This is a genomic window from Pseudomonas sp. BF-R-01 (assembly GCF_019946615.1).
Taxonomy (GTDB): domain Bacteria; phylum Pseudomonadota; class Gammaproteobacteria; order Pseudomonadales; family Pseudomonadaceae; genus Aquipseudomonas; species Aquipseudomonas migulae.
On record NZ_JAGYFX010000012.1, the window covers coordinates 1 to 57,671 of the forward strand.

General features: G+C 58.3%; 48 protein-coding genes (1 of these 48 running past the window's edge). 26 read left to right on the forward strand and 22 right to left on the reverse strand.

Translation table 11 applies throughout. From position 1 onward, the window contains the following. Positions 1-422: 422 nt before the first annotated feature. The gene (locus tag KGB27_RS07270; protein ID WP_008031832.1) at positions 423-647 is read right to left on the reverse strand and encodes a hypothetical protein; all 225 of its coding nucleotides are present in this window, start codon (positions 645-647) and stop codon (positions 423-425) included. Between the two features lie 997 nt (positions 648-1,644). Between KGB27_RS07270 and KGB27_RS07275 the strand changes: the two genes are divergently transcribed. Together KGB27_RS07275 and rmuC are read left to right on the forward strand one after the other, a co-directional pair. Next, a complete protein-coding gene (locus KGB27_RS07275) occupies positions 1,645-1,968 on the forward strand; it encodes a sel1 repeat family protein (RefSeq protein WP_032832831.1) in 324 nt (107 codons plus the stop codon). A gap of 175 nt (positions 1,969-2,143) precedes the next feature. Next, positions 2,144-3,508: a DNA recombination protein RmuC gene (rmuC, locus tag KGB27_RS07280; RefSeq protein WP_177318191.1), complete on the forward strand. Its 1,365-nt coding sequence runs from the start codon at positions 2,144-2,146 to the stop codon at positions 3,506-3,508. A gap of 116 nt (positions 3,509-3,624) precedes the next feature. On the opposite strand, the gene KGB27_RS07285 is transcribed toward rmuC, so the two are convergent. Beyond that, positions 3,625-7,095 carry a hybrid sensor histidine kinase/response regulator gene (locus KGB27_RS07285; protein WP_223553739.1) on the reverse strand — a complete coding sequence of 1,157 codons (3,471 nt, stop codon included), beginning with the start codon at positions 7,093-7,095 and terminating at the stop codon, positions 3,625-3,627. Between the two features lie 248 nt (positions 7,096-7,343). Continuing rightward, a complete protein-coding gene (locus KGB27_RS07290; protein WP_008031824.1) occupies positions 7,344-7,883 on the reverse strand; it encodes a TetR/AcrR family transcriptional regulator in 540 nt (179 codons plus the stop codon). A gap of 91 nt (positions 7,884-7,974) precedes the next feature. On the opposite strand from KGB27_RS07290, the gene KGB27_RS07295 reads away from it, so the two are divergent. Next, positions 7,975-9,171, forward strand: coding sequence for an MFS transporter (locus tag KGB27_RS07295; protein ID WP_223553741.1), 1,197 nt, complete (start codon positions 7,975-7,977; stop codon positions 9,169-9,171). 45 nt (positions 9,172-9,216) lie between these two features. On the opposite strand, the gene KGB27_RS07300 is transcribed toward KGB27_RS07295, so the two are convergent. Next, positions 9,217-9,966 carry an SDR family NAD(P)-dependent oxidoreductase gene (locus tag KGB27_RS07300; protein ID WP_223553743.1) on the reverse strand — a complete coding sequence of 250 codons (750 nt, stop codon included), beginning with the start codon at positions 9,964-9,966 and terminating at the stop codon, positions 9,217-9,219. A gap of 160 nt (positions 9,967-10,126) precedes the next feature. Between KGB27_RS07300 and KGB27_RS07305 the strand changes: the two genes are divergently transcribed. The 4 genes from KGB27_RS07305 to KGB27_RS07320 all read left to right on the forward strand — a co-directional run bounded on the left by KGB27_RS07305 (position 10,127) and on the right by KGB27_RS07320 (position 14,587). Beyond that, entirely contained in the window at positions 10,127-11,026 is a 900-nt protein-coding gene (locus tag KGB27_RS07305) for a LysR family transcriptional regulator (protein WP_207285336.1), read from the forward strand. Positions 11,027-11,060: 34 nt separating this feature from the next. Then, on the forward strand, positions 11,061-11,372 hold the full coding sequence (locus KGB27_RS07310; RefSeq protein WP_207285335.1) for a cupin: 312 nt from the start codon (positions 11,061-11,063) through the stop codon (positions 11,370-11,372). Positions 11,373-11,477: 105 nt separating this feature from the next. Further along, entirely contained in the window at positions 11,478-12,626 is a 1,149-nt protein-coding gene (locus KGB27_RS07315; RefSeq protein WP_207285334.1) for a TDT family transporter, read from the forward strand. Positions 12,627-12,712: 86 nt separating this feature from the next. Further along, positions 12,713-14,587, forward strand: coding sequence for an MFS transporter (locus tag KGB27_RS07320; RefSeq protein ID WP_008042106.1), 1,875 nt, complete (start codon positions 12,713-12,715; stop codon positions 14,585-14,587). A 48-nt stretch (positions 14,588-14,635) separates the two neighbouring features. On the opposite strand, the gene KGB27_RS07325 is transcribed toward KGB27_RS07320, so the two are convergent. The 5 genes from KGB27_RS07325 to KGB27_RS07345 all read right to left on the reverse strand — a co-directional run bounded on the left by KGB27_RS07325 (position 14,636) and on the right by KGB27_RS07345 (position 19,629). After that, positions 14,636-15,562 (reverse strand): GGDEF domain-containing protein, encoded by a 927-nt coding sequence (locus tag KGB27_RS07325; protein WP_008031811.1) that lies wholly within the window; start codon positions 15,560-15,562, stop codon positions 14,636-14,638. Between the two features lie 377 nt (positions 15,563-15,939). Next, the gene (locus KGB27_RS07330) at positions 15,940-16,680 is read right to left on the reverse strand and encodes a YciK family oxidoreductase (RefSeq protein ID WP_008031809.1); all 741 of its coding nucleotides are present in this window, start codon (positions 16,678-16,680) and stop codon (positions 15,940-15,942) included. Between the two features lie 183 nt (positions 16,681-16,863). After that, a complete protein-coding gene (gene mupP, locus KGB27_RS07335; RefSeq protein ID WP_008031808.1) occupies positions 16,864-17,535 on the reverse strand; it encodes an N-acetylmuramic acid 6-phosphate phosphatase MupP in 672 nt (223 codons plus the stop codon). A 4-nt stretch (positions 17,536-17,539) separates the two neighbouring features. Further along, the gene (gene ubiG, locus KGB27_RS07340; RefSeq protein ID WP_008031806.1) at positions 17,540-18,238 is read right to left on the reverse strand and encodes a bifunctional 2-polyprenyl-6-hydroxyphenol methylase/3-demethylubiquinol 3-O-methyltransferase UbiG; all 699 of its coding nucleotides are present in this window, start codon (positions 18,236-18,238) and stop codon (positions 17,540-17,542) included. A 56-nt stretch (positions 18,239-18,294) separates the two neighbouring features. Beyond that, positions 18,295-19,629, reverse strand: a complete 1,335-nt coding sequence (locus tag KGB27_RS07345) for a TRZ/ATZ family hydrolase (protein WP_192226144.1) — start codon at positions 19,627-19,629, stop codon at positions 18,295-18,297. A 108-nt stretch (positions 19,630-19,737) separates the two neighbouring features. On the opposite strand from KGB27_RS07345, the gene mtnA reads away from it, so the two are divergent. The 11 genes from mtnA to KGB27_RS07400 all read left to right on the forward strand — a co-directional run bounded on the left by mtnA (position 19,738) and on the right by KGB27_RS07400 (position 33,380). Further along, positions 19,738-20,814: an S-methyl-5-thioribose-1-phosphate isomerase gene (gene mtnA, locus KGB27_RS07350; RefSeq protein ID WP_008031801.1), complete on the forward strand. Its 1,077-nt coding sequence runs from the start codon at positions 19,738-19,740 to the stop codon at positions 20,812-20,814. Positions 20,815-21,241: 427 nt separating this feature from the next. Then, on the forward strand, positions 21,242-23,896 hold the full coding sequence (gene gyrA, locus KGB27_RS07355; RefSeq protein WP_192226146.1) for a DNA gyrase subunit A: 2,655 nt from the start codon (positions 21,242-21,244) through the stop codon (positions 23,894-23,896). A 252-nt stretch (positions 23,897-24,148) separates the two neighbouring features. Continuing rightward, positions 24,149-25,234 (forward strand): 3-phosphoserine/phosphohydroxythreonine transaminase, encoded by a 1,086-nt coding sequence (gene serC / locus KGB27_RS07360; RefSeq protein ID WP_223553745.1) that lies wholly within the window; start codon positions 24,149-24,151, stop codon positions 25,232-25,234. After that, positions 25,234-26,328, forward strand: coding sequence for a prephenate dehydratase (gene pheA, locus KGB27_RS07365; RefSeq protein WP_007899727.1), 1,095 nt, complete (start codon positions 25,234-25,236; stop codon positions 26,326-26,328). The genes serC and pheA overlap by 1 nt, the downstream gene beginning before the upstream one ends. A 10-nt stretch (positions 26,329-26,338) precedes the next feature. Next, positions 26,339-27,451 carry a histidinol-phosphate transaminase gene (gene hisC / locus KGB27_RS07370; protein WP_008031795.1) on the forward strand — a complete coding sequence of 371 codons (1,113 nt, stop codon included), beginning with the start codon at positions 26,339-26,341 and terminating at the stop codon, positions 27,449-27,451. Between the two features lie 28 nt (positions 27,452-27,479). After that, the gene (locus KGB27_RS07375; RefSeq protein ID WP_230427588.1) at positions 27,480-29,687 is read left to right on the forward strand and encodes a bifunctional prephenate dehydrogenase/3-phosphoshikimate 1-carboxyvinyltransferase; all 2,208 of its coding nucleotides are present in this window, start codon (positions 27,480-27,482) and stop codon (positions 29,685-29,687) included. After that, positions 29,684-30,373 (forward strand): (d)CMP kinase, encoded by a 690-nt coding sequence (gene cmk / locus KGB27_RS07380; RefSeq protein ID WP_008031791.1) that lies wholly within the window; start codon positions 29,684-29,686, stop codon positions 30,371-30,373. The genes KGB27_RS07375 and cmk overlap by 4 nt, the downstream gene beginning before the upstream one ends. A 119-nt stretch (positions 30,374-30,492) precedes the next feature. After that, positions 30,493-32,181 (forward strand): 30S ribosomal protein S1, encoded by a 1,689-nt coding sequence (gene rpsA, locus KGB27_RS07385; protein WP_008031789.1) that lies wholly within the window; start codon positions 30,493-30,495, stop codon positions 32,179-32,181. A gap of 217 nt (positions 32,182-32,398) precedes the next feature. Next, the gene (locus KGB27_RS07390) at positions 32,399-32,677 is read left to right on the forward strand and encodes a hypothetical protein (protein ID WP_008042112.1); all 279 of its coding nucleotides are present in this window, start codon (positions 32,399-32,401) and stop codon (positions 32,675-32,677) included. Positions 32,678-32,825: 148 nt separating this feature from the next. Continuing rightward, positions 32,826-33,119 (forward strand): integration host factor subunit beta, encoded by a 294-nt coding sequence (ihfB, locus tag KGB27_RS07395; RefSeq protein ID WP_008042113.1) that lies wholly within the window; start codon positions 32,826-32,828, stop codon positions 33,117-33,119. Positions 33,120-33,140: 21 nt separating this feature from the next. Beyond that, positions 33,141-33,380, forward strand: coding sequence for a lipopolysaccharide assembly protein LapA domain-containing protein (locus KGB27_RS07400; protein WP_192226150.1), 240 nt, complete (start codon positions 33,141-33,143; stop codon positions 33,378-33,380). Positions 33,381-33,480: 100 nt separating this feature from the next. Here KGB27_RS07400 and KGB27_RS07405 read toward each other — a convergent pair whose 3' ends face one another. From KGB27_RS07405 to wecB, 10 genes are all read right to left on the reverse strand, one after another. Next, on the reverse strand, positions 33,481-34,494 hold the full coding sequence (locus KGB27_RS07405; protein WP_008042115.1) for an MraY family glycosyltransferase: 1,014 nt from the start codon (positions 34,492-34,494) through the stop codon (positions 33,481-33,483). Further along, positions 34,491-35,450, reverse strand: coding sequence for a UDP-glucose 4-epimerase family protein (locus KGB27_RS07410; protein ID WP_223553747.1), 960 nt, complete (start codon positions 35,448-35,450; stop codon positions 34,491-34,493). Before KGB27_RS07410 ends, KGB27_RS07405 begins: the two co-directional genes overlap by 4 nt. Positions 35,451-35,452: 2 nt before the next feature. Continuing rightward, positions 35,453-36,631 (reverse strand): glycosyltransferase family 4 protein, encoded by a 1,179-nt coding sequence (locus KGB27_RS07415; protein WP_223553750.1) that lies wholly within the window; start codon positions 36,629-36,631, stop codon positions 35,453-35,455. Between the two features lie 7 nt (positions 36,632-36,638). Beyond that, positions 36,639-38,285 (reverse strand): heparinase II/III family protein, encoded by a 1,647-nt coding sequence (locus KGB27_RS07420; protein WP_223553752.1) that lies wholly within the window; start codon positions 38,283-38,285, stop codon positions 36,639-36,641. A gap of 55 nt (positions 38,286-38,340) precedes the next feature. Then, positions 38,341-40,179: an asparagine synthase (glutamine-hydrolyzing) gene (asnB, locus tag KGB27_RS07425; protein WP_008042146.1), complete on the reverse strand. Its 1,839-nt coding sequence runs from the start codon at positions 40,177-40,179 to the stop codon at positions 38,341-38,343. Next, positions 40,179-41,726 (reverse strand): O-antigen ligase family protein, encoded by a 1,548-nt coding sequence (locus KGB27_RS07430; RefSeq protein ID WP_223553755.1) that lies wholly within the window; start codon positions 41,724-41,726, stop codon positions 40,179-40,181. The genes asnB and KGB27_RS07430 overlap by 1 nt, the downstream gene beginning before the upstream one ends. Positions 41,727-41,747: 21 nt before the next feature. Continuing rightward, positions 41,748-42,209 carry a serine O-acetyltransferase gene (locus KGB27_RS07435; protein WP_008042166.1) on the reverse strand — a complete coding sequence of 154 codons (462 nt, stop codon included), beginning with the start codon at positions 42,207-42,209 and terminating at the stop codon, positions 41,748-41,750. A 2-nt stretch (positions 42,210-42,211) separates the two neighbouring features. Continuing rightward, positions 42,212-43,456: a hypothetical protein gene (locus tag KGB27_RS07440; RefSeq protein ID WP_207285330.1), complete on the reverse strand. Its 1,245-nt coding sequence runs from the start codon at positions 43,454-43,456 to the stop codon at positions 42,212-42,214. Positions 43,457-43,600: 144 nt separating this feature from the next. Beyond that, entirely contained in the window at positions 43,601-44,866 is a 1,266-nt protein-coding gene (gene wecC, locus KGB27_RS07445) for a UDP-N-acetyl-D-mannosamine dehydrogenase (protein WP_192416960.1), read from the reverse strand. A gap of 3 nt (positions 44,867-44,869) precedes the next feature. Continuing rightward, positions 44,870-46,003: a non-hydrolyzing UDP-N-acetylglucosamine 2-epimerase gene (gene wecB / locus KGB27_RS07450; protein WP_008042169.1), complete on the reverse strand. Its 1,134-nt coding sequence runs from the start codon at positions 46,001-46,003 to the stop codon at positions 44,870-44,872. 1,177 nt (positions 46,004-47,180) lie between these two features. On the opposite strand from wecB, the gene KGB27_RS07455 reads away from it, so the two are divergent. The 4 genes from KGB27_RS07455 (at position 47,181) to fabF (ending at position 51,929) form a co-directional block, all read left to right on the forward strand. Beyond that, complete coding sequence (locus KGB27_RS07455) at positions 47,181-49,175, forward strand: polysaccharide biosynthesis protein (RefSeq protein ID WP_032832695.1); 1,995 nt, start codon at positions 47,181-47,183, stop codon at positions 49,173-49,175. A 112-nt stretch (positions 49,176-49,287) separates the two neighbouring features. Then, a complete protein-coding gene (locus tag KGB27_RS07460; RefSeq protein WP_223553757.1) occupies positions 49,288-49,623 on the forward strand; it encodes a ComEA family DNA-binding protein in 336 nt (111 codons plus the stop codon). Positions 49,624-49,827: 204 nt separating this feature from the next. Next, positions 49,828-50,622 carry an SDR family NAD(P)-dependent oxidoreductase gene (locus KGB27_RS07465; protein WP_008031779.1) on the forward strand — a complete coding sequence of 265 codons (795 nt, stop codon included), beginning with the start codon at positions 49,828-49,830 and terminating at the stop codon, positions 50,620-50,622. 32 nt (positions 50,623-50,654) lie between these two features. Then, on the forward strand, positions 50,655-51,929 hold the full coding sequence (fabF, locus tag KGB27_RS07470; protein ID WP_008042175.1) for a beta-ketoacyl-ACP synthase II: 1,275 nt from the start codon (positions 50,655-50,657) through the stop codon (positions 51,927-51,929). Here fabF and KGB27_RS07475 read toward each other — a convergent pair. Beyond that, positions 51,926-52,483: a TetR/AcrR family transcriptional regulator gene (locus KGB27_RS07475; protein WP_008042176.1), complete on the reverse strand. Its 558-nt coding sequence runs from the start codon at positions 52,481-52,483 to the stop codon at positions 51,926-51,928. The two genes, fabF and KGB27_RS07475, sit on opposite strands and share 4 nt — an antisense overlap. Positions 52,484-52,659: 176 nt before the next feature. On the opposite strand from KGB27_RS07475, the gene KGB27_RS07480 reads away from it, so the two are divergent. Both KGB27_RS07480 and KGB27_RS07485 read left to right on the forward strand, forming a co-directional pair. Next, the gene (locus KGB27_RS07480) at positions 52,660-53,313 is read left to right on the forward strand and encodes a GntR family transcriptional regulator (protein WP_008042177.1); all 654 of its coding nucleotides are present in this window, start codon (positions 52,660-52,662) and stop codon (positions 53,311-53,313) included. A 15-nt stretch (positions 53,314-53,328) separates the two neighbouring features. Then, a complete protein-coding gene (locus tag KGB27_RS07485; RefSeq protein ID WP_008042178.1) occupies positions 53,329-54,180 on the forward strand; it encodes an urea carboxylase-associated family protein in 852 nt (283 codons plus the stop codon). Positions 54,181-54,302: 122 nt separating this feature from the next. On the opposite strand, the gene KGB27_RS07490 is transcribed toward KGB27_RS07485, so the two are convergent. Together KGB27_RS07490 and eat are read right to left on the reverse strand one after the other, a co-directional pair. Beyond that, a complete protein-coding gene (locus tag KGB27_RS07490; RefSeq protein WP_008031772.1) occupies positions 54,303-54,470 on the reverse strand; it encodes a DUF2897 family protein in 168 nt (55 codons plus the stop codon). A gap of 125 nt (positions 54,471-54,595) precedes the next feature. Continuing rightward, on the reverse strand, positions 54,596-55,960 hold the full coding sequence (eat, locus tag KGB27_RS07495) for an ethanolamine permease (protein ID WP_223553759.1): 1,365 nt from the start codon (positions 55,958-55,960) through the stop codon (positions 54,596-54,598). Positions 55,961-56,353: 393 nt separating this feature from the next. Here eat and kdpF point away from each other — a divergent pair, with 393 nt between their 5' ends. Both kdpF and kdpA read left to right on the forward strand, forming a co-directional pair. After that, positions 56,354-56,443 (forward strand): K(+)-transporting ATPase subunit F, encoded by a 90-nt coding sequence (gene kdpF / locus KGB27_RS07500; RefSeq protein ID WP_007899818.1) that lies wholly within the window; start codon positions 56,354-56,356, stop codon positions 56,441-56,443. An 8-nt stretch (positions 56,444-56,451) separates the two neighbouring features. Further along, on the forward strand, positions 56,452-57,671 hold the 5' portion of the coding sequence (kdpA, locus tag KGB27_RS07505; protein WP_008042180.1) for a potassium-transporting ATPase subunit KdpA. It continues 475 nt past the right edge of the window; 1,220 of the gene's 1,695 nt are visible here — the first part of the coding sequence; it begins with the start codon at positions 56,452-56,454; its stop codon lies off the right edge, out of view.

Consider the following 57,671-nt stretch of genomic DNA (forward strand, 5'->3'; position numbering starts at 1 on the left):
CGCTTTTGCTTTTCACCACTCATCAGGCCGAGCGTTAGCTCGCCTTCCGCTTTTGATCTGAGCGCCCCCTCGAGAGGCCGAGTGGAGGTTCTGCGCAGTGGGCAACCCGGCATGGATGCCGGGTTAGCCGCCCCCGGCCATGGATGGCCGATGGCGGCGGGCCCATGGAGCAGGGCCGGAGCGAGGGCATGCCGAGCCTAGGCGAGGCACCGAACGAAAGGGGCAAGAGCCCTTGGTTACTTGGGGCTTTTCCAAGTGACTCGCTGTAAGAGCGAAACCAATAGCCGCCGATACCGAAGAACCGGATATGTACACCTAGCCCAGTCCCAAACACCCAGAAACGGCCGCACACGAAACAACAGGCAATAAAAAGCCCCGCTTTTCAAGGCGAGGCTTTTGAGGTTTTCAGCGTTTCTGGCGTCTCAGGCAACCAGTGCCTGACGGGTACGCTCGATCACGGCCTGCAGCGGCTCGGCGCTGGAGTATTGATCGGGGTACAGGCGTTCGCTGTGACGAGCGATGCCGTGTTCGTTGACCAGAGTGAAACTGAAGCAGCCTTTGCGAGCGGCCATGATCAGGCAGTTCATTGGTGCAAAAGCGTTGGTTAGGGTGCGAATGGCATCCTGGGTGTGGATTTGAGTAGTCATTAATGGGTGTTCCTACAAGCGACACGGATAAGAACCGTGCAAAATTAAAACGTTCCAGTGACGACGACCACCATTGGTCGAACGAAGAACCCGACTGGAACAAAGCAGCCAGTTTGAAGCGCTGATTAAGTTGGCGCGCTTGGGCTGGCAGGTAGGTACTTAGGAGGGCAGGCAACACATCAAGGGCAAAGGTTCTGGGCCCGGGGTGAAGATCCTGATCAATTTGCAGGCTGGTTCGGTCAGAGTAAGTGAGCTTCGCAACACCCTTTGCTTTCGATTCAAAGGCTGTGTTGGCGCAAGGTTTACCTGGAAACCATCGAGGTGGTCGATCCCGCTTGTTCGGTTGAGGCTTCCTTTGGGAAGGCTGACCGGGAGGATTTGTTCGACCAGAATTGACTTTCAGCTTGGTACTAACGCCGCGGATACTAACGGATTGAATTGCAGAAAGGAAGTGTGTTAGTCAAAAACATCTCCCGGATGCCGCCATTCGTGTGCGGACTGGCGCTTACCCACAGCCAGAGAGCGCCGGTTTCGCCCTGTAATGGCACAGATTCCGACCATCGGTCGTCGACGTTCGTCGGTTCGAAACCGGTCTGGATCATGGGTTCGCCAGGGTTTATCCCCAAGCCAGGTGAGAAAATGCGCCGAAAAAGCGCATGGATATAACTGCCTCGAAGGTACTTGTGCACATAAGTTGCGCGGACTGTCACCCCACTGTCATCAGCCCTTCAAACGTAGTGGGTGCCTGTAACCAAAATTTAAGTCAATGAAAAACATCGGTTTTTTTTACTGGTGAAAAAATCGTCAGTTTGACTGCGAGCCCCATTCCACAGGGCTTTGCGAGAGTTCAAGGGCGGTTGTCCACTGAGTTATCCACAGCTTCTGTGGATTGTCCCGAGCGCTTGCTCTAGGACGGGCGTGCCGGGTTTTTTTAGGCTTTACCTGTAAGAAAAAAAGAGTAGAGTGGCGCGCCTTCCGATCTGCCCCACAGTGCTTTATGAAGTTTCGCTCAGTACCAGCTCCCGCAACCTCGACACCTACCAGCGTCACCCCACCCAAGCGCTTTTCGATGCGTGTGGCCGAATGGCTGCTGGACAGCCCGCGTCTGGGCGAAAACCACAACGTCAAACATTTCGCCGGGCGTTTGCTCAAGCAGCCGGCGCGTGAAGGCGTGGTGGCCGCGCAGAGCCGTCTCGGTCAGTTGATGTGCCGCGAATGCGGGAATGCCCGGGACCGCCGTATCGGCCAGGACCTCTTGCGTCAGGCCGCGCGCGCCGGGGATCGGCGCGCTCAACAGGAACTCGGTCTGATCGAAGACTGAGCTGTCCAAGACCTGACACCTTGGTTAACCTTCAAGCTTTATCGAACGGGCAGGATTGGCTATGGCGATGGACTTGACCAGCATATTGCTCGGTCTGGCAGGTGCTGCACTGCCGTTGCTGGTATTGGCCTGGCAACTTCAGCGCCGTGCGAGCACCACGCAGTCAGAGGTTGCACTGCTGGAAGAGCGTCTGGCCATGGCCAACCTGGCACAGGATGGGTTGAATGCCCAGCTCGAAGCCGCTCGCGACGAAATCGCTGACCTGGGGCAGGCCAACGCCGCCAAGCAGGCAGACCTCGCCGCCTTGCGCCGTGAAGTCGAACTGCTGCAGATCGAACGTGATGACGCCCGCGACGCCGCTCATGCCTGGAACATCGAGCGCGCCGGCAAAGACGTTGAGTTGCGTCGCCTGGACGCTCAAGCCGCCTCGCTGAATGCCGAGCTGCGTGAGCAACAGGAAAGCCATCAGCAGCGTCTCAGTGACCTGCAAGGCTCGCGGGACGAGCTGCGTGCCCAGTTCGCCGAGCTGGCCGGCAAGATCTTCGACGAGCGCGAGCAGCGCTTCGCCGAAACCAGTCAGCAGCGTTTGGGGCAGTTGCTCGATCCGTTGAAAGAGCGCATCCAGTCGTTTGAAAAACGCGTCGAGGAAAGCTATCAGGCCGAGGCGCGCGAACGCTTTTCGCTGGCCAAGGAGCTGGAGCGTCTGCAACAGCTGAACCTGCGCCTGAGCGACGAAGCGACCAACCTGACCCGCGCCTTGAAAGGGCAGAAGACCCAGGGTAACTGGGGTGAGCTGATTCTCGAGCGGGTGCTTGAGCACGCCGGTCTGGAGAAGGGCCGCGAGTATCAGACCCAGGTCAATCTCAAGGGCCCGGATGGCGAGCGGTTCCAGCCGGACGTGATCATTTATCTGCCTGGCGACAAGCAGGTGGTGGTCGACTCCAAGGTCAGCCTGACGGCCTATCAGCAATACGTGGCGGCCGAAGACGATGCCATCGGCCAGATCGCCATCAAGCAGCACGTGCTGTCGCTGCGCAACCACGTCAAAGGTCTGGCCGGCAAGGATTACAAACGGCTCGACGGCTTGCACAGCCTGGATTTCGTCTTGCTGTTCGTGCCCATCGAAGCGGCGTTTTCCGCGGCGTTACAGGCGGAGCCAACGCTGTTTCAGGAAGCGTTCGACCGCAACATCGTGATCGTCAGCCCGACCACGTTACTGGCCACCCTGCGTGTCATCGACAGCCTGTGGAAGCAGGAGCGGCAGAGTCAGAACGCCCGTGAAATTGCCGAGCGGGCAGGGTGGCTGTACGACAAGTTCGTGTTGTTCATTCAGGACCTGGATGAAGTCGGCAATCGCTTGCAGCAACTGGACAAGGCCTACAGCTCGGCGCGCAACAAGCTGACGGAAGGCCGTGGCAACCTGGTCAGCCGCAGCGAGCAGCTCAAGTTGCTCGGCGCGCGGGCCAGCAAGAGTCTGCCGGCGGACCTGTTGGAGCGGGCGATGACGGATGTCGATGGCCTGGTCGAATTGCCCGAGTAATCTCAAAAGCATCGCCGGCAAGCCGGCTCCTACAGTTAACCGCGTTCTCAACTGTAGGAGCCGGCTTGCCGGCGATGGCGTCCGTCAAAACACCACATCACTAAAAACCTGCCGATCTACAACGGCAAATGCCGACTCAACAACGCCCGCAACGCCGCCGGTTTCACCGGTTTGGCCAGGTAATCCAACCCCGCCGCATGCACCTGCGCCACCGTCTCGGGGTGCCCATCGGCGCTGATCACCACACCGGGCACCGGCTCGCCCAAACGGGTGCGCAGCCACGCCATCAACTCGGTCCCGGTCTCGCCGTCGTCCAGGTGATAATCCACCAGCGCCAATTGCGGACGTACGCCATCGCTGAGCAACGCCGCGCATTCGTCGCGATTGCGCGCTGTCCAGACCTGACAACCCCAGCGGGTCAACAAGCTGTTCATGCCTATAAGGATGCTGTCCTCGTTGTCGATGCACAGCACCTGTGCGCCGCTCAGGAGTTTGCCGTTGAGTTCGGTGACGTTGGCCGGCGCCGCGATTTGCGCGTGAGCCAACGGCACGCTGACGCTGAACACGCTACCGCGCCCCGGCCAGGAACGCACTTGCAAGGTGTGGCCCAGAACGCGACACAGCCCGTCAGCAATCGCCAGGCCCAGGCCCAGGCCTTTCTCGGCACGGGTCTGGTGGCTGTCGAGGCGTTTGAATTCCTCGAAAATCACTTTCAGTTTGTCTTCCGGGATCCCCGGGCCACGGTCCCAGACCTCCAGGCACAGTTCACCCTTGTGCCGGCGAACCCCCAACAGCACTGGCCCCTTGGCGTAGCGAAAGGCGTTGGTCAGGAAGTTTTGCAAGATCCGCCGCAACAGTTTGATGTCACTGTCGACCCGCAGCGTACTGCCGCGAACGCGGAATTTGAGCCCCTGGTCCCGGGCCAGCGCCTTGAATTCCGCGCCAAGAATATCGAACAGCTCATTGAGCACGAACGGTTTCGGCTCCGGGTTGATCTTGCCGTTTTCCAGGCGGGAAATGTCCAGCAAATCGCTGATCAGGTCTTCGGCCGAGCGCAGTGATGAATCCAGGTGATGAACCAGTTTCTGCGCTTCGCTGGACAAGCCATCGTCCTGATGGGACAGGGCTGCAGAAAACAGTCGGGCGGCGTTCAGCGGTTGCATCAGGTCGTGGCTGACCGCTGCGAGAAAGCGGGTCTTCGACTGGTTGGCCGACTCGGCGGTGCCCTTGGCTTCGGTCAGGGCCACGTTGAGTTGCGACAGCTCGTGGGTGCGCTCGGTGACCCGTCGCTCCAGGCCTTCGTTGGCTTCGGTCAGCGCCTGCTCGGCCTCGCGGAACGCGGTGATGTCGGTGAAGCTCATGACGAAACCGCCGCCCGGCATCGGGTTGCCGATCAGCTCGATCACACGGCCATTGGGGAAAAGTCTTTCAGACGTGTGGGCACGGCCCTGACGCATCCAGTGCAATCGGCGTGCGACGTGCACTTCAGCTTCACCCGGCCCGCACAGACCACGCTCGGCGTTGTAGCGAATGATGTCGGCAATCGGCCGACCGACGCTGATCAAGCCATCCGGGTAATTGAACAGTTCCAGATAACGCCGGTTCCATGCCACCAGCCGCAGCGACTGGTCGACCACGCTGATGCCCTGGGTAATGTTCTCGATCGCGCCTTGCAACAAGGCGCGGTTGAATTGCAGCACTTCCGAGGCTTCGTCGGCGATGCGCACGACGTCCTCAAGTTGCATTTCCCGCCCTTCGATGGCGGCTTTTACCACCGCCCGCGTCGAAGAAGCACCCAGTACACCGGCCAGCAAACGTTCGGTATGGGCGATCCACTCGCTGTCGGCGTTCTGGTTCGGGTTGAAGCCTTTGCCCTGGCGGTAGGCGAAACGGATAAAACTCTGACGGGCGCGTTCTTCACCGACAAACCGTGCCGCGAGTTGCAGCAGATCTTCGATTTGCACCGCCAGCATTGAACGCGCGCTGGGGCGGGCACTGATTTCCTGGCCGATGAAACGCCCGGCCTGCCAGTGCTCCGAAACCCTTGTACGTGACAGCACCGACACCCAGGCAAACAGCGTGAAGTTGGCCGCCAGCGACAACACCACGCCTTGGGTCAGCGGGGTGAGCGGCAGGTTCAGCGGATTGCTGTGTAGCCACGCCAGCCCGGGGAACGTGCTCAACGACACGCCGAGGCTATGCGCGGCAATAGGCAGAATCAGCGTGTAAAACCACAGGAACGTACCGGCGGCGAGGCCGGCGAACACGCCACGGCGGTTGGCCTGTTTCCAGTACAGCGCGCCAAGCATGGCCGGGGCCAGTTGGGTCACGGCGGCAAAGGCGATCTGGCCGATGGTCGCCAGGCTCGCGGTCGAGCCCAGCAGTCGATAGCTGACGTACGCTAGCAGCAAAATCACCACGATGCTGACGCGGCGCACCGACAGCATCCACTGGCGGAACACTTCGAACGGCCGCTCGGCGTTGTTGCGACGTAGCAGCCACGGCAGCAGCATGTCATTGGAGACCATGGTCGACAGCGCCACGCTGGCAACAATCACCATGCCGGTCGCCGCCGAAGCACCGCCGATAAAGGCCAGCATCGCCAGGGCGGGATGGGCCTGGGCCAGAGGCAGGCTGATCACAAAGGAATCCGGCAACACTGAACTTGGCAGCAGCATCTGGCCGGCCAATGCGATCGGCACGACAAACAATGCCGCCAACGCGAGGTACGCCGGGAACACCCACTTGGCCAGGCGCAAATCCTGCGGGTCGATGTTTTCCACCACGGTCACGTGGAACTGCCGGGGCAGGCAGATGATCGCCATCATCGCCACGCCGGTCTGCACGACCATCGATGGCCAGTTGATGGTTTCCTTCCAGTAGGCTTCAAGGCGCGGCGCGAGCATGGCCTGGTCGAAGAGGTCGTCGAAACCGTCGTACAAGCCGTAGGTCACGAACGCACCCACCGCGAGAAACGCGAACAGCTTGACCAGGGACTCGAACGCAATCGCCAGCACCATGCCGCGGTGGTGTTCGGTGGCGTCGAGGTTGCGCGTACCGAAGACGATGGTAAACAACGCCAGCACCAGCGACACAATCAGCGCCGTGTCCTGGGCGCGGGTGCCCATGGCGTCGGCACCGGCACCGATCAACAGGTTCACCCCGAGCACGATGCCTTTGAGTTGCAGCGCAATGTAGGGCAGCACGCCGACCAGGCAGATCAGCGCCACGACAATCGCCAGTGACTGGGATTTGCCGTATCGGGCGGCGATGAAGTCGGCAATGGAGGTGATGTTCTCCTGCTTGCTGATCATCACCATTTTTTGCAGGACCCACGGCGCGCAGACCAGCAGCAGGATCGGCCCGAGGTAGATCGGCAGGAACGACCAGAGTTGTTCGGCGGCCTGGCCGACGGCGCCGAAGAACGTCCAACTGGTGCAATAGACCGCCAGCGACAGGCTGTACACCCAGGCGCGCACTCGCGGCGGCAGCGGCGCGCTGCGACGGTCACCGTAGAAGGCGATGGCGAACATGATGGCCATATAGGCCAGGGCGACGGCGGCAATCAGCCCGCTGGACAGCGACATGGAAACTCCAGACAAAAGACACACGGGACGACAGCCCGGACAGACAGTCTCGCACGACCGTCCGCGTTAGTCAGTGTCGACCAAGGTCGTGGAGTGGCGGGGTGTCGCAGGGTGGAGCGTCAGTCAGATTTTAGGTGCTTGTGCTGGCCTTTTCGCGGGCAAGCCACGCTCCCACAGGTTCTGTGTCGTATCCAAATCATGCGGTCAGCACAAACCTGTGGGAGCGAGGCTTGCCCGCGAAGGCGTCATCACTGACTGAACGCAATCTCGATCAACCGATGCAACTCCTCAACCTCAAGCGGCGCTGGCGAAAACAGAATGCGAAACACCGTAGGCGCCGCCATCAGATTGATCAGCCGATCAACACCCGGTTTCGGCTGATCCGGATAACGATCCAGAATCATCTGCAACTGCCCGCCAATGATCGTCACACACAGACCCGGCGTCGGGCTCGATTGCACATCGCGCAGCATGTTGCGGCCAGGTTCGGAGCTCATCTCGTCCAGATACTGCTCGGCCCAGGCCTGCACATCCCCGCGCAGGCTGCCGGTGTTGGCAGGCTCGCTGTCGGGTTGCATGCGCGCCAGGGCGACATCCGCCAGCAAGGCCGACAGATCGCCCCAACGCCGATAGATGGTCGACGGCGTAACCCCCGCGCGAGCCGCGATTTGCGGGACGGTCACGGTGGAACGGTCCTGTTCTTCGAGGAGCGCACGGACTGCCGAATGAATCGACTCTTGCACCCGGGCACTGCGGCCGCCGGGGCGTAAACCTTCTTTAATAGCCATGGAGCGGACCTTAACACAAAGAATTTGCTTTAAGCGCAGACGAGTAGCACACTCCGCAAAAGCAAAAAGTTAGCTTTTGCGGAGTGTGCGCATGTCGAGTTCTGTTTCCAGCCGTTCAACCCTGTGGTTTCTGGCGATCACTTTACTGAGTTTTCTCGCCGCTTCCACGGCGCCGACGCCGTTGTATCACTTGTATCAGGAGCAGCTGCATTTCTCGGCAGCAACCTTGACCGTGATTTTCGGCATCTACGCCATCAGTCTGCTGGTGGCGCTGCTGACGGTCGGTTCGCTCTCGGACTACCTGGGACGCAAACCGGTCATTTTCAGCGCCGTCCTGCTGAACCTGCTGGCGATGCTGTTGTTTATCAATGCCGACAGCGTGGCGTGGTTGATCGGCGCACGAGTGCTTCAGGGGTTCGCGACCGGGATGGCCACCGCCGTATTGAGCGCCGCGCTGCTGGACACCGATCGCCAGCAGGGGCCGCTGATCAACAGTGTCGCGCCGCTGCTTGGTATGGCGGTTGGCGCCGTGGGGTGCGGCTTGCTGGCCGAGTTTGCACCGCTGCCGCTGCAGCTCACTTATTGGGTGTTGTTCGCGCTGTTTGTGATGCAGGCGCTGTATGTCTGGCGCTTGCCGGAAAGCGTCAGTTCGCAACCGGGGGCATGGGCCTCGTTGCGTCCGACCCTGCATGTGCCGACCCAGGCTCGCTCGACCTTGTGGCGAGTGTTGCCGCTGAATATCGCGACCTGGGCACTCGGCGGTTTTTATGCCTCGCTCGGCCCTTCGTTGCTGCGCACGGCCACCGGTTCCACCTCGAACCTGATGGGGGGAGCGGCAGTCGCCGCATTGACGCTGACCGGCGCGCTGATGATCTTTACCCTGCGCAACCGGCCTGCCGCCAGGGGGCTATTGCTGGGCGGCACGTTACTGCCCATCGGCCTCGTGTTGCTGTTGCTGGGCGTGCACAGCGCCAGCCTGGCATTGTTTTTCCTCGGCACGCTGGTGGCCGGTTGCGGATTCGGCGCCGGTTTCCTCGGCGCGGTGCGCAGTCTGGTTCCGCTGGCGCAGCCCCATGAGCGGGCCGGGTTGATGTCGGCGTATTACGTGCTCAGTTACCTGGCGTTCTGCTTGCCGTCGTTGCTGGCGGGGAATCTGACGCGCACGTTTGGCCTGGTGGCGACCACCGATGGTTATGGTGCCGTGCTGATTGTCCTGTCGGTCGGTGCGTTGCTGGCGTTGATGCGGCCGCGACCTGCCGAAGTGTGCAGCGCGACCGGTCATCCATAAAAAAACGCGGCGCCGTTCAAGGCGCCGCGTTTTTGTGTGCAGCGATCAAATCTGTGCAAATCCGCCATCGACGAACAACTCGATCCCATTGATGAAGCTGCTGTCATCCGAGGCGAGGAACACCGCGGCTTTGCCCACTTCCGATGGCGTTCCAAGACGGCCAATCGGCACTTGGCTGGCGAGGTAATCCAGCAACCCCTGCTGCTGGTCTGCTGGCGCAAGTTCGGTCAGGCCGGGCGTGTGAATCGGGCCGGGGCTGATGACATTGACGCGAATCCTGCGGGCTTTCAAATCCAGCAACCAGGAGCGGGCAAAGTTGCGCACCGCCGCTTTGCTGGCGCTGTAGACGCTGAAGTTTTCCGTACCTTTGGTGGCGGTCGTGGACGCGGTGAGAATCACCGAACCGCCGTCCTTGAGCAGCGGCAATGATTTCTGCACGGTGAACAGCAAGCCTTTGACGTTGACGCCGAAAATCCGGTCGAAGTGTTCCTCGGTAATCGCGCCGAGGGGCAACATGTCGCCACCGCCCGCATTGGCAAAGACGATGTCCAGAGTACCGGCCTTGGTCCTGATCACGTCGAAGATGCGGTCCAGGTCGGCAAGGTTCGCGACGTCGCCCTGAATCCCGGTGACGTTGTGACCGATGCTGCTGACCGCGGCATCCAGTTCGGCCTGGCGGCGGCCGGTGATGAACACCGTGGCGCCTTGGTCGACGAACGCTTGAGCCGATGCCAGGCCGATGCCGGTGGTGCCGCCAGTGATCAGTGCAACCTTGCCTTTGAGTGTGTTGCTCATGAGGTGAATCTCCGCTGAGTCGTTAAGGAAGTTCCTGGCACTGTCGTGCGCCGTTGAACAAACTCTATGTCGGAAGATTCATCGGAAAAATCGCCTGAATCGGGTTTGTTTGTACATGGTTGTGGACAATACTCAAGGCTTGTCCCTTGAGATGTCTGTCATGAATCAACTGTTGGCCATGCGTGTTTTCTCCCGCGTCGTGCAGGCCGGTTCGTTTACCAGGGCCGCCGACTCGCTGAACATGCCAAAAACCTCGGTCAGCAAACTGGTGGCCGAGCTTGAAGAACACCTCGGTGCGCGGCTGTTACAGCGCACCACGCGCCGGCTGACGGTGACGGCGGATGGCATGGCTTACTACGAGCGCGCCTTGCAGTTGATGGTGGAGCTGGACGATCTGGACAACAGTTTCGCCAGTGCCCAGGGCCACCCGCGCGGCAGGATTCGCGTCGATGTCGGCGGCTCGGTGGCGACGATCCTGATCATCCCCGCATTGCCGGATTTCTATGCCCGATACCCGGACATCCAGGTCGAGTTGGGTGTCAGCGATCGGCCCGTGGACCTGATCAGCGAAAACGTCGATTGCGTGATTCGCGGCGGGCCATTGACCGAACTCTCCATGGCTGCGCGACCCCTGGGCCTGTCGTCATGGACCACCTGCGCCACCCCCGGCTATCTCGAACGTTTTGGCTTTCCGATGGACCCGCGAGACCTTGAGAAAAATCATCGCATCGTCAGTTATCACTCGGCGCGTACCGGGCGGGTAATGCCGGCGCGATTCGAGCGCAACGGTGAAAAGTTCGAGATTCGGGGGCAGGGAGCATTCAGTGTCAACGAGAGCAATGCCCATCTGGCCTCAGGGCTGGCGGGTCTTGGGGTGATCCACACGTTCACTTACACCGTGCAACCGCACATCGAGCGTGGCGAGCTGGTGCCGATTCTTCAGGACTGGCGCCCGCCCCGGTATCCGTTTCACGTGTTGTATCCGCCGAACCGGCACCTGAGTAACCGGGTTCGGGTATTTATCGATTGGCTGGCGCAGCTGTTCGCCGGTTTGGGTTAGCCTTGGCACCGCCATTTCTTTCGACGGACCGCCCATGAAGATCATTCGCAGCCAATCCTTCACCGCTGACCGTGCCTGGGGAGCGCTGGACATCGCCAACATGAACGGCATCACCACGCGTCTGCACTGGACCGATCAGCCATACAAGTGGCATGTGAATGATGGCGAGGAGGTGTTCGTTGTGCTCGATGGCCAGGTGCAAATGCGCTATCGCGAAGCAGGCCAGGAGAAAGCGGTGATGTTGGCTGTCGGCGATATCTTTTACGCCTCGGTGGGCACCGAGCATGTGGCGCATCCGCAGGGGGTGGCGAGGATATTGGTGATCGAATCGGAAGGCAGCGTTTGATGCTATATCTACAAAATAGATAACAGTTAGAGATATTACCCGTTATATAGATATTCGATTTGGACCTACCCTGAACTCCACCTCAACAGAGGACAGGAGTTCGCTATGACATGCCCCAACGCCACCCCCGTTTACAAACCTTTCAGTCATTTGCAGCACCCGCGCGAGGTCATCCGCCAGTTCACCCCGAACTGGTTCGCCGCGACCATGGGCACGGGCGTTCTGGCGCTGGCCTTGGCCCAGTTGCCTGGCGCGACGCCGGGTCTGCATGCGATCGCCGAAGCCCTTTGGCTGTTCAATATCGGTCTGTTCATCTTGTTCACGGCGCTGTACGCGGCGCGCTGGGTGCTGTTCTTCGATGAGGCCCGGCGGATTTTCGGGCACTCCACGGTCTCGATGTTTTTCGGCACGATTCCCATGGGGTTGGCGACCATCATCAATGGCTTCCTGCTGTTTGGCCTGTCGCGCTGGGGCGAAGGTGTCGTCCATGTGGCCGCGCTGCTGTGGTGGCTGGACGTGGCGATGTCGCTGGCCTGCGGTGTGCTGATTCCCTACATGATGTTCACCCGCCAGGAGCACAGCATCGATCAGATGACTGCCGTTTGGCTGCTGCCAGTGGTGGCGGCGGAAGTGGCGGCCGCCAGTGGCGGGTTGCTGGCGCCGCATTTGGCCGAGGCCCATGGGCAACTGGTGGTGTTGGTGACCAGCTACGTGCTCTGGGCATTTTCCCTGCCGGTGGCGTTCAGCATTCTGACCATTCTCATGCTGCGCATGGCGCTGCACAAACTGCCTCACGAAAACATGGCCGCGTCGAGCTGGCTGGCGCTCGGCCCGATTGGCACCGGGGCACTGGGCATGTTGCTGCTGGGCGCCGACGCGCCGGCCATCTTCGCCGCCAACGGGTTTGCCGGCCTGGGTGAAATCGCGGCGGGGCTGGGGCTGGTAGCGGGGATCACGCTGTGGGGCTTCGGTTTGTGGTGGATGCTGATTGCGCTGCTGATCACCGGGCGTTACCTGCGCGCCGGGATCCCGTTCAACCTCGGCTGGTGGGGTTTCACCTTTCCGCTGGGCGTCTATTCTCTGGCAACGTTGAAACTGGGAAGCACGTTGAACCTGGCGTTTTTCAATGCCTTTGGCTGTGTGCTGGTGGCGTTGCTGGCGATGATGTGGCTGATCGTTGCCAAACGCACGGTACAAGGCGCGTGGCGGGGTGAGTTGTTTGTCTCGCCGTGCATTGCAGGTTTAAACAAATAACCGGGTAATGTGTGGCCTGGATCGGCGTGCGGCATTCCAATCACAGTATCCACGCCACTCTCTAACAACATCAGGGCACACGGAAGATGAGTCACCCCTCACAGTTCACCTTGCTTCGCACCCGGCGCTTCCTGCCGTTTTTCGTGACCCAGTCCCTCGGGGCGTTCAACGACAACGTCTTCAAGCAATCGTTGATCCTCGCCATTCTGTACAAATTGACCATCGAGGGGGATCGCTCGATCTGGGTCAATTTGTGTGCGCTGCTGTTCATCCTGCCGTTCTTTCTGTTTTCGGCGTTGGCCGGGCAGTTTGGCGAGAAGTTCGCCAAGGACGCGCTGATCCGTCTGATCAAGCTCGGGGAAATCGCCATCATGGCGGTCGGCGCGGTGGGGTTTGTTTTCGATCATCTGTCGCTGATGCTGCTGGCGCTGTTCGCCATGGGCACGCACTCGGCGCTGTTCGGGCCGGTGAAATACTCGATCCTGCCCCAGGCCTTGCATGAAGAAGAGCTGGTGGGCGGCAACGGTCTGGTGGAAATGGGCACCTTCCTGGCCATCCTCGCCGGGACCATCGGCGCCGGGATCATGATGTCCTCCGCGCATTACGCGCCCATCGTGTCCACGGCGATCATCGGCATTGCCGTGCTCGGTTATCTGGCCAGTCGCAGCATTCCGCGGGCGGCGGCCTCATCGCCGGAAATGCGTCTGAACTGGAACATCTTCAGTCAATCCTGGGCCACCTTGAAACTGGGACTGGGGCAAACGCCGGCGGTGTCGCGCTCGATTGTCGGCAACTCGTGGTTCTGGTTTGTCGGGGCGATTTACCTGACGCAAATCCCGGCGTACGCCAAGGAATGGATGCACGGCGACGAAACCGTGGTGACGCTGATTCTTACCGTGTTTTCGGTGGGTATCGCACTCGGCTCGCTGCTCTGCGAAAGACTGTCCGGACGCAAAGTCGAGATCGGTCTGGTGCCGTTCGGCTCGTTTGGCCTGACGGTATTCGGATTGCTGCTGTGGTGGCATTCCGGTGGAATTCCCGAGAGTGTCGACGGCCATGGCTGGATCGAAATCCTCGGCTTTGGCCACACCTGGCTGGTATTGATCGACATTCTCGGTCTTGGGGTTTTCGGTGGTTTCTACATCGTGCCGCTGTACGCGCTGATTCAGTCGCGCACCCCGGAGAACGAGCGGGCGCGGGTGATTGCCGCCAACAATATTCTCAACGCGCTGTTCATGGTGGTCTCGGCGATTGTCTCGATCGTGCTGCTGAGCCTGGCCAAGCTGTCGATCCCGCACCTGTTCCTGGTGGTGTCGCTGCTGAACATCGGCGTCAACGCCTACATCTTCAAGATCGTCCCCGAGTTCAGCATGCGTTTCATGATCTGGCTGCTCAGCCATTCCATGTACCGCGTGGAGCATCGCAATCTGGAGCTGATTCCGGATGAGGGCGCGGCGTTGCTGGTGTGCAACCACGTGTCTTTCGTCGACGCGCTGCTGATTGGCGGCGCGGTGCGTCGGCCGATTCGCTTTGTGATGTATTACAAGATCTACAACCTGCCGGTGCTGAACTTTATCTTCCGCACGGCCGGGACGATTCCGATCGCGGGACGTCAGGAAGACATTCAGATTTACGAAAAGGCCTTCACGCGTATTGCTCAATATCTGAAGGACGGTGAGCTGGTGTGCATCTTCCCTGAAGGCAAATTGACCGCCGATGGCGAGATCAACGAGTTCAAGGGCGGGTTGACGCGGATTCTCGAAGAGACGCCGGTGCCGGTGATTCCATTGGCATTGCAGGGGTTGTGGGGGAGTTTCTTCAGTCGCGATCCCGACAAGGGCCTGTTCCGTCGATTGTGGTCGCGGGTGACTCTGGTGGCGGGGCCGGCGGTGGCGGTTGAGGCGGCGGAGCCGGCGAAGCTGCAAGGGATGGTCGGAGAGTTGCGCGGCGCTGTCCGCTGATCCCTGTCGATGCGGGCCGCTACTTTCGCGAGCCCGTGCTGGCGGGAGTCAGCCCGCCATCGCCAAGCGGTTGCGTCCCTCGCGCTTGGCCACATAAAGCGCGCTGTCGGCCCGGCGCAACAGGCTCTCGGCCGATTCGCCGGGCAACAGGGTCGAACAGCCGAGACTGACGGTCAGCTCGATCAGGTTGCCATCAGCCGAAAAATCCTTGGCTTGCGCCGCGAGTCGCAGGCGCTCGCCGACCATGGCGGCGGCTTCCCGGCCGGTGTTGGACAGCAGAATCAAAAACTCCTCGCCACCAAAGCGGAACACCATGTCCACGTTGCGCAGCTGGCTTTTGATCGAGGCGGCGACTCCCTTGAGCACGTCATCGCCAGCGCTGTGGCCATGGGTGTCGTTGATTTGTTTGAAATGGTCGATGTCCAGCATCAACAGCGACAAGGGCTGCAGGTGCCGACGCGACATGTCGATTTCCCGTTGCAGCGTCTGGTCCATGGCAATGCGGTTGCCGGTGTCCGTCAGAGGGTCGCGCAAGGCGCTTTGGGTGGCGGCGCGGTAGAGCAGGGCGTTGCGCATCGGGTACAGCAATGCGGACAGCAGCGACTCAAGGTTGCCCAGTTCCTGTTCACTGAAACGCTGATTGCGACGGAACACCAGTTCACCCAGCTGCTCGCCTTCGTGGCTGAGGGTGTAACTGATCGAGTGGTGGCCGCGCTGGCCGTATTCCAGGCGCAAGTCGCTGGCCTTGTGCTGGTAGCTCAAGGCGTCGAGCGGTACGAGACGCTGAATTTCACGGTAGAAGAGCCCAAGAATGCGTTGCGGCTCAAGACTGGTTTGCAGCTGCAAACTCAGTTGCTGGCGCAATTGCGCAAGGCTGACCGGCCTCTCCAGAAGAGGGGGCTGCTGACCAAAGCCCAGGCGTTGCAATTTGGCGCTATCGAAGTCAATTGCGTTGGTCTGGGAAGGTGATTTCATATGGCGTGCGCCCCTAAGCAGTAAGGCTGTCTTACAGGCTGGGTGAGAGCGGCTTTGGGCTGCGCGTCATACTGGTCCATCAGTCCCGTAGGACATTTGGCGCAAGTCTAATCTGCTTTGCTGAAGATTAGTAACCTATCGACTCGAAGGCCTGCCCGACTGCTTTCACTCACTCGGCGTGTCTGAGCAGATATAGAGCGAAAGTCATGCCATTCGGTTCATTTGAATAAAAGCTGTTGAAAATCAATGCCTTGAAAGTGTTTTTGGCTTTGTCTGGCCCGTTTCATGACATTTATTTGACTAAAAACAGGTGCAGTTGCGAGGCTTTTTAAGTGCCGTGACGGTAATTCGCCACGGCACAAAAGCGACGCACGGTGTTACTGCGCGTTGAATGCCTGGCCGTTGATGCCGGTGCTGTCCGGGCCCATCAGGTAGAGGTAGACCGGCATGATCTCCTCGGGCGTCGGATTGTTCAGCGGATTTTCACCGGGATAAGCCTGGGCGCGCATGCTGGTGCGGGTGGCGCCGGGGTTGATGCTGTTGGAGCGCACCGGTGCGACGGTGTCGACTTCGTCGGCCAGGGTTTGCATCAAGCCTTCGGTGGCGAACTTGGAGACGCCATAAGCGCCCCAATACGCACGACCCTTGCGGCCGACACTGCTGGAGGTGAACACCACCGAAGCGTCCTGCGACAGTTTGAGCAGCGGCAGCAGGGTGCTGGTGAGCATGAACATCGCGTTGACGTTGACTTGCATGACACGCATGAAGTTCTCGCCGGAGAGCTGTTCGATCGGCGTGCGCGGACCAATGATCGAGGCGTTGTGCAGCAAGCCGTCGAGGTGGCCGAATTCGGTCTCGATCATCGCCGCCAACTCATCGTATTGATGGGGCAGGGCGGTTTCCAGGTTGAACGGGATTACCGCCGGTTGTGGATGACCGGCGGCCTCGATTTCGTCGTAGACCTGAGTCAGGTTGGCTTCGGTCTTGCCCAGCAACAGTACGGTGGCGCCGTGGGCGGCGTAGGTTTTCGCGGCGGCAGCGCCGATACCACGACCAGCGCCGGTGACCAGGATGACCCGGTCCTTGAGCAATTCAGGGCGGGCGGAATAATCAAACATAAAGAAACCTCAACAAATCAGAATACGCGCGACCGTTGCGCGGTCCTGTAGGAGCCGGCTTGCCGGCGATGGCGTTTCCAGCATCGCCATCGCCAGCAAGCTGGCTCCTACAAAGGCGGTTCAGCTCGGCGATTTCATCATCGCCATCGCCATCGCCAGCAAGCCGGCTCCTACAAAGGCGGTTCAGCAGCTACAGAGGGCGCTATCCAAAACCTTGCGCAACTCCAGCGGATGATCGACCACCACATCCGCACCCCAATGCCGCGGGTTATCGTCCGGGTGAATGTAGCCAAAGGTCACGGCGGCGGTCTTGGTGCCGGCGTCACGACCGGATTCGATATCGCGCAGGTCATCACCGACAAACAGCACGCTGGCCGGATCGAGGTCGAGCATCTTGCATGCGAGGATCAACGGCTCCGGGTCCGGTTTGCTGTTCTTCACGTGATCCGGGCAAATCAACAGCGCCGAACGCTCGGCCAGCCCGAGCTGCTGCATGATCGGCTCGGCAAACCGCAGAGGCTTGTTGGTGACCACGCCCCAGATCAGGTTGGCTTTCTCGATGTCGGCCAGCAACTCGCCCATGCCGTCGAACAGCTTGCTGTGCACCGCGCAGCCCACGAGGTAACGCTCCAGGAACTCCAGGCGCAGCTCTTCAAAGCCTGGCGATTCCGGGTCCATGCTGAACGTCACCGCGACCATCGCCTTGGCGCCGCCGGAGATCTCGTCGCGGATGTGCTTGTCGTTCATCGGCGGCAAGCCGCGGTCGGCGCGCATTGCCTGACAGATCGCAATGAAGTCCGGCGCGGTGTCGAGCAGCGTGCCGTCCATGTCAAAAAGGACTGCTCTGATACGCATCGACTTATTCCTCGCGCAGGGTCTGGATCATGTAGTTGACGTCCACGTCGGCCGCCAGTTTGTAGTGCTTGGTCAGCGGGTTGTACGTCAAACCGATGATGTCCTTGACGGTCAGGCCCGCCATGCGGCTCCAGGCACCCAGCTCGGAAGGGCGGATGAATTTCTTGAAGTCATGCGTGCCGCGCGGCAACAGCTTCATGATGTATTCGGCGCCGACGATGGCGAACAGGTACGCCTTCGGGTTGCGGTTGATCGTGGAGAGGAACACCTGGCCGCCCGGCTTGACCATTTTGAAGCAGGCGCGGATCACCGAGGACGGATCCGGTACGTGCTCAAGCATTTCCAGGCACGTGACCACGTCGAACTGTTCCGGCATTTCTTCTGCCAGGGCCTCGGCGGTGATCTGCCGATATTCGACGTTCACGCCCGACTCAAGCTGGTGCAGTTGAGCGACGGCCAGTGGCGCTTCGCCCATGTCGATACCCATCACGGTCGCACCGCGTTGCGCCATGGCTTCGCTGAGGATGCCGCCGCCGCAACCGATGTCGAGAACTTTCTTGCCGGCCAGATTGACCCGTTCGTCAATCCAGTTGACCCGCAGCGGGTTGATGTCGTGCAGCGGTTTGAACTCGCTTTCGCGGTCCCACCAGCGATGGGCCAGGGCTTCGAATTTGGCGATTTCGGCGTAGTCGACGTTACTCATGGTTCATCCTCTAAAACTTGAAAAATCCTGTTGCCCCGGCGGTGAGTCCGGGGTGCTTACAATTCGGTGTGGCCGCTGATGCGCTGGCCCCAGGCCTTGGCGGTGGCGCACAGCTGTTCTTCATCCAGGCGGGTCAGGCGACGGTCGTCGAGCAATTGCTTGCCGCCCACCCACAGGTGTTTCACGCAGTCGCGACCGGTGGCATATATAAGCTGCGAAACCGGGTCGTAGACCGGCTGCTGCGCCAGGCCCGAGAGGTCGAACGCGACGATGTCCGCCGCTTTGCCGACTTCCAGCGAGCCGACGTCGGCCTCGATGCCCATGGCGCGTGCGCCGTTCAGCGTGGCCATGCGCAGCGCGCGATGAGCGTCCAGCGCGGTGGCCGAACCGGCAACGGCTTTGGCCAGCAACGCGGCGGTGCGGGTTTCGCCGAGCAGGTCGAGGTCGTTGTTGCTGGCCGCGCCGTCGGTGCCGACAGCCACATTGACGCCCGCCTGCCACAAACGTTCTACCGGGCAGAAACCGCTGGCCAGCTTCAGGTTCGACTCCGGGCAATGAATCACATTGGTGTTGCTTTCTACCAGCATCACCAGGTCTTCATCGCTGATCTGCGTCATGTGAACGGCCTGGAAGCGCGGCCCCAGAAGGCCCAGGCGTGCCAGTCGGGCCAACGGCCGCTCGCCACGCTGCTCGACGGCTTGCTGTACTTCGAACGCAGTTTCGTGGACGTGCATGTGAATCGGCGCGTCCAGTTCTTCGGCGATCACCCGGATTTTCTCCAGGGTTTCGTCGCCCAAGGTGTAGGGCGCGTGGGGGCCGAAGGTGACTTTGATGCGCTCGTGGTGCTTGAGATCGTTGAACAGTTCGACGCCCTGACGAATGGCGTCATCCGCCGTGCCGGCCCCCGGGATCGGGAAATCGAGGATCGGAATCGCGATTTGCGCGCGTATGCCGCTGTTATGCACACGTTCGCTGGCAACCTTCGGGAAGAAATACATGTCAGAGAAGCAGGTAATGCCACCTTTTATCTGTTCGGCGATGGCAATGTCGGTGCCATCGCGTACAAAAGCTTCATCGACCCATTTGGCTTCGGCAGGCCAGATGTGGTTTTCCAGCCAGGTCATCAGCGGCAGGTCATCGGCCAGGCCGCGGAACAGTGTCATCGCCGCGTGCCCGTGAGCATTGATCAGGCCGGGGCTGAGCAACATGCCCGGCAGTTCGCGGACTTCGGTTGCGTTAAGCTTCAGCGCGGCGGACCGCGGGCCGATAAACACGATGCGCCCGTCGCGGATGCCCAGGCCATGCTCTTTGAGGACAACGCCAGCGGGTTCGACGGGTACTAGCCAGGTCGGCAGCAATAACAGGTCGAGCGCAGCGGCAGTGTTCGGCATCGAGGGTCGGTTCCAGTGCTTTTGTAAAGGATGGCGAAGTATACCCGAGCGTCTTCGCGGGGGGATCGCTATAATCGGCGGCTTTTGTTCATGAGTGCGGGGTGAAGGATGCGCGATCGACTGTTGGCTGCGGAGAAGGTGAAGGCCATCGATTGGCGTGATGGCGCCCTGTACCTGCTGGATCAGCGTATTTTGCCGTTCGAGGAAACCTGGATTGCCTACACCAGTGCGGCTGGCGTGGCCGAGGCGATTCGCTCGATGGTGGTGCGCGGCGCGCCGGCGATTGGCATCAGTGCCGCCTATGCCATGGTGCTTTCAGCCCGTGCCCGAATTCTCGAGGGCGGTGACTGGCAGGCCGCGTGGGAAGAGGATTACGCGTTGCTGGCCGATTCCCGTCCAACGGCGGTGAACCTGTTCTGGGCGCTGAGTCGCATGCGTGACCGCCTTGATCGTATCAAGGGCGATGCCGATCCTCTCGCGGCGCTGGAGGCGGAAGCCATCGCCATTCATGAAAGTGATCGCGAAGCCAACCTGACCATGGCGCAACTGGGTGTGGACCTGATCCGCAAGCACCAGGGCAATGCGCAGGCGATCCTGACTCATTGCAATACCGGCGCGCTGGCCACTGGCGGTTTTGGTACGGCTTTGGGCGTCATTCGCGGGGCGTTCATCGAAGGCATGGTCGAGCGCGTTTATGCCGACGAAACCCGTCCATGGCTGCAAGGTTCGCGACTGACGGCGTGGGAGCTGGCCAACGAGGGTATCCCCGTGACCCTCAATGCCGACTCCGCCGCGGCCCACATCATGAAGACCAAAGGCATCACCTGGGTCATCGTCGGTGCTGACCGGATCACGGCCAATGGCGACGTGGCCAACAAGATCGGCACTTATCAACTGGCGGTCAACGCCATGCACCACGGCGTGCGTTTCATGGTGGTGGCGCCGAGTTCGACCATCGACATGAACCTGGCCAGCGGCGATGACATTCCGATTGAAGAGCGAGACGGGCGCGAGTTGCTGGAAGTCGGCGGCAAGCGGGTTGGGGCGGATGTCGATGCGTTCAATCCGGTGTTCGACGTCACCCCGGCAGATTTGATTGACGCGATCGTCACGGAAAAAGGCATCGTCGAACGCCCGGACACCGCGAAAATGGCGCAGTTGATGTGCCGCAAGCGGTTGCATTGATTGGCCGTGGCGTTCGAAAGGACGCCATCGCCAGCAGGCTGGCTCCCACAGGGTTTGTGATCGACACGGATCAAATGTGGAAGCCAGCCTGCTGGCGATTAGGGTCTGAAAGTCAATAAACATCTGTAATTCAGTCCCGGATTCTGCATTCGCAGCAGCTCTAAGCCCCTCTCGTCTCCTTCAAGCCTGCCATCAGTCAACTAACTACACTCCATGCGCATCTGGGGGATAGGTGCGTGGCGGCTCTTGTGATAACATCCGGCGTTTTCCGAGGCAGTCCCACGGGGTTGTCTTTACTGCGCAAATCCATGGCATAACTCGTTGATTTGTCGTAAGTCGGTGCATGGCACTCAGCCTGCAGCGGCGAGCTTCGTTCGTCCCATATGGATGTGACGAGGTTTCACCAGAAAAAGGAATCGAGCTTCTCATGGGCGAACTGGCCAAAGAAATCCTCCCGGTCAATATCGAAGACGAGCTGAAGCAGTCCTACCTCGACTACGCAATGAGCGTAATTGTCGGGCGGGCACTGCCGGATGCGCGCGATGGCTTGAAGCCCGTGCACCGGCGCGTGCTGTTCGCGATGAGCGAGCTGGGCAACGACTTCAACAAGCCGTACAAGAAATCTGCCCGTGTTGTCGGTGACGTGATCGGTAAGTATCACCCGCACGGTGATACCGCGGTGTACGACACCATCGTTCGGATGGCGCAGCCATTCTCGCTGCGCTACCTGCTGGTAGACGGTCAGGGCAACTTCGGTTCGGTGGACGGCGACAACGCCGCGGCCATGCGATACACCGAAGTGCGCATGACCAAGCTGGCGCACGAGCTGCTGGCTGACCTGCATAAAGAAACCGTGGACTGGGTGCCGAACTACGACGGCACCGAAATGATCCCGGCGGTCATGCCGACCCGTATTCCCAACCTGCTGGTCAACGGCTCCAGCGGTATCGCCGTGGGCATGGCGACCAACATCCCGCCACACAACCTCGGTGAAGTCATCGACGGTTGCCTGGCGCTCATCGACAACCCTGAGTTGACCATCGATGAGCTGATGCAATACATCCCTGGTCCGGACTTCCCGACCGCCGCGATCATCAACGGTCGCGCCGGCATCATCGAAGCCTACCGCACCGGTCGCGGCCGCATTTACATGCGCGCCCGCTCGATCATCGAAGACATCGACAAGGTCGGTGGCCGTCAGCAGATCGTCATCACCGAACTCCCTTACCAGCTGAACAAGGCCCGTCTGATCGAGAAGATCGCCGAGCTGGTTAAAGAGAAGAAGCTCGAAGGCATCACCGAACTGCGCGACGAGTCCGACAAGGACGGTATGCGCGTTGTGATCGAGCTGCGTCGCGGCGAAGTGCCTGAGGTGATCCTCAACAACCTCTACGCCCAGACCCAGCTGCAAGCGGTATTCGGCATCAACATCGTTGCGCTGATCGACGGCCGTCCGCGGATCCTGAACCTCAAGGACCTGCTGGAAGCCTTCGTTCGTCACCGTCGCGAAGTCGTTACCCGTCGCACCGTGTTCGAGCTGCGTAAGGCGCGCGAACGTGGCCACATTCTGGAAGGCCAGGCGGTTGCCCTGTCGAACATCGACCCGGTCATCGCGCTGATCAAGGCCTCGCCAACGCCGTCGGAAGCCAAGGAAGCGCTGATCAGCACGCCTTGGGAATCCTCCGCCGTGGTGGCGATGGTTGAGCGTGCCGGTGCCGACTCTTGCCGTCCGGAGACCCTGGATCCGCAATACGGTCTGCGTGAAGGCAAGTACTTCCTCTCGCCGGAACAGGCGCAAGCCATTCTGGAACTGCGTCTGCATCGCCTGACCGGTCTGGAACATGAAAAACTGCTGGCCGAGTATCAAGAGATCCTCAACCAGATCGGCGAGCTGATCCGCATCCTCAACAGCGCCACGCGCCTGATGGAAGTGATCCGCGAAGAGCTGGAAGTGATTCGCGCCGAATACGGCGACGTGCGCCGCACCGAAATCCTCGATGCCCGTCTCGACCTGACCCTGGGTGACATGATCCCGGAAGAAGATCGCGTCGTGACCATTTCCCACGGTGGCTACGCCAAGACCCAGCCATTGGCTGCGTACCAGGCCCAGCGTCGTGGCGGTAAAGGCAAATCGGCGACTGGCGTCAAGGATGAGGACTACATCGCTCACCTGCTGGTCGCCAACAGCCACACCACGCTGCTGCTGTTCTCCAGCAAGGGCAAGGTGTACTGGCTGAAAACCTATGAAATCCCGGAAGCGTCCCGCGCTGCCCGTGGTCGTCCGCTGGTCAACCTGCTGCCACTGGACAGTGATGAATACATCACCACCATGCTGCCGGTCGAGGAATACACCGAAGGTCACTTCATCTTCATGGCGACTGCCAAAGGCACCGTGAAGAAGACCCCGCTGGAATCCTTCAGCCGTCAACGCAGCGTCGGTCTGATCGCGCTGGAACTGGACGAAGGTGACGTACTGATCTCTGCCGCCATTACCGATGGCGAGCGCGAAGTCATGCTGTTCTCCGACGGCGGAAAGGTCACTCGCTTCAAGGAAACCGACGTTCGTGCCATGGGCCGTACCGCTCGCGGTGTCCGCGGTATGCGTCTGCCGGAAGGCCAGAAGCTGATTTCCATGCTGATCCCGGAAGAAGGCAGCCAGATCCTCACCGCTTCGGCGCGTGGTTTCGGCAAGCGTACGGCGATCACCGAGTTCCCTGAGTACAAGCGTGGCGGCCAGGGCGTTATCGCCATGGTCAGCAACGACCGTAACGGCCGTCTGGTCGGCGCGGTTCAGGTGCTCGACGGCGAGGAAATCATGCTGATTTCCGACCAGGGCACGTTGGTTCGTACCCGTGTCGACGAAGTTTCCAGCCTGGGTCGTAACACCCAGGGCGTGACCCTGATCAAACTGGCCAGCGATGAAACGCTGGTCGGTCTGGAGCGGGTGCAGGAGCCGTCGGAAGTCGAAGGCGAAGAGCTGGAAGGCGAAGAGGGTGCGGTGTTCGACGGCGAAGTCGTGATCGACGACGTTGTTGAAGACCAGCAACTCGATGCTGCCGCTGACGAAGAACCGCAAGAGTAAGCGGACAAACAGGGGGCGGATGAAAATTCGCCCCCTTGTTGTTTGTCCGAACGGAAAATTTCGATATCCAGGGACATCCCATGTGGGAGCGAGCCTGCTCGCGATGCAGGCGCCGCGGTACCTCTGAAGCACCGCGGTGATGCATTCGCGAGCAGGCTCGCTCCCACAGGTTTTCTGCTTCGGCAGAGACCCTGTGTCGATTGATGTTGTGATTTATTGCGTGATTACCACCAAATCAGAGCGAGATTGGATGTGAGCAAGAGAGCCTATAACTTCTGTGCCGGTCCTGCGGCACTTCCCGAAGCTGTCCTGCAGCGCGCCCAGGGTGAACTCCTTGATTGGCACGGCAAGGGTCTGTCGGTCATGGAAATGAGCCATCGCAGTGATGAGTTCGTGTCCATCGCTAACAAGGCCGAGCAGGATCTGCGTGATCTGCTGAATATCCCCTCGAACTATAAAGTGCTGTTCCTGCAAGGTGGCGCCAGCCAGCAGTTTGCTCAGATCCCTCTGAACCTGTTGCCGGAAAGCGGCACTGCCGACTATGTCGACACCGGTATCTGGTCGCAGAAAGCCATCGAAGAAGCGTCGCGCTACGGCCACGTCAATGTTGCCGCCACCGCCAAGCCTTACGACTATTTCGCGATTCCCGGCCAGAACGAATGGAAACTGTCGAAAGACGCGGCCTACGTTCACTACGCGCCGAACGAAACCATTGGTGGCCTGGAATTCAACTGGGTCCCGGAAACCGGTGACGTTCCGCTGGTCGCCGACATGTCTTCGGACATCTTGTCGCGCCCGATTGATGTTTCTCGTTTCGGCATGATCTACGCCGGCGCCCAGAAAAACATCGGCCCGAGCGGCATCGTCGTCAACATCGTTCGCGAAGACCTGCTGGGTCACGCCCGTTCCCTGTGCCCGACCATGCTCAACTACAAGGTCGCGGCCGATAACGGCTCGATGTACAACACCCCGCCAACATTGGCCTGGTACCTGTCTGGCCTGGTGTTCGAGTGGCTGAAAGAGCAGGGTGGCGTCGAAGCCATCGGCAAGCTCAACGAAGTGAAACAGCGCACGCTGTACGACTTCATTGATGCCAGCGGCCTGTACAGCAACCCGATCAACAAGTCCGATCGTTCGTGGATGAACGTGCCGTTCCGCCTGGCTGACGATCGTCTGGACAAGCCATTCCTGGCCAGTGCCGACGAGCGTGGCCTGCTGAACCTCAAGGGTCACCGTTCCGTGGGCGGCATGCGCGCCTCCATCTATAACGCCGTCGATATCGTTGCGGTCAACGCACTGGTTTCGTACATGGCAGAGTTCGAGAAGGAACACGGCTAATGTCTGAGCAAGAACTCAAGGCACTGCGCCTGCGCATTGATGCCCTGGACGAAAAAGTCCTGGAGCTGATCAGTGAGCGCGCACGCTGCGCCCAGGAAGTTGCGCGAGTAAAGATGGCCTCGCTGGCCGAAGGCGAAGTGCCGGTGTTCTATCGTCCTGAGCGTGAAGCTCAGGTGCTCAAGCGTGTGATGGAGCGCAATCAGGGCCCGCTGGGCAACGAAGAAATGGCGCGGTTGTTCCGCGAAATCATGTCTTCGTGCCTGGCCCTCGAGCAGCCGCTGAAAGTGGCTTACCTCGGTCCTGAAGGCACCTTCACTCAAGCGGCGGCCATGAAGCACTTTGGCCACGCGGTGATCAGCAAGCCGATGGCGGCCATCGACGAAGTGTTCCGCGAAGTGGCGGCCGGTGCGGTGAACTTTGGCGTGGTCCCGGTGGAAAACTCCACCGAGGGCGCGGTCAACCACACGCTCGACAGCTTCCTCGAACACGACATGGTCATCTGTGGCGAAGTCGAGTTGCGGATTCACCACCACCTGTTGGTCGGTGAAAACACCAAGACCGACAGCATCAGCCGCATCTATTCCCACGCCCAGTCGCTGGCGCAGTGCCGCAAGTGGCTGGATGCACACTACCCGAACGTCGAGCGCGTCGCGGTTTCCAGCAACGCCGAAGCGGCGAAGCGGGTCAAGGGTGAGTGGAACTCGGCAGCGATTGCCGGCGACATGGCCGCAGGCTTGTACGGGCTGACCCGTCTGGCCGAGAAAATCGAGGATCGCCCGGACAACTCCACGCGATTCCTGATGATCGGCAGCCAGGAAGTGCCGCCAACCGGCGACGACAAGACATCGATCATCGTCTCCATGAGCAACAAGCCGGGCGCGCTACACGAGTTGCTGGTGCCGTTCCACGACAATGGCATCGACCTGACACGCATCGAGACACGTCCTTCGCGTAGCGGTAAATGGACCTACGTGTTCTTCATCGACTTCGTCGGCCATCACCGCGATCCGCTGGTAAAAGGTGTGCTGGAAAAGATCAGTCAGGAAGCAGTGGCACTTAAAGTGTTGGGTTCCTACCCGAAAGCCGTTCTCTAAGGGGTAGCAAATGAGTGGCAACTTCCTCGCTCTGGCACAGCCGGGCGTGCAACAACTGTCGCCTTACGTTCCGGGCAAGCCCGTGGACGAACTGGCGCGCGAGCTGGACATCGATCCGGCCAGCATCGTCAAACTGGCGAGCAACGAAAACCCGTTGGGCGCCAGTCCAAAGGCTTTGGCGGCCATTCGCGAAGAATTGGCCGAGCTGACCCGTTATCCGGATGGCAACGGTTTTGCGCTCAAGACCCTGCTGGCCGATCAGTGCCGCGTCGAACTGAATCAGGTAACGCTGGGCAACGGTTCCAACGACATCCTGGAACTGGTCGCGCGTGCCTATCTGGCGCCGGGCCTGAATGCGGTATTCAGTGAGCATGCGTTCGCGGTCTATCCGATCGTCACCCAGGCCGTCGGTGCGACGGCCAAAGTGATCCCGGCCAAAGACTGGGGCCATGATCTGTCGGCCATGCTGGCCGCGATCGATGCCGATACCCGTGTGGTCTTCATCGCCAACCCGAACAACCCGACCGGAACCTGGTTTGGCGCCGAAGCGCTGGACGAGTTCCTGCAGGATGTGCCGGAGCACGTGCTGGTGGTGCTGGACGAGGCCTACATCGAATACGCCGAAGGCAGCGACTTGCCGGATGGTCTGGATTTCCTGGCGGCGTACCCGAACCTGCTGGTTTCGCGCACCTTCTCCAAGGCCTATGGCCTGGCGGCGTTGCGCGTTGGTTACGGCTTGTCTACGGCGGTGGTCGCCGACGTGCTGAACCGCGTGCGTCAGCCGTTCAACGTCAACAGCCTGGCCCTGGCCGCTGCGTGCGCTGCGCTGCAGGACGCCGAGTACCTTGCTGAAAGCCGTCGCCTGAACGAAGCCGGCATGCTGCAGCTGGAAGCGGGTTTCCGTGAGCTGGGGCTGAGCTGGATCCCGTCCAAGGGCAACTTCATCTGCGTCGATCTCGGCCGTGTTGCCTTGCCGGTCTTCCAGGGCTTGCTGCGTGAAGGCGTGATCGTGCGTCCGGTGGCCAACTATGGCATGCCGAACCACTTGCGCATCACCATCGGCCTGCCGGCGGAAAACAGCCGCTTCCTTGAGGCGCTGACCAAGGTTCTGGCTCGTGGTTGATGTCACTGCTCTGCAATCTGCTGAACCTATGATCGGTCGCCTGGTGGTGGTCGGTCTCGGGTTGATCGGCGGTTCGTTTGCCAAGGGGCTGCGTGAAAGCGGCCTGTGCCGCGAAGTGGTGGGCGTCGATCTCGATCCGCAGTCGCGCAAGCTCGCGGTCGAGTTGGGCGTGGTGGATCGCTGCGAAGAAGACCTGGCCGTTGCCTGCCAGGGCGCCGACGTGATTCAACTCGCGGTGCCGATCCTGGCCATGGAAAAGATGCTCGGCCGGTTGGCCGGCATGGACCTTGGGCAAGCGATTCTGACGGATGTCGGCAGTGCCAAGGGCAACGTCGTGCGCGCCGCGACCGAAGCGTTTGGCGGCATGCCGGCGCGTTTCGTGCCGGGCCATCCGATTGCCGGTTCCGAGCAGAGCGGGGTGGAAGCCTCGAATGCCGAACTGTTTCGTCGCCATAAAGTGATTCTGACGCCGCTGGACCAAACCGATCCGGCCGCGCTGGCCGTGGTCGACCGGTTGTGGCGTGAGCTGGGCGCCGATGTCGAGCACATGCAGGTCGAGCGTCACGACGAAGTGTTGGCGGCGACCAGCCATTTGCCGCACTTGCTGGCGTTCGGTTTGGTCGATTCGTTGGCCAAGCGCAATGAAAACCTTGAGATCTTCCGTTACGCTGCCGGCGGTTTCCGCGATTTCACGAGAATCGCGGGAAGCGACCCGGTCATGTGGCACGACATCTTCCTCGCCAACCGCGAAGCTGTCCTGCGCACGCTTGATACATTTCGCAGCGACCTCGACGCCTTGCGCGACGCGGTCGATGCAGGGGATGGGCACCAATTGTTGGGCGTGTTCACGCGCGCCCGGGTTGCCCGCGAACATTTCAGTAAAATCCTGGCTCGCCGGGCTTATGTGGACGCTATGAACTCCAACGACCTGATTTTCCTGGGACAACCTGGTGGCCGCCTGACTGGGCGGATTCGTGTACCGGGCGATAAGTCTATTTCCCACCGTTCGATCATGCTCGGCTCCCTGGCCGAAGGCGTCACCGAAGTCGAAGGCTTCCTCGAGGGCGAAGACGCTCTGGCGACCTTGCAGGCCTTCCGCGACATGGGTGTCGTGATCGAAGGTCCGCACCACGGTCGCGTGACCATCCACGGCGTCGGCCTGCATGGCCTGAAGCCTGCGCCGGGCCCGATCTATCTGGGCAACTCCGGCACTTCGATGCGTCTGCTGTCCGGCCTGCTGGCTGCGCAGAACTTCGACAGCACCTTGACCGGTGATGCCTCGCTGTCCAAGCGTCCGATGAATCGCGTGGCCAATCCGCTGCGTGAAATGGGCGCCGTGATCGAGACCGCCGCTGAAGGTCGTCCACCGATGATCATTCGTGGCGGTAACAAGCTCAAAGGCCTGACCTACACCATGCCGATGGCCAGTGCCCAGGTTAAATCCTGCCTGCTGTTGGCCGGTCTGTACGCTGATGGCAAAACCACCGTCACCGAGCCTGCACCGACGCGCGACCACACCGAGCGCATGCTGCGCGGCTTCGGCTACCCGGTCAGCGTCAACGGCGCTACGGCGTCGGTCGAATCCGGGCACAAGCTGACCGCGACCCACATTGAAGTGCCGGGCGATATTTCGTCGTCGGCGTTCTTCCTGGTGGCGGCGTCCATTGCCGAAGGTTCCGAACTGGTGCTCGAGCATGTCGGCATCAACCCGACCCGTACCGGCGTGATCGACATTCTGCGTCTGATGGGCGCTGACATCACCCTGGAAAACCAGCGTGAAGTCGGCGGCGAACCCGTAGCGGACCTGCGCGTGCGTGCAGCTAAACTCAAAGGTATCGAGATTCCCGAAGCGCTGGTTCCATTGGCCATCGACGAATTCCCGGTGCTGTTCGTGGCGGCGGCCTGTGCCGAAGGGCGCACCATCCTGCGTGGCGCCGAAGAATTGCGCGTCAAGGAATCGGACCGGATCCAGGTCATGGCCGATGGCTTGCTGGCACTGGGCGTCAAATGCGAACCGACCCCGGATGGCATCATCATCGACGGCGGCCTGATCGGCGGCGGCGAAGTGCATGGTCACGGCGATCACCGGATTGCCATGGCTTTCAGCGTGGCATCGCTGCGTGCCACTGCGCCTATTCGCATCCATGACTGTGCCAACGTCGCAACGTCGTTCCCGAACTTCCTGGCGCTGTGCGCGCAGGTCGGTATCCGTGTTGCACAAGAGGCTCAGTCGTGAAAAACATCGCACCGGTCATCACCATTGATGGGCCAAGCGGCTCCGGCAAGGGCACGGTAGCTGGCATTCTGGCCAAGCGTCTGGGCTGGAACCTGCTGGATTCCGGTGCGCTTTATCGGTTGCTGGCCTTCGCTGCGCACAATCACGGCGTCGACCTCACCAATGAAGAATTGCTGAAAAAACTTGCCGCTCATCTGGATGTGCAGTTCATCGCGGCGACCGACGGTCAGTTGCAGCGCATCATTCTCGAGGGCGATGAAGTCAGCGATGTGATTCGTACCGAAAGCATTGGCTCCGGTGCCTCGCAAGTCGCGGCGTTGCCCGCAGTGCGCGAGGCGCTGCTGCAGCGCCAGCGTGCATTCCAGGAAGCGCCGGGCCTGGTGGCCGATGGTCGCGACATGGGTACGGTGGTTTTTCCGGATGCACCGTTGAAGATTTTCCTTACCGCCAGTGCCGAGGAGCGTGCGCGCCGTCGATACTTGCAGTTGAAGGGCAAAGTCGATGGTGTTAGTCTGTCGAGTCTGCTAGATGAGATACGTGCACGCGATGAGCGTGACACCCAGCGAGCGGTAGCCCCGCTCAAACCGGCGGCTGACGCCATACAGCTGGATTCCACGGAATTATCCATCGACCAGGTGCTGGAACGCATCATGAGCGAGATCGCCATTCGCGATATCGCCGGGTGACCAAGAAGGCCGCAGGGGACCAGTCATAGTCCTGTGGCGCTTCTTTTAAATGAAACTAACCCACACCGTCTGGGGTGTGGAGATGGGCGTATTCTTCGCCCTCATCAACAGGAATTAAAATGAGCGAAAGCTTTGCGGAACTCTTTGAAGAAAGCCTAAAAACCCTGAACCTTCAGGCAGGCTCCATCATCACCGGTGTTATCGTTGATATCGATTACCAAGCTCGCTGGGTAACCGTTCACGCTGGCCTGAAGTCTGAAGCACTCATCCCGCTTGAGCAGTTCTACAACGACGCTGGCGACCTGACTATCAACGTCGGTGACGAAGTTCACGTTGCGCTGGACTCGGTTGAAGACGGCTTTGGTGAAACCAAGCTGTCCCGTGAAAAAGCCAAGCGCGCTGAATGCTGGATTGTTCTGGAAGCTGCCTTCGCAGCCGAGGAAGTGGTCAAGGGCGTTATCAACGGTAAGGTTAAAGGCGGCTTCACTGTCGACGTTAACGGCATCCGTGCGTTCCTGCCAGGTTCCCTGGTTGACGTCCGTCCTGTGCGCGATACTACGCACCTGGAAGGCAAAGAGCTGGAATTCAAGGTCATCAAACTCGACCAGAAACGCAACAACGTTGTCGTTTCCCGTCGCAGCGTCCTCGAAGCCGAGAACTCCGCCGAGCGTGAAGCTCTGCTGGAATCCCTGCAGGAAGGTCAGCAAGTCAAAGGTATCGTCAAAAACCTCACCGATTACGGCGCATTCGTCGATCTGGGTGGCGTGGACGGCCTGCTGCACATCACCGACATGGCTTGGAAGCGCATCAAGCATCCTTCCGAGATCGTCAACGTTGGTGACGAAATCGACGTTAAGGTTCTGAAATACGATCGCGAACGCAACCGTGTTTCCCTGGGCCTGAAGCAACTGGGCGAAGATCCATGGGTTGCTATCAAAGCCCGTTACCCAGAAAGCACTCGCGTTACCGCTCGTGTAACCAACCTGACCGACTACGGCTGCTTCGCTGAGCTGGAAGAAGGCGTTGAAGGTCTGGTACACGTTTCCGAAATGGACTGGACCAACAAGAACATCCACCCTTCGAAAGTCGTACAAGTCGGCGACGAAGTGGAAGTTATGGTTCTGGACATCGACGAAGAGCGTCGTCGTATCTCCCTCGGCATCAAGCAGTGCAAATCTAACCCATGGGAAGATTTCTCTGGCCAGTTCAACAAGGGCGATAAAATCTCCGGCACCATCAAGTCGATCACCGATTTCGGTATCTTCATTGGTCTGGACGGCGGCATCGACGGTCTGGTTCACCTGTCCGACATCTCCTGGAACGAAGTGGGCGAAGAAGCCGTTCGCCGCTTCAAGAAGGGCGACGAGCTGGACACCGTTATCCTGTCGGTTGACCCAGAGCGCGAGCGTATCTCCCTGGGTATCAAGCAACTGGAAAGCGATCCGTTCTCCGAGTACGTTCAAGAGAACGACAAAGGCGCAATCGTTAAAGGCATCGTGAAAGAAGTTGACGCTAAAGGCGCCATCATCACTCTGGCCGACGATATCGAAGCGACTCTGAAAGCCTCCGAAATCAGCCGTGACCGCGTTGAAGACGCGCGCAACGTTCTGAAAGAAGGCCAGGAAGTAGAAGCCAAGATCATCAGCGTTGATCGTAAGAGCCGCGTAATTCAGCTGTCGATCAAATCGAAAGACGATGCTGAAGAGAAAGAAGCCATCCAGAGCCTGAAAACTGCTCCGGAAGGTGAAGCTGCTGCTGACACCACCATGGCGGCACTGCTGCGCCAGGCAATGGCCAAACAGAACTAAGTTCTGCTTGATCATTAAAAAGGGCGACTTCGGTCGCCCTTTTTTGTGCCTGCGATTCGGTGCGGGCAGTAACCATATCGCACGACATTGTTCGCCCGTGAAACCAATAGCCCCCAAAAGCTGTCTCTTTCTTTAATCGGATCAATCGTTTATTTGCAGCTAGTCTTTAGTCAGAAGCGAACGACAGTCGGGCAGGGCGCCCGACATAAGGAAATGAATGAACAAGCTCGTTGTCGCACTAGCCGTTCTGACATTGGCGGGTTGTACCACTAATGCGAAGACTCACGCCTCACGTGGGGTTAGTGGTATCGAGATCGATTGTTCGGGGTTGGGGTCGGGGTGGGAGAAGTGTCACAAACGCGCTGCCAAGGAGTGCAAGGGCGCTGGCTACAAGGTGGTCACGAGATCTGATGACGCCAAAGACGAAGATGAGTATCCCTTTGGCTTCAACCCGGCAGGTTATGTGACACGCACCATGCTGGTTATCTGCAGATGAGCAGGTCGGGCTTGATCAGGCTTCTGTTCTGAAATCGGCATCCCATTGCTGGCGAAGATATGTCAAAGCTCGGGCTGTTCAAATTCCTTCGGGCATGCTAAAACCTTTGAAGCGCTTTTCCTAGCTGCTTGAAAAAGAAGGGAAAAATATGACGAAGTCGGAGTTGATCGAACGAATTGTCACCCATCAAGGGCTGCTCTCATCAAAGGATGTGGAGCTGGCTATCAAGACCATGCTTGAACAAATGTCCCAATGTCTGGCCACCGGTGATCGCATCGAGATCCGTGGATTTGGCAGCTTCTCCCTGCACTACCGCGCACCGCGCGTAGGCCGCAATCCGAAAACCGGTCAGTCCGTCAGCCTTGACGGCAAATTCGTTCCCCATTTCAAGCCGGGGAAAGAGTTGCGGGATCGGGTAAATGAAGAAGAGGAAGAAGTTTGAAATCCAGACAGGGGGGGGCTCATGAGTAGCTTGAAGCGCGTGCTGGTTATGGTCGTTCTACTGTTGCTGGTGCTGGCGATACTGGCTTTTGTGCTTGAGAACCAGCAGTCGGTTTCCTTGCTGTTCCTTGGATGGGCTGGGCCGCAGCTACCAGTTTCCGTTGTCGTGGTGGTTTCATTGCTGATAGGGATGGTCGCAGGGCCTGCGATTGGCTGGATCGTTGGTCGCACCGCAAGAGCGCGGCGCAAGCGTCTGGTTTGATCTACAACGATGGAAGCGTCACCGGTTACTTCCAGTGGTTGGCCGGAGGAGGGGGCTAGTGCCATCCCCCATCCCCCATCTCCATTTTCTGACTCGGCTGTTAAGCCTCTTTTTCCCCAGCCTTGAACTTGACGGCTAAAACTACCAACGGCAGATAAGCCAGGCACACTCCCGACAGGCCATCCAGTTTGCCGCTCCCGACCACCAGGGCGATCGGTAACAGCCAGCACAGATTGATCGCTGCGACCGTCAGGGTGACTGGCAAGTGCTTGCCAAACTGGCGGGAAGCAAACTGATAGGCATGGCTACGGTGGGCTTCATAGACCTTGTCACCCCTGAACAAGCGGCGAAGCAAAGTCCACGTAGCATCAACAATGAACACGCCGAGCAAAATCAACCAGCTCCAGAGAAGCTGTGGTGCCGTCCAGGCAGCCTGCAACGACAGTACCCCCAAGGTAATGCCCAGGAAACCGCTGCCGGCATCACCCATGAAAATCCGCGCCCTGGGGAAGTTCCAATACAGGAAGCCTGCTACCGCAAAAGCCAGTAACAGAGGCAACAGCGCCGCCAGTTCATTCCCCGCCAGCCAGTACAACAGCGCACCGCTCAGGCATACACAGATAGCTTCGACACTGGCAATGCCGTCAATCCCGTCCATAAAGTTGTACAGGTTCAGCAGCCACACCAGATAAACGGCAGCCAACGCATGACCGATCCATCCCAGGTCGAGCGCGAATCCAAACAGTGTCAGCGGCGGCAAGCCACCTATCCAGAACAGCGCCCAGGTGGCTGCAATGAAGTGGCCCAGCAAGCGCCAACGAGCGCTGATATGGCCGTGATCATCCAGAAACCCCAGTACCGCAATACCGACGCCTGCGCCCAGTAATGCCCAGGTCAGAGGCCAGGCAACGAAGCCCAGACTGGCCGTCCACATCAATGCCAGCAGAAAGCTCACTACGATCGCTACACCACCACCTCTTGGTGTCGGCACGACGTGCGAGCTGCGCGCATTCGGTATGTCGATCAGGCTTCGAGCCAATGCGTACCGGCGCAGGGCGCCAGTCAGAAAAAGTGCGACAACGGCCGCAGCCGGTAACAGCCACCACATATTCATTGAGTGTGTAGTTCCAAAAAGTGTTTAGCCGTGTCGCGCAGCGCTTCATCGACGCTGACCGGCGGTTTCCAATTCAATAGTTCACGAGTCTTGCTGATATCGACCTGAAGTGAACCGCACAAACGCTGGGCCAGTGCTTGCTTGCCCAGGAGTGTCGCGCCGGTTTCAAGCATCCAGCTCGGCACCGGCAGCAAGCGCGCAGGCTTGCCCAGGGCCGTCGCCATTCGACGCAACAACATGGTAGTCGAAAGATCCTCACCATCACTCACAAGGAAGGTCTGGTTTGCTGCTGCGAAGTGCTCGGTGCACGTCACAATCAGGTCAACCAGGTTATCCAGGGCAACGAGGCTGCGTTGGTTGTGAATGGCGCCAAACGGCAGGGGTACGCCTTTGTCCAGCCAGCGCATCATGCTGAGGAAGTTGGCTCGTACACCTGGCCCATAAACCAGCACCGGACGAATAATCACCACTTCCATGCCGGTTTCAGCTGCCAGCGCTCTCAGGGCATGTTCCGCTTCCATTTTGGAAATGCCGTAAGGGTCGCTTGGCGCCTCCTCTCCATCGGCAACGTAAGGCTTGCCGAGAGCCGTGCCTTCGCCATTGACCTTGATTGAGCTGAGAAAAATGAAGCGCTTGACCCCGGCGTCAGCGGCCTGCCGAGCCAGATTGAGCGTTCCTTCGACGTTAACCTTGCGATATTCGGCAAGGGGGTCGGAGGATTCGTCACTCATGACGTGTACGCGAGCAGCCAACTGGATGACCAGATCCTGGTCCTTCAACAATCCCTGCCAATCCTGATCGGCCGACAGCCCATTGACCAGGCTCTGTGTCACACGCGAGTCGAGATCAACCTTCAACTTGCGTACGGCGGCGGTAATTTCGTGGCCACGCTCGAGCAACGGTGCGATTAGCCCGCTGCCGACAAAGCCGCTGGCCCCTGCCAGAAGAATGCGCATGATTAACGAGCCTCCTTCAGGGAAAGAATGTCTTGCGACATCTCGCGCATGATATTGCCGCGGGCAAAACGCTCGACGAAGGCATGCCGCGGGCTGGTCAGAATATTCAGGTTCTCGAAAGACCTGGTTGCAGCATCCACATCGCAAGGTTCGAAGACGGCTGTATTTTCGATATGTTCAGCGACAAAGCTCGCCGCGTAACCCGAAATGCCGGCCCAGATCGGTTTACCCAGCGCGGCGTATTCAAACAGTTTGGACGGCAAGACCTTGCGGAACGCGTCGTAGTCATTGAGGTGCAGGAACAGCACATCTGCCGACTGATAGACCTGAATCAGTTCATTGCGCTTGACCGGGTTCAACAGCTCAACGTTAGTGCAGCCGGCTGAACTGATAGCCTCCTTCAGGTGAGCGAGTCTCCCTCCATCACCGATCACTCGAAATCGCAACTTCCCCTCAAGGCGTTTGGCTAGCGCAGGAATGATCGTGTGCAGCCCTTGGCCTTCACCGATGTTTCCGGCGTAGACCACGTCCAGGACCGGATTCAGACTCGCAGAGCTCTCGACAGGCTGGACATCCAGGAACTCGTCATCGATACCGTTTGTGAACAGCGAGTAGTGCTGGTCCGGATACCGGGATTTGAAGTAAGGGAGAAAACCGGCGGAAACCAGATTGACCTTCTTGGCCGACTTGATGGTAAAACTTTCAAGTAGCGAAAGCATGGGCTTGAGCAGCCAGATCAGCTTCTTCGGCAGAATATCCTTGATCGTGTCGACAAAAATATCGCGAATGTCCAGATAAAGCGGAGTCATTTTCTGGCGGGCGATGAGGGCGCCCAGCGACGCGGTCATCAGGCGCGAAGAGGTCGCATAGATAAGGTCATATTGTTTGTTCTGAACAATTTTGCGCACGCCGTTCGCGTAAACCAGAAAAGCCTTGGCTTGATCTGCCATACCGCTTTTGTGGGCCGGCAATGCGATTCGGCGAATGGTCAGGCGAGGATGCTCTTCCAGTTCCGGCGCTTCGCTGCTGAACGAGCTGTAGCGGTTTGGCAAGGTTGTAATCAGCTCGATATGCGCGTGCGCCGGCAGTTTCTCGAGAAGCGCCTTTACCAATGCCGTCGTACGAAACGATCCGGCAGATAAATCAGGCTGGTAGTAAAAGCTCAGGATTAAAAGTTTCAAATAAACCTCACCAAGTTATACGGGTGGTCAGCGTGTTCGACGACAGCTCAGCGACGATGCACTGGTTCGGAACAGACTTGCCAAATTCTGGATGCCACGTTGAAGTAACTACGTTGATCTTGGTTGCACCCTCCAGGAAAACGGAAGCAACCTGGCCGCCGGGAAGGGTGATCGTCAATTGCCCGCCATTTTGAACAACCAAGGCCTCGGGGTGTACAAAAAACCTGGCTTTCGCTCGGTTAAAACTTCCTGTGAGCGAATCCGTGATCTGCAACTCGTCAACTTTTGCGAGCCATTCACGGGTGTGCAGGTTTTTCCCTTTCAAACGCTTGTAACCATCATGACTACAGCGGACGCGGACGATGCCATCGGCCTGGTCGAACGTATCCAGCGCAACACGCGCACGCCGGGCAACCCTGAAGCCGGCCCAGACTTCGGAGGAGCTCTCGCCGTCCACTTCGACGGTGTTGTGTGCTGCGGTACTGCGTTGGCGGTGACGTTCGGAGTCTTCGCCGTACTGCGATGTTCCGGAGTTAACGAAGACGCGCTGACCAAAGAGGCTGAGTTCGAAACTCAGGGTATCGGCATGGGTATGCCCCGGTTGGTAGTCGGGGGCCACCTGCGCAAGGTTCAATAGCGCCTTGCATTGATTGCCAAAATCAATCGAGACGTAGCCGCTTTCGGCGTGATGTTCGGCCGAGACAGCAGTGGCAGTGCTGTTTTTTTGCTCTGGCAGGCAATTGAGCAGGCGTGCGTATGTTTCGATATCGTGCAGCGCGGGAGCGATGCCGAACGCCGAATCGTTAAAGAAAGGGATGCCACCGTCGGGGTGCTGGAGGCTGCGTAGCCAGACGATGCCTCGTTCGACAACGTGCTTCCATTCGTCCAGTCGGTTTCTTAGTGGTGCAAGTTTGGTGTGGGTGGCCAGGTTCACCAGGTCGCACATGTCCCACAGCAGGGAGGCGTGGTACATGGGGGACAATTCAAAGTGCGCGCCGTCCGCCAGAAACTGCTCCTTGACCTCGCTATCCAGAATGTCCAGTCCCAGCGACTGCCAGCGTTCAGCATGAGCGCCTTCCAGGAAGGTGCCGGCAAACACGAGCGCCTTGCCGTTCACAAACAGGTGGTTTGCCAGGATGTGATATTCCACCTGTTCGGACAGGGCATGGGTTTGCATGGCCAGGCTGTCCAGCCAATGGCCCTCCAGGCTCGGCTGTCTCTGCAGCCACTTCACCAGGTTCACGATACGCAGAGAGAGCGTATAGGGTTCCCATCCGCAACCGCCGAAGGGAGGGTTATTCACAATCCAGCTGTTGACCAAGCGGGTGTCGAATGCAGTGGATGCCTGGTCGGATGCTGCCAAATGGTCGAGGTAATGCAGGTTGTATTGCCAGATTTTCGGGAGTGTCGTGTTGCTCCACTCGATGGGCGCTTTCATGCCCATGAAGTCGAACTGCTCGTCCGTCGTAAAACGGGACGCACTCCAGCCCGGGGCTTTTGCCAGATCAAAGGCCGATCGCTTGCCGAATCCGGTTGCCGTAAATGGTTTTACTTTGGCGAAACGGTAATAGATCCGGTAGAAAATCTGCTTCAACCGTAACATTTTGGCTGTGTGGTAGAGCTTGAAAAGCCGAGATGTCAGCGCATTGCCCATAAAAATCACTTAAATAATGAAAGATGTCGTCGTTTACAAGCGGACCTGGAAGCTTTTACGCAAAGTTCAGTTTCAACCAACGTTCAAAGTACAGCACCTGCCACAGCTTGTACGTGTTGTTGATTGCGCCCGAAAAATGATTCGTCACCAGCTTTTCCACTTCTTCGCGCTCTAGATACTGATAAATCCGCTCGAACTCGCTGAGCAATCGCTCCGCCCCTATCCGACGGATAATGCCGTCGAGGGGAGGGTTGAAGCCGGTTTTCGGGCGATCCACAAGAGCGGCGGGAAGCAGGCTTTTCAATAGGCTCTTCAGAGGGGCCTTTGGCGCGCCATCCTTCAGCAGTTCTGCACTTGAGGTGGCGAAACCATTAGCAACGACTCGCTCATCGAGCAAAGGCACACGCAACTCGATACTGGCCAGCATGCTCGCTTTATCGGAAACACTGAGGTTGTGGCTTAGAAAGCCTGTCAGGTCAAAGTGTTGTGCACATTTTACTTTGTCTGCGGGATCGCCCTTGTAATTGACGAGCACGGACTCCAGGCGTTGCTTGTAATGCTGTTCCCGTTTCGAGTAATCGGGGAAAAAGCCTTTCAACTCCTGCCTGGAGAAATATCCCAGCATTCGTGAATACGCCAAAGGCCAGTAACTTTCCTGGGCATAGGACACCAGTCGTTCGAATTTTTTGTCGAGCTGCTTGGGAAACAGCTTGAATTTCAGCAGAGCATTCAGCACTGGGTAGAGCCGCCGAATCAGCCCGTGATGCTTCAGGACCTTGTAGCGTGGATAGCCGGCGAATGCCTCGTCCCCACCCATCCCGCTGAGCATTACGGTGTATCCGCTCTTCCTGGCTTCTGTTGATAACCGATAGGTAGCCCAGAACGTGTAATCGGAAACCAGCTCTTCCGTATTCGCTGCGACGAAATCGATCGACTCGAACACGTTGGTGTTCGAATCGAGAATCTCTGTCACCACTAGTTTCTTGCCCAGGTGTTCAGCGATATCAGCCGAGAACTTCATATCGACAGCAGAATCTTCCGTCGCTTCGTACTTGGCGAAAAACAGATCTGCCTCACCCGTGTAACTGGCCAGAATACTGGAGTCAGCGCCGCCACTGAAAAATACGCCAACCGGAACATCCGCCTCCAATTGCCGTGTCACCGCGCTGCTCACATCTGCGGCGAGGTTTTGCTCGGTCTTGAAGTTCATCACGGTCTGGTAACGCTGGGTCTCGCAAGCGCCCGTGAGCAGATCGAACTCAAGGTAAGTCCCGGGCATCAATTTTTTGATGGCTTTGTAGCCGGTGTTCGGTTCGTAGAGGAAACCGTTATTGAAGAACTCGAAAACGTCATCGTGATCAATATCGGCGGTGACCTCCGAATAACTCTTGAGGCCGCGTATTTCCGAGCAGGCGTAGATGCCGTTCGTGCTGGAGTAGCAGTACACAGGCTTGATCCCGATAACATCTCTTACCAGGAAGAATTTATTTCTGGCTTCATCCAGGATGACAAAAGTGAACATGCCTTCAAGCAGTTTGAAAGCGTGTTCCTTGTGCTCAACATAAAGCTGAAGAATGACCTCTGTATCCGAGGTGCCCTTGAATGAGTAGCCTTTTTCGATCAGCTGATTACGCAGTTCATGATGGTTGAATACCTCACCATTGAATACGATGCTGACGCCATTGCCGGCGAACATTGGCTGACTGCCGGTCGGCGAAAGGTCCAGGATGCTGAGCCTGTTATGTCCGAGGCCTACCTGGTAGTCCCCGACACTGGCGAAGTAAGTACCAGACGCATCCGGGCCGCGATGTTTGGTGACGGCCAGGCTTGATTCCAGCTGGCTCTGAACTCCGAGGACCTCGCGTTTAACAGCAAAAAAACTTAGGCCGCACATTATACAGATAGCTCCACATTTTTTTGATCGGCAGGCTCATGCCCAACAGGCTTTTCTTTGGTTTGAGTCGAGGCCGTGTGTGAATGTACGGCATGGGCGCTAGACGCACGGTTCTCTCGGGACCACTTATGCGCGAAGACCACTCCCCAGGCAGCAGCAAGCAACAGGTTGAACGAAATCAGACGGAATACCGCGAAAAACAAACCGTAGACCGCCAGTGTCATGACGGCTGCACGAACAACTGTTAAATGTGCAGACTCAGATCTGAGGGACGTAAGACGATAGAGAACGGGGCCTGCGATGACCAACGAATAAACCAGAAAGCCCAGCAGTCCGCCAACCATCAGCATGTAGAGCGGCCAGTTGTGTATGTACGCAACCATCTCGGTGAAGGAGACACCTTCAGAAGTTTCCCAGCGCATTCCATGCTTGATACCCATCCCGTTGCCCAGCACTGGATGGCTCAAGAACATTTCCCAGGCGATTTTGTATTCTTCAAGCCGGGACATTACGTTGAAGTCACCTTTTCGTTTCCAGGCGGCCCCCGATAACAAACTCAAGCGTCCGAGCCAAACCTGATCCATGCCAGTGGAAAAGATGAATGCAACGCCAAATACGCCCTGAGTGGCCAAATTGGCCGACAACTTCACGCGCAAGTTTTTATGGGCGAAAAATGCATAGAGCGAAAAGAGCAGCATGACCAAAAGGGCGCTGATCAGCATGCTTCTTGTGAAGGTGATCAGTACGGCTGCCATGCAAAGCATGGCCACCAAAGCGCCGACAATAGTAATCCGCCGGTCTCGTGCCAACGTGCTTACAACGAACCCCACAACCATGCCGACAGGCAGCAACGCATCTGTTGCCTGTGCCAGCAGCATGGTGATCCGGTCGCGCATCGGCCCCATGGCGTTGACGTTGTTCAAGGCCGCTTCTTGAGAGATCTTGACTTCCTCTCCGTTAGTCAGGATGAGCCAGTACGGTTGCCACATGTCGTGGTAGAAGTAGTAGAAAACGATGTAGCCGGCGGTCAGGAAAATCAGGGTTCCCACTGAAGCGCCGACCCAGCGGATCTTGCTTTCGTCACCGCTGACCAGTGCGCAGACAGGTATCAGTGCATATATAAACAGAAAGGGAATGACGCCCCTGATCCAGTCCAGCATCGGCACATGATTGTGCATGGCCACGGCCAGGTTGATGCTCAATATTCCCGCGCCTATAAGCAGCGGGATACCGAAAAGGCGCAGTACGGACCTGATTCCGCAAGTGCGAAGCAACTTGATCAATGCAGCAATGAATATCACTGCCAGCAAAGCGGCGAACGATATTTCTTGAGCCCCTACTGACGGTGGGGCCGGGCGCAAGGCAAAGGCCAGCGGGAATAGCGCCAACAGGCCCAGCCAAGGCGAAATAATGGCCGTCAGCACAAGCAGGGAAACACCAACAGTGCCGGTGTAGAAAAGAACGCCAGGATCCTGCATAAGCAGAATGGAAATGCACGCGGCCGCTGCAATTGCCATGCTGTTTTTCATGCAGTCGTTACTACTCATTGCGATACTCCGTTCGCCATTTCAGGGGCGTATAGCTTTATAGTCTACAGAGGTCTGTCCAATCACTCGGGCTGGAATGCCGACAACGATTGAATTGTTGGGTATGTCTTTCAGTACTACGGCCGATGCTCCAATCTGGCAGTTATCCCCGATTTTAATATCGCCAATGATCTTTGCACCCGCACCGATGTAGCAGTTGTCCCCAATCACCGGGCATTTGTTGATCTCGCTGGTGACATAGCCTTCTGCAGCACCAATCGTAATTCCTTGGCCTAATACACAGCCCGTCCCGACTTTAGCGTTCGCGTGAAGTACGACACCAATGGCGCCGTAAGCGAAAATGGTGCCTTTTCCAAGATTGGCGGACACCGGAATGTATGAATTGAACAAAAGAAAAATCAGGTTGCGAATCAGGCCAGGTACGACGGGTACACGACGCTGATAAAACCAGTTTCCTACGCGATACAACTTAACTGCGTTCATTGTCAAAACCTCAAGGTGCGAAAGTCAGCCGGACGAAGCCGAAGTATCCCAACCGCAATGATCAAAAGAGAAAGCATGTAAAGAACGCCCCAGATCAAATTGACGTCTTTCAATACGATTGCGAAGGGGGAGAGTACAGAGACCCAGAATATGACCGGTAGACGGATTCCTGGTCGGCACAGCAAGTGCAAAAACAATAAATAGGCAGAGAACCCAAGCGCATAAAACAGTTCTGCCTGTTTCAGGCCCTGAACGAACAGGATCATCCCGGCCACAGCCAGTGCGCCCAGGACGAGGTTGGCGATGATTACTTTACGATGAAGCCCGGAAGCAACGAGATACCTTTCTGTCACCACGGCCCAGTACAGGACTGGCAGGCAAGGAAGCATCGCCAGGTAAGCGGAGTATTGCGGGAACAGCCATCCCATCGCATACCCGGACAAGCCAACCAGTGCGAAGTAGAAAAGGGCGACGGACATGATGATTCTGTATTGCTCTTGACGCTGTCCCCCGGAGACAAACGCAACAAATACAGCCCTGACATTTATAGGGAACAGGCTCGTCGCTGACTGAATGATCGACACGATCACCCGGAAGAGTCCAAGGTCCCGAACGGGCAGACTCTTCGAAAGAATGTAGGGCAGGATATTGGTAAACAGATTGAAGACCAGAGTGATGGATACCATTCTAGGCAACAAAAACAAGACGTTCTTGCAGGTGGACAATAACTGCCTGCCCACTGGCAGTTTTGCGCCATGGCTAAACAGCACTGCCACGGCAAACAGGCACGGTATCAAATTCGTCAGCAGCAGAATGTCCACGATACTCAGCGGCAGAATCTGTTGATAACTGATGAACAAGAGGACGAAAAAAACACACAGGAAGAGAACGAGGTATCCGACTATCCAGCGCTGCAAACGAAGCCCGAACAGGGAAAGCAGGCACGCTGAGCTGAGCAGCATGACACTCAGCAATAAAGGATTACCGATGTCGTCTACCAGGCTGACCACACTGAACAGTAAAAAAATCAACGTCGCCATAAATAATGAGGTGACGAGGATGTACTCGGCTTCGACACTGGCAATAAGCTGCTCGTTAACGATGTCGAGAAGTTTTTGAAATAAAAATACAAGCACATTGGCCTTGATGAACGCGCCATACGCATCCAGTCCATACAGGCCAGGAATAACAAAGTTTACAACCAGGCCACTTATCAGCGTCAGCACCTGAATTAGTAGATTGACCATGCCGGAACCTCTTAAACCTCATCATGACAAATTCGAGCACACGATCATCTAGAGTAAAAATCGCTGTCGCTTTATAGCGCAAAAAAATCAGGTGAGTGTATGACCCACCTGATTTCTGTACGCAATCAAGTTACCCCTGATTTTTCAGGTCCAGACTCCGCGGGTATCGATAACTTTCAGCGATGACAAGCGGGTTTTCGGGATGGTTTTAAACGCACTGTGATCTACGAGCAGAACGATGACGTTGGCCGAAGACAGAGCCTGATCGACCGGGCTCAGGGTTGCGATGCCTTCCAGGCGAGCAGGGAGGCGCTCGATGTTCGGCTCAACGGCCAGAACGGTGCCCGGATGATTTTTTGCAATCTGCACAGTGATCTCAAGGGATGGGCTTTCGCGCAGATCATCGATGTCCGGCTTAAATGCCAGGCCCAGACAGGCGACAGTGACGTCCTTCGCTGTTTTAGCCGGGTTCTCTTGCAGATACTTGCCGATTGCGAGCGCGACCTGATCGAGCACCCATTGTGGCTTGCTGTCGTTGACCTCGCGCGCGGCGCGAATCAAGCGCGCTTCATCGGGGGTCTTGCTCACGATAAACCAAGGGTCGACAGCGATGCAGTGACCGCCTACACCAGGGCCAGGTTGCAGGATGTTGACTCGCGGGTGGTGATTAGCCAGGCGGATCAGTTCCCATACGCTGATGTCGAGCTTGTCGCAGATGATCGACAGTTCGTTGGCAAAAGCGATGTTGACGTCGCGGAAGCTGTTTTCGGTCAGCTTGCACATTTCTGCAGTGCGCGCGTCGGTGATGATGCATTCACCTTCCACGAACGTTTTATACAGACGCATTGCAGCATCCGAGCACTTGGCGGTCAGGCCGCCGATGATGCGGTCGTTCTCGATCAGCTCGCGCAGCACGTGACCCGGCAAGACGCGTTCAGGGCAGTGTGCAATACGAACGTCAGAGTCTTCGCCGTGCGTTTGCGGGAAGCTCAAGTCCGGGCGCGCTTCAGCCAGCCATGCGGACATTTGCTCGGTTGCGCCGACCGGAGAAGTCGATTCAAGGATGACCAGATCGCCTTTCTTCAAGACTGGAGCGATGGCTTTGCTGGCTGACTCGATGTAAGACAGGTCCGGTTCGTGGTCGCCCTTGAAAGGGGTCGGTACCGCAATAAGGAACGCATCGGCCGGTTCGGCAGTGGTGGTTGCGCGCAGATAACCTTCGGTTACCGCTGCCCGCACGACAATATCCAGGTCCGGTTCGATGATGTGAATTTCACCGCGATTGATCGTTGCAACGGCGTGAGGATTAACATCGACGCCTATGACTTTTTTCTTGCGTGCGGCAAAAACTGCGGCAGTGGGCAATCCGATGTAGCCGAGGCCGACTACGGAAATGGTTTCAAAGCTCATAGGTTAGCCTCTTTTAAATTGGGAAAGAGTTTCAAGAATCCGCGCGCACGCCTTGCCATCACCGTAGGGGTTGTGAGCGAAGCTCATCTGGCTGTAAGCGTTGGAGTCCGTCAGCAGGCTGCGCAAGTTGCCCGTGATAACGTCGATGTCGGTGCCAACCAGTTTGACAGTGCCTGCCTCGACGGCTTCCGGTCGTTCAGTGGTGTCACGCATGACCAGAACGGGTTTGCCCAGCGAAGGTGCTTCTTCCTGGATGCCGCCCGAATCGCTGAGGATCAGGTAGGAGCGGTCCATCAGGTACACAAAAGGCAAATAATCCAGTGGTTCAATCAAGTGAACGTTGTCGATGCCGGCCAGGAGTCGATTGACGGGCTCGCGAACATTCGGATTGAGGTGGACGGGGTAGACGATTTCGACGTCGGGAAATTCTTTCGCCGTCGTGAGCAGTGCCTGGCAGATTTTTTCAAATCCGTCACCGAAGCTTTCGCGGCGATGGCCGGTGACCAGGATGATTCGCTTCCCTTCACCCAGGAAGGAGAATTGTTGGTGAAACTGTTGCTGCAGGGTGGCGCTGTTTTTAATTCTCGCCACGACGTCCAGCAGGGCGTCGATCACTGTGTTGCCCGTGACGTGAATGCTTTGAGCGGCGACCCCTTCCCGGAGCAGATTCTGACTGGAGGTGTCTGTCGGGGCAAAGTGCAGGGCTGCCAGAGCGCCGGTCAACTTGCGGTTGGCTTCTTCTGGCCAGGGCGAATAGAGATTGCCCGTGCGCAGGCCGGCCTCGACATGAGCGACAGGGATTTGCTGGTAGTAGGCCGCCAGGGTAGTGGCGAACGTGGTAGCAGTGTCGCCATGCACGAGGACGATGTCGGGCTTGAACTCGGCGAAGACCGATTTCATGCCTTGCAAAATAGTGGTGGTGACGTCCGTCAAGTCCTGGCCAGACTTCATGATGTTCAGATCGAAGTCAGGCGTGATCTCGAAAAGATTCAGTACCTGGTCCAGCATCTCGCGATGCTGGCCGGTTACACATACCTTGGCTTCGAAGCGTTCGTCCGCCGCGAGGCTTAACGCCAAAGGGGCCATTTTGATTGCTTCGGGGCGCGTGCCAAACACACACAAGGTTTTCAAAGTCATAGCTACACCGCTATTAAAAAATAAAAAAAATTATTGCGTGCACAGGCCTATCACGCGAATGAGAGAAGGGCGAATTCGATTGGTTTTTGCACTGTTTCCTTGTGCTGCACAGAACCGCTATTTACCGCTAACGGAGTAGCGGCGCAGGCACGCAGGGTTTTGCCGGGAGTCTGATCCACAAGCAGCCCGGTGTGCGGGCGCAGGATCATTGTCTGGCGCAGATTGTCTCTGGTTGCCAAGCGGCCATCGCCGAACCCTTCCAGTATCAGAGGAGCAAAAAACATGGGCGTCGGCGAGTGTAGGAGATGGATATCATTGTCCTTTGGGGCGCGCTGTTCAATCGATCTAATCCACCCCTTCCTGGAGACAGCCTGATCCCTCTCGAGAAGGTGCTCGCAGCGGGGCTGTTTACTTCCGCTGGCATGATCTCGATCGCGGAGTGACATCTTTGTCATCGGGGGTCAACCGTTCAGTTCGTGTTAGCCGGGTCTTTCGTCGGAGACAGAAGTTTCTTACAGCGTGTCCCTGCTCGCTCTTCTTTATCGCTAAGAACTGGAAAGCTTTTTAGGCGCCGCGGATTATAGCCTTCTTTGTTCGATGCTTTCCAAGGTTGCAGCTTGATGCGTCTTCGATGCAGTGAATTTTCTTCCAGATTGGTTGTCAGGGTGCCGGCCGATTGCCAGATGTGCCTCGCCAATCGTGAAAGGCCTGATGGCGAGAGACTATTCCTTGTGGTCATCTTGATCAGTTTTGATACAACACCGGAGGGGTGTAGCTGCGATTCTTATAGGCTGCGTGCAGTTCGGGGCATTGTATCAGGTAGGAACCGCGATTCCGGCACGTTCGTCATTTTTTACCAGCACCTGCCGGGGTAACCGAGGCCGCCCGGGTTGCCCTTGCGTTTGATGGCAGTAATTTTGCCTGCAATCAGGGATTTCTGCCGCAACACAGGTATTATATCGGGATTGCCTTCGGTAGCCTGTCAGGCCCTGCCTCCCTCCAGCTGTTTTGGTACAAGGGTGCCTGATCGAAGTTTATTTTTTGATGCAGTCCTTACGCTGGTGCGGCATTTGCCCGCGCTGGTATTTCATCGTAAATCGGCCGGTTTTCTTTGCGGGTTCAAAGGCAATAGTTTATTTTTTGATTTCAGGAGCTTGGTGAGGTGTTCGATAGGGTTATGGATAAAATAAGAGCTTTTTTGTTGAGCCTTCCGCGCCGACACAAGCGGGTCCTGCAGGTAGTTGCCGATGTTGGTTTGGTTTGGGTCTCGTTATGGATGGCTTTTGTCGTTCGTCTAGGGATCGACGAAATGAACAGCCCTGTTCAACAGCACCTCTGGTTATTTCTTAGTGCTCCCGTCGTTGCCATCCCGTTGTTTATTCGATTTGGCATGTATCGCGCCGTGATGCGTTATTTCGGTAATGATGCACTTATCGCGATAATTAAAGCCGTCAGCCTTTCTTCGCTTATTCTTGGCGTCATCGTCTATTTATATAGCAATCATCAAACGGTCGTGCCCCGCTCGATTATGTTCAACTACTGGTGGTTGAGCCTGATCATGATTGGTGGCTTGCGTTTGGCAATGCGCCAGTACTTTTTGGGTGATTGGTTCGCGGCGGCGCAACATGTGCCTTTTGCCAATCGTGATAATGGTTTGCCGAAAGTGGCCATTTACGGCGCTGGCGCCGCAGGCAACCAGCTTGTTGCGGCGCTGCGCATGGGCAGGGTGATGCGCCCGGTTGCGTTCATCGATGATGACGGAAGTATTGCCGGTCGTGTCATTTCCGGGTTGCAGGTGTTCAAGCCCAAGCATATCCAGCAACTGATTGACACGACAGGTGCTCAGGAAATCCTGCTTGCAGTCCCTTCGGCCAACCGTGGGCGCCGCCGGGAAATTCTGGGCTACCTGGAGCGCTTCCCGCTTCATGTGCGCAGCGTGCCGGGATTCATGGATCTGGCCAGCGGCCGGGTCAAGGTCGACGATATCCAGGAAGTGGACATTGCCGACCTCCTTGGGCGTGATGCGGTACCGGCTCAAGAGGACCTGCTGGAGCATTGCATCACCGGCCAGTCAGTGATGGTTACCGGTGCGGGCGGATCAATCGGTTCGGAGCTGTGCCGGCAGATACTTGCTTTAAGGCCTACGACCCTGTTGTTGTTCGAACACAGCGAGTTCAACCTTTACAGCATCCTGTCCGAGCTTGAGCAGCGAATTGCGCGTGAATCGTTGTCCGTCAAACTGCTGCCGATCCTGGGTTCTGTCCGTAACGAGAACAAGTTGCTGGACGTCATGAAGACCTGGCATGTCGATACGGTTTACCACGCTGCAGCGTACAAACATGTACCTATGGTCGAGCACAATATTGCAGAAGGCGTGTTGAACAATGTCATGGGCACGTTAAACACGGCCCAGGCTGCACTTCAGGCCGGAGTTGCAAACTTTGTACTGATTTCCACCGACAAGGCTGTTCGCCCCACCAATGTAATGGGGAGTACCAAGCGACTTGCAGAGTTGACATTGCAGGCGCTCAGCCGTGAAAAAGCACCTGTGTTGTTTGGCGACAAGTCCAGCGTGTCTCGCGTCAACAAGACCCGTTTCACCATGGTCAGGTTCGGTAATGTGTTGGGCTCGTCAGGTTCCGTGATCCCGCTTTTCCACAAGCAGATCAAGGCTGGCGGACCGTTGACCGTCACACACCCGAAAATCACCCGGTATTTCATGACCATTCCCGAGGCCGCTCAGTTGGTGATCCAGGCCGGGTCGATGGGGCAGGGCGGGGACGTTTTCGTGCTGGACATGGGCGAGCCGGTAAAAATCATCGAGTTGGCAGAGAAAATGATTCATCTGTCAGGGTTGAGTGTCCGGTCGGACAAAAATATCCACGGTGACATTTCGATCGAATTCACCGGCCTGCGCCCAGGTGAAAAGCTCTACGAAGAGCTGCTGATCGGCGACAACGTTGCGGCGACCTCGCATCCGATGATCATGACGGCCAGCGAAGATTACCTGACCTGGGATGTGCTGAAGGCGCGGTTGGGCGAATTGCTGGCAGCGGTTGATCAGGATGATTATTCAAGAGTCCGCCAGCTTCTGCGCGAAACGGTCAGCGGCTATACCCCTGACGGCGAGATCGTCGACTGGATCTATCAGCAGCGTCGCCTCGAGCCCTGATTGTTTCACATCCTGTAACTGACACATTTTTGACAGGCTCCAGACATCACCTAAGTTTGGAAGGCAGCTTCGGAAAAGCTGCTTTCCCAATTGATGTCATGGAGCTTCATTTATGCGTACTGGCTACTTCTACTCTCTGATTTTTGCCCTCCTGAGCACTGCCTCTGTCGCCGCCATTGCCGCCCCCGCGGCCAAGTCGGAGGCGGGCACTGCACCTCTGGTCATGGAGGTCGCTCCCAAGGTTCAGTCCGAAAAGGTTGATTTGAATCAGGCCGACGCGTCGACCCTGCAACGGGAGTTGTCCGGCATCGGGGAAGCCAAGGCCAAGGCGATTGTTACTTATCGTGAGAGTAATGGGCCGTTTACATCGGTGGACGAGCTGCTCGAAGTGAAGGGGATCGGCAAAGCCATTCTGGATAAGAACCGCGAAAAGCTTGAGGTGAACTAAGCTTGTAATTCAGCGCCATGGGCCGGTCATTGACCGGCCTTTTTGCATTCTGGCGTACGTGGTGATTTAGCGCCTTCCGTCGGCAGATGAAAAATTACGGCTATCATATTGTGATTAAATTATGCCTATAATAAATTTGTCATCCAGCTTGGCGCTCTGAAGCGCAGGCGCTTTTCTTTTCCTTACACATTCCAGGAGCACGTCATGAATTCTGTCCAGACCCAAGGTACGGCTCTTGTCACCGGTGCTTCATCCGGGATTGGTGCCATTTACGCTGAGCGCTTGGCAGCGCGCGGTTTTGATTTGTTGCTGGTTGCACGTGACGAACAGCGTCTTCAGGCGGCGGCGAGCAAGCTGCGCGCCGAGCATGGTGTTCAGGTCGAAGTGCTGAAAGCGGATCTCACGCAAAAGGATGATGTGCTGAAACTTGAGCAACGCCTTCGCAGCGATTCGAGTATCAGTCTGCTGCTGAATAACGCGGGTGTCGCGGCAGATGGCTTGCTGGCCAACGCCGATCTGGACCAACTGGAACGTTTGATTCAATTGAACGTCACGACGGTCACGCGCCTGGCTTCGGCGGCGGCCGCCAGTTTTGCCAAAGCCGGCCGGGGTACGATCATCAACATCGCCTCGGTGGTGGCGTTGTTTCCCGAACGCTTCAACGCCACCTACAGCGCCAGCAAGGCTTATGTGTTGAGCCTGACCCAGTCGTTGAATGCCGAGCTGGATGGCACCGGGGTCAAAGTACAAGCGGTGTTGCCAGGCGTGACACGCACCGAAATCTGGGAGCGTTCCGGTATTGACGCAAGCCAGATCCCGGCGGACATGGTCATGGAAGCGGGCGAGATGGTCGATGCATCGTTGTCGGGGCTGGACCAGGGAGAACTGATCACTATTCCTTCGTTGCCGGATGCCTCTGACTGGGATGCGTTTGTCGCGGCGCGTCTGGTGATGGCGCCGAATCTTTCCAAAAGCAAGGCCGCTTCGCGTTACAAGTGAGGCACTCTCCATTGGCTTGAGGTAGTTGCGGTATGAGTGAACGTCGAGTGGTTGTAACGGGCATGGGTTTGGTGTCTCCGCTGGGTAGCGGGGTCGAAGCCGTCTGGGAGCGTCTGTTGGCCGGACGTTCGGGATTGCGCAACCTGCCGGACGAAGTCGTGGCTGATCTGCCGGCCAAGGTCGGTGGCGCAGTGCCGACGCTGGCCGAAGATGCCGAGGCGGGTTTTGACCCGGATCGTGCGACGCCACCCAAAGAGCAGAAGAAGATGGACCGCTTCATTATGTTTGCCATGGAAGCGGCACGTCAGGCGCTTGAGCAAGCCGGTTGGCAGGCACAGGACGCCAATGCCCAGGAGCGTACGGCGACCATTATCGGTTCGGGGGTCGGTGGTTTCGGCGCGATTGCCGATGCGGTCCGCACCACCGACAGTCGTGGCCCGCGGCGTTTGTCGCCTTTCACCATTCCCTCCTTTCTGGTCAATCTGGCCGCGGGCCATGTGTCGATCCAGCACGGATTCAAAGGCCCCCTGGGTGCTCCGGTAACGGCGTGCGCGGCCGGGGTTCAGGCGATTGGCGATGCGGCGCGGCTGATCCGTTGCGGTGAGGCGGACATTGCGGTGTGTGGCGGTGCGGAGGCGTCGATCGATCGTGTCAGTCTCGCCGGGTTTGCTGCGGCTCGCGCATTGTCCAGTGGTTACAACGAAACCCCGGAGCGTGCTTCGCGTCCGTTCGACCGTGACCGCGATGGTTTTGTCATGGGTGAGGGCGCAGGTCTTCTGGTGATCGAATCCCTGGAGCATGCATTGGCCCGTGGCGCGCAACCGCTGGCGGAACTGGTCGGTTACGGCACCAGCGCCGACGCCTATCACCTGACCGCCGGCCCCGAAGATGGCAGTGGTGCGCGACGGGCGATGTCACTGGCGCTGGCTCAGGCGGGCGTTGCTGCGGCACAGGTGCAGCACCTCAATGCTCACGCAACCTCGACGCCGGTTGGAGATCTGGGCGAGTTGGCTGCGATCAAATCGTTGTTCGGCACGGATAACAAGATTGCGGTCACGTCGACCAAGTCGGCCACCGGGCATTTGCTCGGCGCGGCGGGCGGGATCGAGGCGATCTTCACGTTGTTGGCGATCCGTGATCAGATCGTGCCGGCCACCCTCAACCTGGATAACCCGGATCCGGCGGCGCAAGGCGTGGATATCGTCCGTGGTCAGGCGCGACCGATGGCCATCGAGTATGCGCTATCCAACGGTTTCGGCTTTGGTGGGGTCAATGCCAGCGTGCTCTTTAAACGCTGGCAGGGTTAATCCCGGGGCTTTTTGAGAAAATCGCGCGTGACGTCGAGAATCCGCTGGGCCAGATCGGCGCTCTCGACACTGCGCGACAACAGCAGCGCCCCGACCATTGCGGACATGATGAAGATGCTCTGGTCGGCGGCATCATCACCTTCAAGGGTGCCTTGTATTTGTTCGAGCCGCGCATTGAGTACTACATCGGAGGTCGGACTTGGCTGTCCGCGCAGGCCGAGTTCCGATGACATTGTCGGCAACGGGCACCCTTCATGGGGCGAAGTCTGGTGCCATTCGGACAAGTACGCGTCAATGAATGCCTCGAGTGGGCGTTCCTGAGCGAACAGTTCGGCGCAGATGACTTCCACCTCGGCGCCTGCAGCCTGCAGGGCCTTTTCTACCAGCTCATCCTTGGACTTGAAATGCGAATAGAAGCCGCCGTGAGTCAAGCCCAGCGCTTTCATCAGGGGCTGCAAGCCGGTCGCGCCAATACCGTCGCGGCGAAATCGCGCTGAAGCTTCCTTGATGATGCGTTTGTGGGTCTGAGCTTTATGGTCCTGCGAGTAACGCATCTGGTATCTCCGCAACAATGCGCCATCTTAACCAATGGAAATGGGATGGTGACTGTACTTCTATTTCTAAAAAGCATGCAGATGCGTCCAACTCCTTCATGGCGTCTCGAATAAATTGGCACGGATAGTGATTACCCGTTAGCTGACGATTGTTGAACAATCATGAGGCGATAAGAATGAACAGCGGACTGTCCCTAGCCGACCACATCACCCTGGAGTTACGCGCCGACATCATTGGCGGTCGTTTGCTGCCCGGCATGGCGCTGGTGGAAAACGATCTGGTGTCAGCCTACAACGCTTCCCGCAACACCATTCGCGAAGCCTTGCACCGCCTAGGGCAGGAAGGTCTGACCCGTTATGTGCGCAACAAGGGCGTGATGGTGCGTCGCTTGGGCGTCGACGATGTGCGGGATCTGTTCAACGTCCGCCGCACGCTGGAGTTGCAGGCCATCAGTGCCAGTCAGCCGCTGCGCGATTATCAGTCCGACCGGATGCTCGAAGCCCTGGAAGCCACCGAACTGGCCCGGGAGCGCGAGGACTGGCGCGCCGTGGGCACGCACAGCCTGGCGTTTCATCAACACATCGTCGGGTTGCTGCGCAGCCCGTTGTTCGATGAGTTCTTCACCAATGTCGTCGCGCAACTGCGCCTGGTGTTTTGCGCCGCGCCCGATGAATCACGGTTTCAGGCGCCCTGGCTGGCGCGTGACCGGCAGATTCACGAGCTGTTGGCCGAAGGCGACAAACGCGCCGCCGAGGACGCCATGAGCCGTTATCTCGACGATTCCGAACACCTTCTGTTGCAAATGCTTGCTCCTTCTTCCCATCACTGATCGAGGATTCGTGCCATGTACAAAGACTATCCAGCGGCCTACCAAGTCAGCAAAGGTTCGGCCTTGCAGGTGGACAAAGCCTTCTATGAAAAGATCCGGGATACGAAGGAGGGGCGCACGCTGATCGAGCAGTTCGAAGTGCCGATCCGCACCGGCCGCGCCTGGAATGTCCCGGCTGGGCACGTGTTTCGCGTGACCACGCCGGTCGGCCCGCAAGTCGGGGATTTCAACGTCTGGAATGCCAACGATCCGCGTGAACGCTTGTGGGCTTCGCGCACGCGGCAGTTGCAGGGGGCGCATGTCAGCACTCACGACCGGCTCTGGTCGAACCTGCCATTCTTGCGGCCGCTGGTGACCATCACCGATGACAGCCTGGCCGACTACGGCATTGACGAACATGGTGGGCGCCTGCACGACTTGCTCGGCACCCGCTGCGATCCCTATGTGAACAAAATGCTCACCGGCGAAGACTTCCACCATCACTGCCACTCCAACCTGACCCGCGCAGTGTTGCCCCATGGCCTGACCGAGTTCGACGTGCATGACGTGCTGAACATTTTCCAGTGCACCGGCCTCAATCACGACGACATGTACTTCATGAAAGCCTGCCCGGCGCAGAAGGGCGATTACCTGGAATTCTTTGCCGAGATCGATCTGTTGTGCGCGCTGTCGACCTGCCCGGGAGGCGATCTGTCGCTGGCCATGTGGGGGCCGGACGCGCAGGACCCGCTGAGCGTGTGTCGTCCGCTTGGGGTGGAGATCTACAAACTGGAGGATTCACTGCTCGAAGGCTGGAGCCAGCCGGAGCGTGCGGCGTACAAAGGGCTGCATGGCTTGCACATCGCCAAGGCCGATTGGGAAAAATAGCCGTCACCTGTAGGAGCGAGCCTGCTCGCGATGGACGTTAACGATAACGCGTTTATTCTGAATAAACGCGTTGTTCTCAGGTGCATCGCGAGCAGGCTCGCTCCTACAGGGATCAGGTTTTTTCAGCGGTCCTGCGCATCCTTGGCATCCGCTTGCGCGTTGCGTTCAGCGACGCGCTTGCGTTGCTCATCGGTCAGTTCGACCTTGTGGGCGGTGTCGCGCAACAACATCAAACCACCCACGATCGAGCCGATTGCAACGATCAGAATCAACCAGGCATACCAGGGCATAGGGCTCTCCTTGAGGGCAGGCCGATTGGCGGGTTTCGCCAATCGATCGTGCATACCACTTTGAGCGATTCAATTTCGCAGTGGTTCCATTCTATGCCTGATCGACTCGCAACACCTGCTGCGATTCAGAGCCCGGTCAACATCGCGTCCGCCGGTGCATCGGCGCGCAATTGCGCGGTCAGCATGAAGTACACGAAACCCACGGCCATGAAGCCGAGGAAAATCGCACCGATCAGCGCGTTGAACCACGCCATCGCCACCAGGCACACCACCGCCAGCACCAGTGCAATGGCCGGCACCAACGGGAAGCACGGCGCGCGGAAAGTGCGCTCCAGGTTCGGCTCGGTTTTACGCAGCTTGAACAGGCTGAGCATGCTCATGATGTACATCACGATCGCGCCGAACACCGCCATGGTGATCATCGCGGCGGTCAGTGTCATGCCGCCGAGGTTGATCAAGCCGTCGCTGTAAATCGCCGCGATCCCGATGACACCACCGGCGATGATTGCCCGGTGCGGCGTCTGGAAGCGCGAGAGTTTGGCCAGCGACGCCGGCAGGTAACCGGCTCGCGCAAGGGCGAAGAACTGCCGCGAGTAACCGAGGATGATCCCGTGGAAACTCGCCACCAGACCGAACAGGCCGATCCACACCAGCATGTGCAACCAGCCGGAGCTTTCACCGACCACGGTTTTCATCGCTTGCGGCAGCGGGTCGTTGATGTTCGACAAAGTGCGCCAGTCGCCGACGCCGCCGGCAAAGAACATCACTCCCATGGCCAACAACACCAGGGTCAAAATGCCGCTGATGTACGCCTTGGGAATCGTGCGTTTCGGGTCCTTGGCTTCTTCGGCAGCCATGGAGGCGCCTTCGATGGCGAGGAAAAACCAGATGGCAAACGGAATCGCCGCGAACATCCCGGCAATCGCCGGTGCGCCGAACACATCGGAGCCGGCCCAGCCGTTCAGCGCGAAGTTACTGAAGCTGAACGCCGGCGCAACCACGCCCATGAACACCAGCAATTCAGCCACCGCGAGTACGCAGACCACCAGCTCGAAGGTTGCCGCCAGTTTCACCCCGAGGATGTTCAGGCCCATGAACACGATGTAGGCGCCGACCGCTGCGTGTTTCGGGTCGAGGGCGGGGAATTGCACGTTGAGGTAGGCGCCGATCGCCAGTGCGATGGCCGGTGGGGCGAAGACGAATTCGATCAGCGTCGCCAGCCCGGCGATCAATCCGCCTTTCTCGCCAAAGGCGCGGCGGCTGTAGGCAAAGGGACCGCCGGCGTGGGGAATCGCCGTGGTCAGCTCGGTGAAGCTGAAGATGAAGCAGGTGTACATCGTGGCGACCATGAAGGACGTCACCAGAAAACCAAGTGTGCCCGCCACGCCCCAGCCGTAACTCCAGCCGAAATACTCACCGGAAATCACCAGCCCGACCGCGATGCCCCACAGGTGCAGCGTGCCCAGCGTGGGTTTGAGTTGTGTGTTCATGCGTTTGCTCCCTGAACGGTTTGGACAGCTCGGGGGGGGCGTGTGCAGTGGGCGTGCCAGTGTGGTGATGGCCGTCGTAAAGCGCAAAAAGGTGTCGTATCGGGGATGTTCGGCGCTGGATGGATGGGTTTTATGCATCAGTTGGGGGCGTTGGTGTCTGTTATGCCGTCTTCGCGGGCAAGCCTCGCTCCTACAGGGGATCGGCGCATTCAAAACTGTAGGAGCGAGGCTTGCCCGCGAAGGGGCCCGCCCAAACACCGCTGTAACAAAGGCATAAACCCACTCTTTACACTTTCTTTATGCCCAGCCAACCCCCTCGATCTCGCTCCTTTACAGCCTTCCTTCCGACAATGACTCCACACGCGGCAATACGCCGTAACACGGAGAACTTCCATGAGCGTTCTGGACGGGGTGTCACTGCTGTTGGCAGTGGGGCTGTTCATTTATCTGTTGGTTGCGCTGTTGCGCGCGGACCGGAACTAGGAGCGGCTATGCACAGTTATGACTATTGGCTGATCCTGGCCTTCTTCGCCGTGGTGCTGATCCCGGCACCGTTTCTCGGGCGGTTCTACTACAAGGTCATGGAAGGCCAGCGCACCTGGCTGACACCGATCCTGGGACCTGTGGAGCGTGGCTGTTATCGGGTGGCCGGCGTTGATCCGCAAGCCGAACAGAGCTGGCAGAAATACACCCTGGCCTTGCTCGCCTTCAACCTTGCGGGCTTTTTGCTGTTGTTCGTGATCCTGTTGTTCCAGGACCACTTGCCGCTCAACCCACAAAACCTGCCGGGTCAGGAGTGGACGCTGGCGTTCAACACCGCCGTCAGTTTCATGACCAATACCAACTGGCAGGGCTACAGCGGCGAAGCCTCGCTGAGCTACCTGAGCCAGATGGTCGGCCTCACCGTGCAGAACTTCGTCAGCGCCGCCACCGGCCTCGCTGTGCTGGTTGCGTTGTGCCGGGGTATCGGTCGCAAATCGACCAAAACCCTGGGCAATTTCTGGGTCGACATGACCCGCGCCACCCTCTACGGCCTGCTGCCGCTGTGCCTGCTGCTGGCGCTGTACCTGGTCTGGCAGGGCGTGCCGCAAACTTTCGCGCAGTACGTGAATGCGGTGACGATGCAAGGCGTCGATCAGGTGATCCCGCTGGGCCCGGCCGCCAGCCAGATTGCGATCAAGCAACTGGGCACCAACGGTGGCGGCTTCTTCGGCGTCAACTCGGCGCACCCGTTCGAGAACCCGACGGCGTGGAGCAACCTGTTCGAGGTGGCCTCGATCATCCTGATCCCGGTCGCCCTGGTGTTCACCTTCGGTCATTACGTCAAAGACCTGCGTCAGAGCCGCGCGATCATCGCCTGCATGCTGGCGCTGTTCCTGATTGGCGGCGCGACCTCGCTGTGGGCTGAATACCAACCGAACCCGACCCTGAACAACGTCGCCGTCGAACAGACCGCGCCGCTGGAAGGCAAGGAAGCGCGCTTCGGCACCACCGCCACGGTGTTGTGGTCGGTGACCACGACCGCCGCGTCCAACGGCTCGGTCAACGGCATGCACGACAGCCTCAACCCGCTGAGCGGCATGGTCGCGATGGTCAACATGATGGTCGGCGAAGTGATCTTCGGCGGCGTCGGTGCCGGGCTCTACGGCATGTTGCTCAACGTGCTGATCGCGGTGTTCCTCGCCGGCCTGATGATCGGCCGCACCCCGGA

What these genes read in the sequence shown, in the direction of transcription:
- fabF (WP_008042175.1), top strand. Translation starts at nt 50,655, where the DNA reads ATGAGTGAACGTCGAGTGGTTGTAACGGGCATGGGTTTGGTGTCTCCG.
- KGB27_RS07290 (WP_008031824.1), bottom strand. Translation starts at nt 7,883, where the DNA reads ATGGCTATTAAAGAAGGTTTACGCCCCGGCGGCCGCAGTGCCCGGGTG.
- mtnA (WP_008031801.1), top strand. Translation starts at nt 19,738, where the DNA reads ATGCGCGATCGACTGTTGGCTGCGGAGAAGGTGAAGGCCATCGATTGG.
- KGB27_RS07460 (WP_223553757.1), top strand. Translation starts at nt 49,288, where the DNA reads ATGCGTACTGGCTACTTCTACTCTCTGATTTTTGCCCTCCTGAGCACT.
- KGB27_RS07405 (WP_008042115.1), bottom strand. Translation starts at nt 34,494, where the DNA reads ATGAATATGTGGTGGCTGTTACCGGCTGCGGCCGTTGTCGCACTTTTT.
- KGB27_RS07270 (WP_008031832.1), bottom strand. Translation starts at nt 647, where the DNA reads ATGACTACTCAAATCCACACCCAGGATGCCATTCGCACCCTAACCAAC.
- KGB27_RS07475 (WP_008042176.1), bottom strand. Translation starts at nt 52,483, where the DNA reads ATGCGTTACTCGCAGGACCATAAAGCTCAGACCCACAAACGCATCATC.
- KGB27_RS07295 (WP_223553741.1), top strand. Translation starts at nt 7,975, where the DNA reads ATGTCGAGTTCTGTTTCCAGCCGTTCAACCCTGTGGTTTCTGGCGATC.
- mupP (WP_008031808.1), bottom strand. Translation starts at nt 17,535, where the DNA reads ATGCGTATCAGAGCAGTCCTTTTTGACATGGACGGCACGCTGCTCGAC.
- KGB27_RS07480 (WP_008042177.1), top strand. Translation starts at nt 52,660, where the DNA reads ATGAACAGCGGACTGTCCCTAGCCGACCACATCACCCTGGAGTTACGC.
- wecC (WP_192416960.1), bottom strand. Translation starts at nt 44,866, where the DNA reads ATGAGCTTTGAAACCATTTCCGTAGTCGGCCTCGGCTACATCGGATTG.
- wecB (WP_008042169.1), bottom strand. Translation starts at nt 46,003, where the DNA reads ATGACTTTGAAAACCTTGTGTGTGTTTGGCACGCGCCCCGAAGCAATC.
- asnB (WP_008042146.1), bottom strand. Translation starts at nt 40,179, where the DNA reads ATGTGCGGCCTAAGTTTTTTTGCTGTTAAACGCGAGGTCCTCGGAGTT.
- gyrA (WP_192226146.1), top strand. Translation starts at nt 21,242, where the DNA reads ATGGGCGAACTGGCCAAAGAAATCCTCCCGGTCAATATCGAAGACGAG.
- KGB27_RS07345 (WP_192226144.1), bottom strand. Translation starts at nt 19,629, where the DNA reads ATGCCGAACACTGCCGCTGCGCTCGACCTGTTATTGCTGCCGACCTGG.
- KGB27_RS07410 (WP_223553747.1), bottom strand. Translation starts at nt 35,450, where the DNA reads ATGCGCATTCTTCTGGCAGGGGCCAGCGGCTTTGTCGGCAGCGGGCTA.
- KGB27_RS07435 (WP_008042166.1), bottom strand. Translation starts at nt 42,209, where the DNA reads ATGAACGCAGTTAAGTTGTATCGCGTAGGAAACTGGTTTTATCAGCGT.
- KGB27_RS07330 (WP_008031809.1), bottom strand. Translation starts at nt 16,680, where the DNA reads ATGTTTGATTATTCCGCCCGCCCTGAATTGCTCAAGGACCGGGTCATC.
- KGB27_RS07420 (WP_223553752.1), bottom strand. Translation starts at nt 38,285, where the DNA reads ATGGGCAATGCGCTGACATCTCGGCTTTTCAAGCTCTACCACACAGCC.
- hisC (WP_008031795.1), top strand. Translation starts at nt 26,339, where the DNA reads ATGAGTGGCAACTTCCTCGCTCTGGCACAGCCGGGCGTGCAACAACTG.
- KGB27_RS07490 (WP_008031772.1), bottom strand. Translation starts at nt 54,470, where the DNA reads ATGCCCTGGTATGCCTGGTTGATTCTGATCGTTGCAATCGGCTCGATC.
- kdpF (WP_007899818.1), top strand. Translation starts at nt 56,354, where the DNA reads ATGAGCGTTCTGGACGGGGTGTCACTGCTGTTGGCAGTGGGGCTGTTC.
- KGB27_RS07320 (WP_008042106.1), top strand. Translation starts at nt 12,713, where the DNA reads ATGAGTCACCCCTCACAGTTCACCTTGCTTCGCACCCGGCGCTTCCTG.
- ubiG (WP_008031806.1), bottom strand. Translation starts at nt 18,238, where the DNA reads ATGAGTAACGTCGACTACGCCGAAATCGCCAAATTCGAAGCCCTGGCC.
- KGB27_RS07400 (WP_192226150.1), top strand. Translation starts at nt 33,141, where the DNA reads ATGAGTAGCTTGAAGCGCGTGCTGGTTATGGTCGTTCTACTGTTGCTG.
- KGB27_RS07275 (WP_032832831.1), top strand. Translation starts at nt 1,645, where the DNA reads ATGAAGTTTCGCTCAGTACCAGCTCCCGCAACCTCGACACCTACCAGC.
- KGB27_RS07300 (WP_223553743.1), bottom strand. Translation starts at nt 9,966, where the DNA reads ATGAGCAACACACTCAAAGGCAAGGTTGCACTGATCACTGGCGGCACC.
- ihfB (WP_008042113.1), top strand. Translation starts at nt 32,826, where the DNA reads ATGACGAAGTCGGAGTTGATCGAACGAATTGTCACCCATCAAGGGCTG.
- pheA (WP_007899727.1), top strand. Translation starts at nt 25,234, where the DNA reads ATGTCTGAGCAAGAACTCAAGGCACTGCGCCTGCGCATTGATGCCCTG.
- KGB27_RS07285 (WP_223553739.1), bottom strand. Translation starts at nt 7,095, where the DNA reads ATGTCGCTGTCCAGCGGGCTGATTGCCGCCGTCGCCCTGGCCTATATG.
- KGB27_RS07465 (WP_008031779.1), top strand. Translation starts at nt 49,828, where the DNA reads ATGAATTCTGTCCAGACCCAAGGTACGGCTCTTGTCACCGGTGCTTCA.
- KGB27_RS07310 (WP_207285335.1), top strand. Translation starts at nt 11,061, where the DNA reads ATGAAGATCATTCGCAGCCAATCCTTCACCGCTGACCGTGCCTGGGGA.
- KGB27_RS07375 (WP_230427588.1), top strand. Translation starts at nt 27,480, where the DNA reads ATGATCGGTCGCCTGGTGGTGGTCGGTCTCGGGTTGATCGGCGGTTCG.
- KGB27_RS07485 (WP_008042178.1), top strand. Translation starts at nt 53,329, where the DNA reads ATGTACAAAGACTATCCAGCGGCCTACCAAGTCAGCAAAGGTTCGGCC.
- KGB27_RS07325 (WP_008031811.1), bottom strand. Translation starts at nt 15,562, where the DNA reads ATGAAATCACCTTCCCAGACCAACGCAATTGACTTCGATAGCGCCAAA.
- rpsA (WP_008031789.1), top strand. Translation starts at nt 30,493, where the DNA reads ATGAGCGAAAGCTTTGCGGAACTCTTTGAAGAAAGCCTAAAAACCCTG.
- KGB27_RS07455 (WP_032832695.1), top strand. Translation starts at nt 47,181, where the DNA reads ATGGATAAAATAAGAGCTTTTTTGTTGAGCCTTCCGCGCCGACACAAG.
- KGB27_RS07430 (WP_223553755.1), bottom strand. Translation starts at nt 41,726, where the DNA reads ATGAGTAGTAACGACTGCATGAAAAACAGCATGGCAATTGCAGCGGCC.
- eat (WP_223553759.1), bottom strand. Translation starts at nt 55,960, where the DNA reads ATGAACACACAACTCAAACCCACGCTGGGCACGCTGCACCTGTGGGGC.
- KGB27_RS07315 (WP_207285334.1), top strand. Translation starts at nt 11,478, where the DNA reads ATGACATGCCCCAACGCCACCCCCGTTTACAAACCTTTCAGTCATTTG.
- KGB27_RS07390 (WP_008042112.1), top strand. Translation starts at nt 32,399, where the DNA reads ATGAACAAGCTCGTTGTCGCACTAGCCGTTCTGACATTGGCGGGTTGT.
- KGB27_RS07305 (WP_207285336.1), top strand. Translation starts at nt 10,127, where the DNA reads ATGAATCAACTGTTGGCCATGCGTGTTTTCTCCCGCGTCGTGCAGGCC.
- KGB27_RS07440 (WP_207285330.1), bottom strand. Translation starts at nt 43,456, where the DNA reads ATGGTCAATCTACTAATTCAGGTGCTGACGCTGATAAGTGGCCTGGTT.